Genomic DNA, 43,153 nt, shown 5'->3' with positions numbered 1-43,153 from the left:
CGGGAGCGAGACCGTGCAGCGCCTGGTTCAGCTCGCGCAGCGACTGCTGGCCGAGGTCGAAGACACGCGCGTGGCCTTGCTCGCGCTTTGCCATCGGCATGGTTGTTGCAACCATGGCCTCAGTGCTCCCAGAAATAGACGGTTGCGGGCTCCGGTTCCCAGACCCTCGCATTGTCTATGCCGGGCAGCTTGGTGAGCGCGCGATACTCCGAGCCGAAGGCGACATACTGGTCGGTCTCCGCCATCACGGCGGGCTTGCAGGCGATCGGATCGCGCACCACGCCAAAGCCGTTCTTGGTGCCGACGACGAAGGTGAAGAAGCCATCGAGGTCGGAGAGCGTACCTTCCAGCGCCTCCCCGAGATTCTTGCCATGCGCCATCCTGTTGGAGAGATAGGCGGCCGCAACCTCGGTATCGTTCTCGGTTTCGAAGGTCATGCCGTCGCGGATCAGCTCGCGCCGGACATTGTTGTGGTTGGAGAGCGACCCGTTGTGCACCAGGCACTGGTCGGCGCCGGTCGAGAAGGGATGCGCGCCCATCGTCGTGACTGCCGATTCCGTCGCCATGCGGGTGTGGCCGATGYCGTGCGTGCCGGTCATCGAGCGCACGTCGAAGCGGTCGACCACGGCTTCCGGCAGGCCGACTTCCTTGTAGATCTCGACCGCCTCGCCGGCACCCATGATGCGGATGTCGGGGCGCAGCGACTGCAGCGCCTCACGTGCCGCGTCGACCTTGTCCGGCGTGGTCCTGATGACCGCATGCGTCGACTTGACCGCGACGCTCACCGGCGCGCCGATCGCCTTGGCGAGCTCTGCGTCGAGGCCGCGGAAGTCGCGCTCGGGCTTCGGCGACTGGACGGTAATCTTGGCCTCGTTGCCGGTTGCCGCGCCATAGATGGCAATGCCGGCGCTGTCCGGGCCACGGTCGCTGAGCGAGATCAGCATCTCCGACAGCATCGCGCCGAGCTTYGGCTCCAGCGCCTTGTCCTTGAGGAAAAGTCCGACGATCCCACACATGCCAACCTCCGACGTTTATGGCCCCTGATGAAGTTCGGGAATTCAATTGGAATGAGAGAAATCTTCCTTTGATTAGCTATCGGCATCTGGGCCGCTTCCGGCGCCATCGCCATGCGGCCGCGTCCTGTGGGCCCATATTGCGTGGCGGATGCGCGCTGATCTGTAGGCATCGAGGATCGACAGCGCATAGATCAGGAAGCCGCCGGCATGGCGGCCGACGAAGCTGGCGTCGGGCAGCGCCACCTTTGTCGTTACCCAACCGAGGATCACCATGAAGAACAGGAACTGCAGGCCGCGCGCCGGCACGCCCAGCATGACATGCCCGCTGCCCGGCAGGACGATCGCGGAAGCCAGCACCAGATAGGGATTCGAAGCCGGGACGGGGCTGGTTGAATCGGTCATGCGGCCTGCCTTTCGCATTGATTGATGGCATGGCGAAGCGAGGATGCGGCTGCAAGCAGTTCTTCGATCAATTCGGAATCGAGCCTTGCATCACCGAACGCGGCCTGCCGGAACACGCCGTAGCGCGCCCTATCGGCCTGGGCCAGCAGCCACACGATACGCACGCCCTTCGGCGTTATCAGCAATTCCTTGGCACGCCCCTCGGCAAAGATCCCGGCATGGGCGGCAATCACGTCCTGCGGGAAAGCGACGCCCCGGCGGTCGGTCCTCAGCACCGCCTCGGCCGGGAACGCCGTTACCTTCGGCAGCGTGTGCTGGAGATGGTCGAAGTTGGAGAAGGTCGTCGGCGATCCTGGCCGCATCATCATGTCGAAAATGCCCGGCACCGCGACCGGCTCGGTGATCGACACGCTCAGCCAGCGCGTCGGCAGCTTTCTGGTTGCGAGCGTGTCGATGATGGTGCGCACCTGCGCGCGCTCGCCGTTCCATGAACCGGCCCAGGCGGCGACGCCGGCCGTGCCGTCGGAGACATCGATGGCATCCGGGACTGCCGCGCGGATGCTGGCTTCGTCGGCGGCGAGCGCCGCCTTGGCCTTGTTGCGGCTGGCGCGCGCAAGCCAGGTGAGGTGCAGGACGACTGCAAGCACGATCGCCCCGGCGAATAAAGCTGACATCGACTGAGACATCTCGACACTTCAGAGCCCGCCGTCAGACGGCGGGCTCTCTTCCATTCAATAGCCCTGCGGCTTCGGCCACGGCATGGTGAACTGATCGCCCCGGCGCACGAACTTGTAGCGGTAGAAGTGGAACCACAGCGAGATCAGGAAGTAGAAGGCGACCATCGCGATCAGCTGCGAGCCGAAGCCGAGGAAGATGGCGAAGAACGTCACCACGCACAGGCAGAACAACACGATCGCCGGCAGCGGATGGAAGGGATGCGTGTAGCCRCGGCGGATGGACCCCAGCGGCCACTTCTTGCGGAACATCATGATGTTGATGCTCATGAAGGTGTATTGCAGCACGCCCGAGAGGATCGAGAAGGTGATCGCCTGGTTGAGATCGGCGATGAAGGCGAAGGCCAGTGCGATCGGCAGCAGGAACAGGATCGAGCGATAGGGCGTGCGGTATTTCGGATGCACCGCTGAGAACCAACTCGGCAGGTAGCGGTCGCGGCCGAGCGAGAACCAGGCGCGCGCCGCGTCGTTGATGCAGCCATTGGCGGAGGCCAGCGCGGCGAGCAGCGTCGCGACGAAGAGCAGGTTCTCGAGCAGCGGGCTGCCCRTGAGCTTGCCGGCGTCCCACAACGGATAATAGGTGATGCCGAGATATTCCCAGGGCATCAGCGAGGCGCAGACATACCAGGTCATGGCGGCGGCGATCAAAAGCGTGATCATGCCGGCCATCGTGCCGTAGGGCAGGGAGCGCGCCGGCGAGCGCACTTCCTCGGCAGCCTGCGTGGTGCCTTCAATGCCGAGATAGTACCAGATGCCGAACTGGAAGGCGGCGATCACGCCGATCCAGCCATAGGGCAGGGCGTTGCCGGGGGTGACCAGCTCATTGAGCTTCAGCATCGCCCCTTGCGTCCACGGGCTCACCGAGAAGAACAGGACGACGATCGAGATGTAGGCGATGGCGGTGATGATGAAGTTGACGTTGAGTGTCATCAGCACGCCGCGATAGTTAAGCCAGGCCAGCACGACGATGGTGGCGGCGATGAAGGAATTATGMGTCAGTCCCTCGACGCCGGCCTTGGCGACGATCGTGTCGCCGAGCAGGATGGCGTCCGACACTTCGAGCATCGTGTAGGCGAAGACCAGGAACAGCGCGACGTTGAAGGCCATCAGCGGCCCGACGATATGCTTGGCCTGCGCGTATTGCCCGCCGGCGGCGGCGACGGTCGAGGTCACCTCGGAATCGATCATGGCGACCGACGTGTAAAGCAGGCCGACGATCCAGCAGACGATCAGTGCGGCGAGTGCGCCGCCCTTGTCGGCCGCGAAGTTCCAGCCGGTGAATTCGCCGACCAGCACGATGCCGACGCCGAGCGCCCAGACATGGGCGGGGCCGAGCACTCGCAGCAGCGAGACCCGGTCGCCGTGGACTACGGTTTCTCTCGTTTCAACCGCGATTGTCATTGGTGAGGCTCCACTCAGATCCGGTGCTTTTCGGAGACGGCTTCAAGCTCGCCTTCGCGCGAGGACGTCAGAACATCCTCGGAATAGGTCGTATCGACCTTGAACCAGTCGTAGAGCATCCAGAGCGCGAGCAGGATCGAGATGCCCCAGCATGCGTAAGAGACTGCCATCCACATGAGCTTGTCCCCGGGCTATTTGTCGTCGAATTTTTCGTTGATCACGTCGCGATATTCGCGATCGGAGGCGCGGAACAGGAAGACGAAATAGGCGACGAGCACGATCGCCATGATGATCAGCGTCGGCCAGTCGATGATGTAGTGGAAGCGGTTCTGGATGATGTCGTGCGCGGTCTCGGGCGTGTAGCCGAGCTTTTCCCAGATCGCTGCCATGGTCGCGTTCTGGCCGAGTGCGTCCCAGGTCTTGGCGTCGAGCGGATCGATTGACTTCGCCGCACCGGCGAGGCCCAGTTTCAGCGGCAGCCACAGCGCCACGAAAATGGCGACCACGACGACGGCGATATCGAAGACCTGACCGGCCTTGTTCTGCTCCGGCGGGATGTAGCGGGACATGGTTTCCCCCTTCAGGACTGGCGGTTGCGGAACGCGTCGGCGTTCTTKATGTCGAGGCCGTAGATGAAGTCCTTGTCGTCCCGGTAATGGTTGAGCATCGCCAGGATGGCGGCGGAGTTGAAGATCAGCACCGCGGCGGCAGCGATCACCACCACGAGCTTGATCCCGCCGTCGGGGATGTAGGCCCAGGTCATCAGGAGGACGAAAAGGATCGTCGCCCATAGGCAGGCRATCAGGAGCACGGATCCGCGCACGTCGGAACGGTACAGCGCTTCGATGCGCTGCTTGAGGTCGGACATCGGTTTTTCCCCTTTTCTCGACGTCCGGCCCCGAATCGACCGGGCGTCCACTCTTTCAACAGAGTGAAATTTTTTTCATAAATTCCGCCTGAATGACGAAATTGTCAAGCCGGATTTACGCTGGGTAAACCGTTTGGCTCACGGTCCGGCACTTGTCTGTGGATAAAACTATTTGCCTGCAGGAAATTACCGCAGACCGTCACACCGCTGCAGGCTGGCAGAAAAATGCCGACAAAAATGCACCGCGAGGCGAGGTCGGACCTCGGCGAATGYGCGATTGAAAACCGGCTGCGCCTGGCTTGCGAGCTGATCAGCTCGTGCTGTTCTGTGGGTAGCAGATGATGGAGAGATAGCGCATCGGCAGCTGCGTCAGTTCCTCCGGTCCATGCGGCGCGTCCGCATCGAAGAACAGGCTGTCGCCCGGCTTCATCGGGTAAAGGTTGCTGCCATGCCGATACAGGACCTCGCCCTCGAGCATGTAGAGGAACTCCATGCCCGTGTGCTGGAAGGTCGGGAATACGTCCGACTCCTCGGTCAGCGTGATCAGATAGGGCTCGACGACGACGCCGCTGGTGTTTGCGCCGATATGGCCGAGCAGGGTGTATTGGTGGCCGGCGCGTGTGCCGCGCCGCTCGACATCGACGCCTTCGCCGGCCTTGACGAAGACTGCGCTGTGTTCCTCTTCGAAGCGGCGGAAGAAGGCGGTGAGAGGAACACCGAGCGCCCGCGACAGCGCCTGCAGCGTGGTCAGCGAAGGCGAGGTGATGCCGTTCTCGATCTTCGACAGCATGCCCAGCGAAATTTCGGTGGCTGCCGCGAGATCGGCAACGGTAATGCCGAGCTTCTTGCGGAAGGCCCGCACTTCATGGCCGATCGCCACCTCCAGCACTTTCTCGCGGGTGTCGCGGATCGCATGCGGGTCCTGCGTGAGCGGCGTGCGGATGGTACGCCCGTCCGCCGAGACGCCCTTCGGCAGCGCCTTGCCTTTGGCTGCCACGCCGGCAGGCTTGGTACTGGAAGTCTTCTTGGCCATGTCACGCCTCAACTTTCCGCCGGTTTATTTCACCCACGGTGAATATATTCGGTGGCGATGCAGGAGCGCAATGATGGCGGCAACTTATGTTGCGTTGACAACGAAATCGTCCGCATGGCCTTGGCGCCGGACGACAGCCTGGATCGGCGCTGCCTTGGCCTCACCCATCACGGGCCTTCTCACGACATGATCAGGCCGCCGTCGACGTTGATCGTCTGTCCGGTGATGTAGGCGGCGTCGTCGCTGGCGAGGAAGCTGACCAGGCCGGAGACGTCCTCGCCGCTGCCGGCGCGGCCCATCGGAATGTTCTTCACCCATTCCGCCATCAGCTCGCCCGGCTTGTAGTCGCCGAGCAGCTTGCCCCAGGCGGTGTCGTTATAGGCCCACATGTCGGTGTCGATGATGCCGGGGCAGATGGCGTTGACGGTGATCTTCTCCTTGGCCACTTCCTTGGCGAGGCTCTGGGTGATGCCGACGACGCCGAACTTCGAGGCCGCATAATGCGGCGTGTAGATGAAACCCTGCCGCGCCTGGCCGGAGGCCGTGTTGATCAGCCGGCCGCCTTCGCCACGCTTGCGCATGCGGGAGATCGCTTCCTGGCAGCACAGGAACACGCCCTTGGTGTTCACCGCCATCACCTTGTCCCACTCGGCTTCCGTCATCGCCTCGATCTTGGCGATGGTGATGACGCCGGCGTTCTGCACGGAGATGTCGACGCGGCCGAATTCCTTTTCGGCTAGATCGTAGAGGCCTGCGACCTCGTCCTTCTTCGTCACGTCCATGCGCATAGAGGCGACCTTCGCCCCCGATGCCTTCAGATGCGCCGCGACCTCGTCGACCCGCGGGTCGATGGCGCTGATCACGACCGCCGCGCCTTCCGCCGCGAAGCGCTTGGCCATGGCCGCACCGATGCCTCCGCTGGCGCCCGTCACAACCGCTGTCTTTCCTTCGAAACGCTTTTGCACTTCAACTTTCTCCTACCAGCAGACGAATCCGCCATCGACGATCAGGTCGATGCCGGTAACGAAACTCGCGGCGCGGCTCGCCAGGAACACGGTCGGCCCGACCATCTCCTCCGGCGTCGCCATGYGGCCCATCGGCGTGTCGCGCTCVAAGATCTTGATCTGCTCGGCGACCTCCGGCCGCTTGTTCATCGGCGTCAGCGTGTAGCCGGGGCTCACCACATTGACGCGCAGGCCGCGATCGGCCCACTCCATGGCGAGGCTCTTCGACATGTGGATTACCGCCGCCTTGGAGGAATTGTAATGCGCCTGCGTGAGGCCGCGATTGACGATCGAGCCGGACATCGAGGCGATGTTGATGATCGAGCCCTTGCGGCGGGGCAGCATGACGCGCGCCTCGGCCTGGCAGGACAGGAACACGCCGCTGACATTGACGTCGTAAAGCTTCTGCCATTTCTCAAGCGACAGCATCTCCGCCGGTTCGGCCGCGGCGACGCCCGCATTGTTGACGGCAATCGTCAGCGCGCCGAGTTCGTTTTCCGTGCGATCGATCGCCTGCGCGAGGTCGCTCTCGGACGTCACCGTGCCGGTCAGCACCAGCGCCTTGCGGCCGAGCGCCTTGATCTTTTCGGCCGTCTCCTCCAGCCCGCCTTTCGAGCTGTGGCCGAAACAGGCGACATCGGCGCCGGTCTCGGCGAGCCCGATGGCGATCGCCTGGCCGATGCCGCTGCCGGCACCCGTCACCAGCGCCACGTCGCCATGAAGATCGAACAGTTTCGTCATCGGTTCCTCTCCTCCCCGGATCTTTCGGAATTAGGGGCGCCAACTCACTGTTGGCGCCCCGCGCGGTCCGGTGCTTGGGAGGGTATCACCTGCTGCGCTTTGTTCCGATTCCCCGGGTTTCGTTTCGTCGGCTTCAGCTCGTGGCAAGCTCCATTACGGCGACATTGCTTGCCTCATCGCGATCAAGGATGCCGCGCTGGCGGCCGCGGCTCAGCACCAGTACGCGATGCGAGAGCCCCAATACCTCTTCGAGGTCAGAGCTCACCACCACCACCGCCATGCCCGACCGGGCAAGGTCGGCGATGACGTCGTAGATCGCCGCGCGGGCGCCGACGTCGATGCCGCGCGTCGGCTCGTCGAGGATGAACACCTTGGGTGGCCGCGACACCCATTTGGCGATGATCACCTTTTGCTGGTTGCCGCCTGAAAGCTTGCTGACGGCCTGGTTCGGCCTGCCCTTGACGCCGAGCCGCGAAATGCCGGCTTCGGCGAATCTCTGCACCGCTTTCGGAAACACCCAGCCTTTCGGCGCGACATGATCGAAATTGCCAATGGCGAGGTTCTCGCCGATCGTCTGTTCCAGCACGACGCCCTGAGCCTTGCGGTCCTCCGGCACCAGGACGACGCCGGCCTTGATCGCCGCCGCCGGGCCGCTGAGATGCACCGGCTGGCCCGCGACGCGCACCGCACCGGAAGAGATTGGATCGGCGCCGGCGATCGCCCGCACCAGCTCCGTGCGACCGGCGCCGATCAGCCCGGCAATGCCGAGTATTTCGCCTGATTTCACCGAGAAGGAAATATTGTTGAAGCTGCGCTCCGGCGAGGACAGGTTCTCGACTTCGAGCAGTGTCTTGTCGCCGGGCGGCGACAGCTTCGGAAACATGCGCTCGACGCTGCGGCCGACCATCTGTTCGACCACGGTGCGCACCGGAATGTCGGCGCGCTCATGCCGGGCGACGATGCGGCCATCGCGCATCACCACCACGCGGTCGGCGATCTGCGCGATCTCGTCGAGGCGGTGGCTGATATAGATGAAGGACATGCCTTCGGCCTTGAGCTTGCGGATCTGCTTGAAGAGCAGCTCCGTTTCTTCGCCGCCAAGGGCGGCCGTCGGCTCGTCGAGGATCAGAAGCTCCGCATTCAGCGTCAGCGCCTTGGCGATCTCGACCTGCTGCTGGGCGGCGACGCGCAGCGTGCGCACCTTGCGCTCGGGCGAGACATCGAGGCCGAGGCGCCTCAACTGCGCCGAGGCCTTCGCGTTGATGGTCGCGCGGTCGATGCGGCCGCCGCGCATCGGCAAGCGTCCGACATAGACGTTCTCCGCCACCGACAGGTCCGGCAGCAGCTTCAATTCCTGATGGATCATGCCGACGCCGGCCTCTATTGCCGCGGCGGGGTTGGCGGGGGAATAGGGCTTCCCCCGCCAGGTGATGGTGCCGGCATCGGGCTTGGTCGAGCCGGCGATGATGTTGGACACCGTCGACTTGCCGGCGCCGTTCTCGCCAAGCAGCGCCACGACCTCGCCCGGCCGCACCTCGAAGCTCGCATCGGTCAGGACCTGCACCGGTCCGTAGCTCTTGCAGAGGCCGTTGACGAAGAGCCCGTTATGCGGGCTTTCGCCAATGTGTGGGTCAAGGGACATCGTGGCGCTCTTCAGGTCTCAGCCAGCCCTCAGGGGTGCTTCTCGATGAACTGGGCGACATTGTCCTTGGTGGTCAGCGTCGCGTCCTGCAGCTGCTCGGCGGGCAGCTTCTCGCCGGCCACCAGCTTGAGCGCCGAATCGACGGCGAGCCGGCCCATGCCCTGGGTCTGCTGCGTCGCGGTCACGTCGARCACGCCGTCCTTCAGCGCCTTCAGCGCTGCCACGTCGCCGTCGAAGCCGGCGATCCAGACCTTGTGATCGGGGTTGGCGACCTTGACCGCCTGCGCGGCGCCCAGCGCCAGCGCATCGGCCTGGCCGAAGATGATCGRGACATTCGGATGAGCCTGCAACAAGTCCTGCGCCAGCTTGAAGCCCTCGTCCTGATGCCACTGGTCGCTCCAGAGCTCACCGACGACCTTGATGTCCGGATAGGCCTTCAGCGCTTCGCCGCAACCCTTGGAGCGATCGACCTCGGGGGTCGTGCCCTTCTGGCCATGGATGATCACCATCTCGCCCTTACCGCCGGCCTGTTTGGCAATGTAGTCGCACACCGCCTTCGCCGAGTTGACGCTATCGGTCGCGATGAAAGTGTCGCCCGGCGCGCCGTCAGCATTGCGGTCGACATTGATGATCGGGATGCCGGCAGCCTTCGCGGTCTTGGTCGGCACGGTGGCGGCCGTCGCGCCGGCCGGGATGTAGATGAAGGCGTCAATGTTCTGGGTGACCAGATCCTGCACCTGGCTGACCTGGGTTGCCGAGTCGCCCTTGGCATCGACGGTGATGACCTGGATGCCCTTTTCCTTGGCATAGGCTTCGACCGACTGCTTGATCTGGTTGAAGAAATCCGCCTGCAGGTTGGCGACGGCGAGGCCGAGCTTCTTGACGTCCTTGGCCGAGGCGGCGCCGGACAGTGCAAGCAGCGGTACGATGGCCGCGGCCGCAAGCAGCAGTGAACGTTTGGTCAGCATGTGTTTCCTCCGTTGGTGTTCAATCTGTCCTGCCTGCGCGTCGCAGCGGCCGAACAGTCCCAGTCTCGGATCGACCGATCCGTTTCGCCCGGACATCCGGGCGAATTCTCATTGCGCCCCACGCGTCACTGCGCTCGCCGTCGCCAGGTGTCGGTAGCAACCGCCAGCGCGATCACCACGCCGATCACCACCTGCTGGATGAAGGGCGAGACGCCGAGCAGGTTGAGGCCGTTGCGCAGCACGCCGATGATCAGAACGCCGATCGCCGTGCCGCCGATCGAGCCGATGCCGCCCGAGAGGCTGGCGCCGCCGATCACCACCGCGGCGATGGTGTCGAGTTCGTAGCCGACGCCCGAGCTCGGCTGCACGGAATCGAGGCGAGCGGCGAGGACGATGCCGGCGAGTCCGGCCAGCAGCGCGCAGATTGCATAAACCCAGTTGGTCAATGACTTCACCGGAATGCCGGAAAGCCGGGCGACCTCGGCGCTGCCGCCGATCGCATAGAGGTTGCGGCCAGTGGCGCGATAGTTGAGGAAGATGGCAAAGACGATCGCCAGCACGATCATCAGCCCGACGGTAACCGACAGGAAGTCGAAATGGCGCACGATCGCCAGGTTGGTGAACCAGTCGGGAAAGCCGACGATCTGCGAGCCGTCGGTGATCATGTTGGCGAGGCCGCGCGCCACCGACATCATGGCGAGYGTTGCGATGAAGGGCGGCAGCTTCGTTACCGTCACCAGCAGGCCGGAAACCAGGCCGCAAAGGGCGGCGACCACGAGCGCCGCGGCGATGCCCGCCGGCACRCCGAGATTGAGATAGTCGGGATAGGCGACGTAGCCCATCACCATCGAGGCCAGCGCCAGCACCGAACCGACCGAGAGGTCGATGCCGCCGATCAGGATGACCAGCGTCATGCCGATCGCCATGATGCCGAGCACGGTCACCTGGTCGAGCACGTTGAGGATGTTGCGAAAGGTCAGGAATGTGTCGGTGGTCAGCGCCAGCGCCAGGCACAACAGCACCAGGCCGATCAGCGGTCCCATCGTTCCGGCAAACAGCGCCGAAAGCTTCGCACCGGACGCCGCCTGTGCGGCAGGGGTGCCAGCCTTCAGCTCGGTCGTATCRTTGGTCACGGCCACTTCGTCTCCTCCGCCGGCGGTGGCATGCTTTGCCCTCCGCTCTTGTTCACCAGGCATCCTCCCTTGTGAACAATTTATCTTTGATATGCAATTTTGTTCAGCTAAAACGTTCATCAGAAAATTGTCAAGTGYCGCTGATGCATTCCGTGGCGGTTTGCACCAATCGGCGGTTTGCCATAGGGAAGGCCAGGGACGACGCGGGAGGCACGAAAATGGCGGTGATCGAGAACGACAAGGTCTCGCGTTTCCCTGATGCCGAGCTCAAGGCCCGGGCCGCCTGGCACTATTATGTCGAAGGCCTGACGCAGGAACGGATCTCGGAAATCCTCGGCATCGGACGCATCAAGGTGCATCGCATCCTGTCGGCCGCGCGCGAGGAGGGCGTGGTCCAGTTCCGCATCCGCGACAGCGTCGTCGAATGCGTGCAATTGGAGGAAAGTTTGAAGCAGCGCTTCGGCCTCAGCCAGGCCGTGGTTGTGCCGTCGGCCGCCGACCGGAGCAATGCGCCGCTGATGATCGGACATGCCGCCGCCGCCTATCTGGCCGACAACGTCAATCCCGGCGACGTGATTGCGCTCGGCTGGGGCCRCACGCTGAAATTCGCCATCAACGAACTGCCGCGGCGCCCGATCGCCAGAACCACTGTGGTCTCCATGCTCGGCGGCCTCACCCATGCGCAGCCGCTCAACCCGACCGAGAGCGCCTGGGAATTCGCCGAGAAGATCGGCGCGGAATGTTATCTGCTACCGGTGCCGGTTTATGCCGACAGGCCGGAGCAGCGCGATGCCTTCATGAGCCAGCGCAGCGTCCAGGACGTGGTCTTCAGGGCGCGGCGCGCGAACATCGCCGTTCTCAGCGTCGGCTCCTTCTCCAACGACAGCCCGATCGCTCATTACGGCTTCATCAAGCCGAGCGAGCTCGAGGAATTGCAGGCTGCGGGCGCGGTCGGCGATATCCTCTGCCACTTCATTGACGCCGATGGGCGCCCGGTCGACCACGAAGTCAACCGCCGCGTCTGCGCCTATCCGCTGCAGGACCTCTCCGATATTCCGACCACCATCCTGGTTTCCGGCGGGCAGGAAAAGATCGCGGTCATGCGCGCCGCACTCGCCAACACGAAGGTCTCGGTGCTGATCACCGACGAGGACGCGGCCAAGGGCCTGCTTAGTCGCTGAATGCTGCTGGTGAGCGTGGCGTCGCCTCAGCGCCGACGCTCTCACAACGGGACGTCCGCTCAGAGCTCCAATGCACCCAGCAGCGTGTGAATGTCGCGCGTCGCGTGATAGAGGTCGCAGTAGATCGCCTTGCGGACGCGGTAGGCAGCCACCAGCGCGTCGATCGGGTCGACCTRCCTCGCCGGTTCTGCCGCCATGGCCTTTGCCGCGTCTTCCGGCGAGGTGAACCAGCCGATTGCCGAGGCCGCCAGCATGGCCGCRCCGAGTGCTGCCGCCTCGTTGACCGACGAAACGAAGAGCGGCCGCTCGAGCACGCTCGCCATGATCTGCATCAGCAGGTTGCAATTGGTGCCGCCGCCGGCCGCGATCATCGCGCCGGCTTTGCCCGTCTGCTCTTCCATCGCGTCGGTGGCGATCGCCTGCTCCAGCGCTATGCCTTCCAGCACGGCGCGGAAAAGATGCCTCGGCTCATGGTCGAGTGAGAGGCCGACGATGGCGCCGCGCGCGGCGCCGTCCCAATAGGGGCTCATGACGCCGGCCCAATAGGGCATGACGAGCAGGCCGTCGCTGCCGGGCGCTACGGTCATCGCTGCCTTTTCCAGCACGGCGGCTGAAGGCGAGCCGGTGGTGCGCACGATCCAGTCGACCAGCTGCATGCCCGAACGCAGCACCGTTTCCAGCATGAAGCCGGAGCCGGTCGGTGAAATCAGGGTGCGGAACGCATCCGATGTCGTAACCGTGCCGGAAAAGTTTCCGCTGACGACGCCCGAGCCTAGCGACAGATAGCTTTTGCCGGGACCGTAGACTCCCATGCCGAGGCCCATCGCCTGGCCGTCGCCGGCGCCGGCCACGACCGGTATGCCGGCCGTCAGGCCCGTTGCCACGGCGATGCTTGCCGACAGCGTGCCGCAGATCGCGCCGGGGGCTGCGAGTTCCGGCAGTTGCTCCGGCCGCAGCCCTGCCGCCTCGACCAGCCGCGGATGCCAGCCGCCATGGGCGATGTCGAGCAGGCCGAGCGGGTCGGCGCTCGCCGTGCTGGTGACGAGCCGTCCGGTCAGCCGGTGGACGAAGAAAGCCTGTACGTCGACAAGCGCCGCCGCCTCGGCGAGCGCTTCCGGCTTATGTTCCATGAGCCAGGCCAAGGCGTAGAGCGCCGGTGTCGGGTCCGGCGGCTTGCCGCTCCAGTCGCGGATCGCCTCGCGGCCGAGTTCGGCCGAAAGCCGCACGACCTGGCGGCGGGCGCGTTCGTCGAGCCACAATATGGCAGGGATGAGCGGTTTGCCGGCGCCGTCGATCAGCGTGAAGGTCTCGCGCTGGTGGACGATTGCAATCGCCTTCACGCGCGGCGCCCCGACCTTGTCGGCCACCTGTTTCAGCGCCGACAGCAGCGCCGTCCACCAGTGCTCGGCGTCCTGCTCGAAATGGCCGGGCGCCGGATTGGAAAGCGGATAGGTCTCGCGCGCCTGGAAGAGTTCGGCGCCGTTCCGCGTGAAGGCGATCGCCTTCACGGCCGTCGTCGAGGCGTCGATCCCGATTACGACATCGTCCATCAGGCGAACATCCGGAAGGTTGAGGCATGTCGCGCAAAAGTGTGCAGCGGTTTTGCAAAAACGACATGCATAAAAACAAAGACCTAAAGCGCGTCGCCTGGATCCGTTTCAGCGCGACGCGCTTTAGGCCGCGTTGGTTACGAACCGCCCGTCTGACTGGTCGAGACGACGGCGGATCTGGGTTATCACCATCGAATCGTCGGGTACACAATTTTCATAGGTCAGGAAGTCGCCGGCCTTGACCGGCTTCACCACCTTGGCGCGCTCGGCGAGACCGAGCGGCAGGGCGCCCTTGGCGCGCGCGTCCTCCCAGGTCATGGCGAAGCCGCGATAGTCGTTCTCGCCGATCATGCCGAGCGACTGGCCCGTGCCGAGATTGGTCTTGGCCACCGCCACCGCCTCGGCCACCGGGTGGTCGAGCGGCTCCATGTCGGCGCGCTTGTAGACCACGGCGCGTGCCGCCGACAGCGGCACTTCCAGGCTGGTGAGGTGATAGGGCCGGAAGATCGTGAAATAGGGGCCCTTGCCGACCTTGAGGTCGATCATGCGCTCCAGCACGCGCGGATGCCTGGTTTCGATGATGCAGAACACGCCGGGCGCCACGCCCTTGCCGATCGAGTAGTCGACCACGCCCTTGCGGTGCAGCACGCCGCCGTTCTCGCGCGGGCACAGCACGCCGGCGAGTTCCTCGAGCGTCGCCGTCGGGCCGTGCATGCCGGGCACGTCGGGCACCAGGCCGGTGGCGTTGGCGATCGCCACCATCTCGATCGCCGTCTTCGAGCCGTCGACGAACTCGACCAGCATGCGCGCATTCATGTTGCGCTCGGCGGCCTCCTTCTCGTAGTCGGCCGGAACCGCGTCGATTTTCAGCGGATTGTTCTTGCCCTTGCCGGCGGCCACGATGTTGAAGCCGAGGCTTCTGGCAAAGCCGATGATCTCCAGCGTGCAGGCGGGCTCGTCGCCGGCCGCACCCGTATAGACGACACCGGCCTTGCGCGCTTCCTCCTTCAGGAAGCGGCCGATAGTGATGTCGGCCTCGACATTGAGCATGACGATATGCTTGCCGTTCTTCATCACTTCGAGCGCGAACAGCGTGCCGATGTTGGGATTGCCGGTAGCGTCGATGATGACGTCGATGCGGCCGGCTGYGGCGAGCGCATGCAGGTCCTCGGTGACGGCGATCTTGCCTGCCTCGATGGCGCGGTCGATGGCCGCCGCGTTGCTCGCCTGGACAATGTCGGACCGGTCATGGCCGGCAAGAAGTGCCGCGTCGATCGCCGCCTGCGGCCTGACTTCGGAAATAGCGCCGATGCGCATACCCGGCATCAGTGCGACCTRCAYGACGATGTCCGTTCYCATTTGCCCGGCGCCGGCGAGGCCGATCGTGATCGGCCCTTGCTTCTCGGCACGCTGCAGGAGTTCCGCTGCGAATTGCGGATGGGACATGTCGCTTCCTCCGGTCCTTGGCGCGCTATCGCGCCGCGATCATCATTTGAACATTCCTATTTCTATTTGAAAAATATTTCAACCGACATTTCGGCGGATGCAGGAGGATTCAAGTTGGGGCTTTTTGCAGCCGCTCGAAATCTTAAACGCTGGCGGGACAGCGCCCACTCCGTCCTGCCGGACGTCTTCCCCACAAGGGGGGAGACCGGCCGTATGGCCGCTTTCGCTAGTTTTCAATGTGGAGAAGTGAGCGGAGCGCCCGAACAGGCAATCTGCCCCTAAGCCGGGAGGTGTCCGGGCAGGACAGAGGGGAGGCGCAAGGGAACTCTGCGGCTGCTATTGCGTGCGCATCGCTTCCTTGCTTTGTTGCAGCACTCTGACGGCGATTACGCCGGCTCCACGGCCTTCGGCTTCTGCAGCCTTGCCAGTTCCTCGAAAGGAATATGGCAGCGGATCGTGTGTCCCGGCTCGGCCGCGGTGAGCTCGGGCTCCTGCGTCTCGCAGATCGCGCCGATCTTGCGCGGGCAGCGCGTGTGGAAGACGCAGCCCTTCGGCGGATTGGCGGCGCTTGGGATTTCGCCGTCGAGGCGGATGCGCGAGTGGTCCGTCCGGTCGAGTTTTGGCACCGCCGACAGAAGAGCTTCCGTGTAGGGATGATGCGGCCCCGAAAACACCGCCTCGGACGGTCCGAGCTCCATGATGCGGCCGAGATAGAGCACGGCAATCTTGTCGGAGAGGTACCTCACCACGCCGAGGTCATGCGAGATGAAGATGTAGCTGACATCTTGCTTCGACTGCAGGTCGGCCAAGAGGTTGAGGATCGCCGCCTGCACCGACACGTCGAGCGCCGAGGTCGGCTCGTCGCAAACGACGATGCGCGGATCGCCCGCAAAGGCGCGTGCGATCGCCACGCGCTGCTTCAGTCCGCCGGAAAGCTGACGCGGCTTGACCGCGAGATGCCGGTCGGTGAGCCGCACCGAGCGGACGAGCTCTTCCAGCCGCGTGTCCAGCTTCTTGCCAGCGAGCCCGCCGAGCCGCTTCAATGCGCGGCTCAGGATGTGCCGGATCGAATGCGAGCGGTTGAGCGCCGAATCCGGATTCTGGAAGACGATCTGCACCGCCTTGACCTGATCCTCGGTGCGGTTGGCGAGCCGCGGCGAGAGCTCCTTGCCCTCAAGCTCGATGCTGCCGCCCTCGTCCGGCGGCACGAGGCCGAGCAGCAGCCTGGCGAAGGTGGTCTTGCCGCTGCCGGATTCGCCGACCAGGCCCAGCGTCTCCCCGGGCCTCAGGGCGAGCGAAACGTCCTTCACAGCCCTGAGCGCACGGCCGTGACCGGCATAGGTCTTGTTCAGCCCTTCGACCCGCAGCACCGGTTCTGCCGCTTTCGGCACGGCCAGCGCCACATCGGCGGGCGTCGCGCGCGGCAGCGACTGCGCCTTGTCGTGATAGTGGCAGCGCGACAGTCGGCCGCCACCCAGATCGTAGAGGGGCGGCGGCTCAGTACGGCAGCGCTCGCTCGCGAGCGCACAGCGATCGGCGAAGGCGCAGCCGGTGATGGCGGCGCCGATGCCGGGCAGGAAGCCGGGGATGGTGTCAAGCCGCCCCTGGTCCTTGCGCTGGCCACCGCGCGGCAGGCAGCGTAGCAGCGCCACCGTGTAGGGATGGCGCGGATCGTTGAAGACGTCCTGCGTCGAGCCTTCCTCGACCAGCATGCCGGCATAGAGCACGCCGACCCGGTCGCACATGTTGGAGACGACGGCGAGATTGTGGCTGATGAACAGGATCGAGGCTGAAAGCTGGCGCCGCAATTGCGCGATCAGGTCGAGCACTTCGGYTTCGACCGTCGCGTCGAGCCCGGTCGTCGGCTCGTCGAGGATCAGCATCGACGGGTCGTTGGCCAATGCCATGGCGATCGCCACGCGCTGCTGCATGCCGCCGGAAAGCTGGTGCGGATAGCGCTGCATGACGCTGGCCGGATCCGAAATGCGCACAAGGTTCAGCATCGCGATCGCCTTGTCGGCGGCGGCCTGTCCGGAGATGCCGGCGAGCTCGAAAATCTCGGTCAGCTGCCGGCCGATGCGCAGCGACGGGTTCAGCGCCTTGCCGGGGTCCTGATAGACCATCGATACGCTTTCCGCGCGGGCGCGCCGCAACGCTTCGGCGTCGAGCTTCATCACGTCCTGACCGTCAAGCGCGATCGAGCCGCAGGTGATTGAGCCGTTGCGCGGCAGGTAGCGAACGACGGAAAGCGCCACCGTGGATTTGCCGCAGCCGGATTCGCCGACCAGCCCGTAGGCCTCACCCCTACCGATGTTCAGGCTGACGTTGCGCAGCACGGCCCGGTTGCGGCCGGCGACGCGATAGGCGACCGAAAGGTCCTTCAGTTCAAGCGCGTTCCTGTCAGTCATTGAACGCTCCGTGGACGCCGTCAGCCACCAAATTGACGCCGATCACCAGCGAGGCGATGGCCAGCGCATCGAACAGCACCGTCCACCAGAAGCCGCCGCCGATCATGCCGTAATTGCTGGAGATCGAGAGCCCCCAGTCGGGGGAGGGCGGCTGGATGCCGAACCCCATGAAGGAGAGCGTGGCGACGGCGAAGATGGCATAGCCGAGACGCACCGTCGTCTCGACCAGGATCGGCGGGATGACGTTGGGCAGAATCTCGACGAACATAGTGTGCAGCGCCCCCTCGTGGCGCAGCTTTGCCGCCGCGACATAGTCGAGTTCGCGTTCGGCCAGCACCGCCGAGCGCACCGTACGCGCTATGATCGGCGCGAAGCTGAGCCCAATGACGATGATGAMGGTGATCTTCGAGGTGCCGAGCGCGACAATGGCGAGCAGCGCGACGATCACCACCGGGATCGCCATGAAGGCTTCAAGAACGCGGCTGACGATGTCGTCGACGATGCCGCGGAAATAGCCGATGAGGAGGCCGAGCGCGGTGCCGGCGACGGTCGCAAGCGCCGTTGCCAGCGGCGCCACCGTCAGGATGTCGCGCGAGCCGACGATGACGCGCGAGAAGACGTCGCGCCCGAGCTGGTCTGTGCCGAACCAGTGCTCGGCCGATGGCGGCGCAAGCGCGTTGATGATGTCGTTTGCCAGCGGATCGTAGGGGACAAAATGCTCGCCGAACAGCGCGCAGACGATCCAGAGCAGAACGATGGCAAGCCCCGTCAGGAAGGTGCCGGACCGCAGCAGCAAATGCAGCACCTCGCCCCACGGGCCGCGTTGCGGCGCTGTGTCTTGCGCAGGCACGGCGGCGGGGGTGTCAGTCGCGCTCATTGCTCTGCCCCTAGCCGGATGCGCGGATTGAGCACGGAATAGAGGAAGTCGGCGATCAATGTGGCCACCGCATAGACGATGCCGATGGTGAGGATGCCGGCCTCGAGCATCGGGAAGTCCTTGCCGCGCGCGGCGGTGAAGATCAGCGAGCCGATGCCCTGGTAGCGGAACAGCGTCTCGATCACGACCAGTCCGCCGATGAGGTAGCCGGTCTGCGTGGCGATGACGGTGATGGTCGGGAGCAGCGCATTGCGCAGCACGTGCCGCCAGATCACCGTGCGCCATGGCAAGCCCTTGAGCACGGCGGTGCGCGTGTAGTCGGAATCGAGCGCCTCGATCATGCCGGATCGCGCCATGCGGGCGATGTAGCCGAACAGCACCAAAAACAGCGGCAGCGACGGCAGGATGAGATAATAGATCTGTGTGAAGAAGCCGGCGCCTTTCGGCCAGGCGGCCGCGATCGGCAGCCAGCGCAGCCAGACCCCGAAGATCAGGATCAGAATGATGCCGGTGACGAATTCAGGCAGCACCGTCACCGACAGGCCGCCGAGGCTGATGATGCGGTCGAGCGGCCGATTGAGGTTGAGCGCGGCGATGACTCCGCCGAGGATGCCGATCGGCACCACCAGCACGAAAGCGATTAATGCCAGCTTCATCGAATTGCCGAGCGCGTCGATGACGAAGGGCGCGACCGGCGCCCGGAAAATGTAGGACGTGCCCATGTCGCCGCGGAGGAAATTCCAGATCCAGGTTCCATATTGGACGAGCAGCGGACGGTCGACACCGAGCGAATGGTTGAGCGCGTCGACGGCGCGCTGATCGGCAAACGGCCCAAGGATGGCGCGCCCGACATTGCCGGGCAGCACTTGGCCGCCCAGGAACACCATGACGCTGAGCAGAAACAGCGTGATGAGCGACAGACCGAGGCGCCGGACGAGGAAGGCGAGGATGGCGAATACTCCTATTGGAGCCGGCTCTCCGTGGAGAGCCGGCCTTCAGGGATGGACTTGCTCGCTCTTGTCAGGCCTTCGAAGCCTTRTCGAGGAACAGCTGCGACATCGCGGTCGGCTGCACACCCGTCACGCYTTTCGCCGTTGCCGTCAGGTAGTCGTAGAAATAGCCGAAGATCACCGGCGTTTCCTCGAGCAGCAGCTTCTGGATCTTGCCGGCGGTGGYCTTCTGCGCCTCGAGGTCGAGGGCCGCGATATAGCTCGTCGCCAGCTGGTCGTAGTCCTTGTTCTTGAAGTGCGCGGCATTCCAGGTGCCGTCGCTCTTCAGCGGCGCTGCAAGATAGACGTTCGGCACGCCCCGGTGGCCGTAGTCGGTGATGCCCATCACCGAATCCAGCCAGTTGGACTTACCGAACACCGCGTCGCCGTAATAGGCGCCCTGGTCGAGGATGTTGAGCTCGAGCTCGATGCCGATCTCCTTGACCCAGTTCTGGATCAGCTGCGCGTATTCCGGGATTTCCAGATAGCGCTCGGTGGTCAGCGTCACCTTGAAGCCCTTGCCGGCGCCGGCTGCTTCCATCAGCTGCTTGGCCTGCGCGATGTCCTGCTCGCGCTGCGGAACGCTGGCGTCGGTCGACGGGTAGACGCCCGCGAACGGGCTGTCGTTGCCTTCCTGGGCGCGGCCCTTCATCAGGCCGGCAACGAGCTTCTTGCGGTCGATGCTGAGCGCGATGGCGCGACGCACGCGCGGGTCCTTCATCGGCCCATCGTCGCAGCGCATGTGCAGCTGCTGATGCGCCACCGACTTCAGACTGATGATGTCGACATTCGGATCGTTGAGCAGGCCGACGCCGGCAAGCACAGGCATCTGGTTGATGATGTCGATCTGGCCCCCCTGCAATGCGAGGATCTGGGCCTGCATGTCGGAGAAGAAGGTGAACTCGGTGCGCTCCGGCAAAGCCTTCTCGCCCCAATAGTCCTCGTTGCGCACGAAGGACGCGCCGACCTTGGCCGTGTATTTTTCGAGCTTGAACGGACCAGTGCCGTCGAAACTCTGTTCGTAGCCGCCCTTGTAGCTCGCCGGGATGATGACAGCGTTGTAGTTGTCGGACGACACCATGTAGGGGAAGTTGCCGTTCGGCGCGTCGAGGTGGAACTCGACAGTATAGTCGTTGACCTTCTTGGTCGCGCCCTTCTGCAGGATACCGTTGAACACCGACAGCGCGTTGGACGAGTTGGCAGGGTCGGCAAGGCGGTCGATGCTCGCCACAACGTCGTCGGCCTTCATCTCGCCGCCGCTGTGGAATTTGACGCCCTTGCGCAGCGTGAAGGTCCACACTGTGCCGTCGGCATTCGGCTTCCAGCTTTCCGCCAGCGCGGGCTTGAGCACCAGATCCGGACCGTCGATGCAGAGGAATTCAGCGACCTGCTGCAGCACCAGCAGACCACCGGCGTCGGCGATGGTGACCGGGTCGATCGCGGCGGACGGCACGTTGCTGCCGACGCGGATGGTGGCGCCGGGTGCGCCCCCGGCGCGGGCGAGCGAGGGCGCGGCGCCGAAGCCCGCGGCCATGCCGATGCGGCCGAGCAGCGGCAGCGACAGGCCCAGCAGGCTGCCGTGGCGCACGAATTCGCGGCGGYTGATGCGGCCGTCGATCAGGCCGTCGATGAGGTGGTTTTCGAGCGGCGTGCGGTTGYGCCGGATGAGATCGAGGATGCGATAATTCTTGCTCATGGGTCTAAGCCCTTTCCCCTGTTGTTGTGGTTGGCGAGTGCATTCCGGTTTGACGAATTCCGTGGAGTTCTCCGGTCCCGGTCGTCAGTCATCTCAGTCGACTGGACTGTAGCATGCGGTTCTTTGCGGTCCATCCGCTCGATGGGGCGGAAGGATCAGATTCTCTTGATGCATGCCTTTGGCCAGCCTCGCGGCCTCGATCGAAATCGCGGCCTCTACTCGGTGTTTGCCGCCTCCTTTCCTTTGGCCTCTCCTGGTTCAGCCGCAGCCGACGCCAGCATTTCGTTGATGATCGCCGCGGCCGATCCTCATCTCAGCCGATCTCGAAGAAGGGCTTGCCGAGCAGGTCCGGCACGACATCGATGCCGAGGCCGGGTCCGTCGGGAATGCCCATGCGGCTCCCGGTCACCGGCGGCTTGTTGGAGGCGGTGCGCACCGTCACCCAATCGTGGAAGGCGATGGCGTGCAGCCGCCGCTCTTCYGGCGTCGACAGCGAAAGATGCGTCATGGCGGCGGTGTCGATCTCGGCGCCGCCGGTGTCCTCAACTGTGATCATGAAGCCGAGATCGACGGCGACGTCGCGGATCAGTCGTGTCTGGGTCACGCCGCCGAGCCGCGAGATCTTCAGCGTCAGCCCGTCGGCGGCGCCGCGACGGTGAATCTCCAACATCTCGCCAAGCGAGGTGACGGATTCGTCGAGCACCATCGGCTTGTCGAGCATGCGCCGCACCGACATGTTCTCCTCGATCGTCGTACAGGGCTGTTCGAATGTGTAGTCGATGCCGCGCGTGGCGTCGGCAAACTGCCGCGCCTGGTAGGGCGTCCAACCGGCATTGGCGTCGCAGAAGATCACCGTACCCTTCGGCACCGCTGCGGCGACCGCCGTCACCCGCTCGATGTCGTCACGCACATTGCCGCCGACCTTGACCTGCAGCCGGTGGTAGCCTTCGGCGACGATCCGCTTGGCAAGCGCTGCCATCTGATCGACCGTGCCGTGGGTGACGACCCGGTAGAGTTCCGCCGTCTCGCTCTCGCGGCCGCCGAGCATCGTCACCAGCGGCACGTCGGCCGCGCGCGCCGCGAGGTCCCAGCACGCCATATCAAGCGCGGCTTTGACATAAGGATGGCCCTTGAACACCGTATCCATCAGCCTGACGATGCCGGCAGGGCCGCGCGGGTCCTGGCCGATGAGATGCGGCGCGATTTCCGGCACGCCCGCACGTGTTCCCGCCGGAAACGCGGCGGAGTAGAAATTGCCGAGCGGCGCCATCTCGCCCCAGCCGGTCACACCTGTATCGGAGGTGATGGCGACGATCACGGCGTCGAAGCAGTCGGCGACCCGCCCCTTGGACATGCGGTAGGGCCCATCCGCGAAGGGCTGCACGACATGATAGGCCTTTATGCTTTTGATCTTCATGTTGTTGCCCGTTGTCAGCGACGTCGTTCAGCGCTCTTCGAGGCGCGCTCCTCAAGCCCGCGCRCATAGGCAAGAAGCGCTTCGAAATCGTCGTCGATATGCTCGCGCGCATGGCGTTGGGCAGCGCGCATGTCCGTACCCTTGAGCAGCGCCACATAGGTCTCGTGCAAATCCTCGGCCGGCACTGCCTCGTTGCGCGCCCGCTGATGCAGCGCGAAATACATCTGCAGCCGGCTGGTCAGCCGCTGCCAGGTTTCCAGCAGCACCGAATTGTCGGCCCACTCGTAGATCAGCCCGTGCAGTTGCAGCGCCGCCTCGATCTGTCGCGTGGTGTCGAGCGACCGCGTCGCCTGCTTCACAGCYTCGTGGCGGCGGTCCAGTTCGTCGAAGAAGCGCTGGTCGCGCTGCGGCCAGGTGAGCTCGATAGCAAAGTCGTCGAGCACCTTGTTGAGCGAATAGGCGTCGACGATATCCTTGGCGGTAACGTCGATGACGAAGGTCCCGGCATAGGGAATGCTGGCTAGGATGCCTTCCTGCACCAGCTCGCGCATCGCCTCGCGCAGCGGCGCGCGGCTCACCCGCATCTGCTCGGAAATCCTGAGCTCGTTGAGTTTCTGCCCGGGCTCGAGCTGGCCGGTGAGGATGGCGCGCCTGAGCAGCGCCACGATCTCGGCCCTGCGCGTCGTATCCGCGATCGGACTGAAATCCAGCTTCGCCATGCGTTCCGCTCCGGATGAACCGTTTGCTAGACAAGCAGATTGTCGACAATCCAACAAGAGGATTTTTCGGGGGGTGGCCTCGCGTAAAGAAAACGGCGCCCTCGACGTGGGAGTCGAGGGCGCCGTCGGACCGGGACTGATGGGGGTTATCAGCTGGCCGGTTTCGGTTGCGGCAAGGGAGAAACCGGCATTCCGGGCCCGATCTTCTGCAGATTGCCCGTGATCACCTGGTCGCCTTCGGAGATGCCAGAGGTCACCGAGATCAGGTCGCCGTCGGTCGGCCCGAGCGAGACCAGCTTCTGGTCGACCGTGTTGCCCTTGCCGACGACATAGAGGTACTTGCCGAGCTGGCTGGAGCCCAGCGCCACCTGAGGCACCATCAGCGTGTTGGGCTGCTCCTTCACATGCAGCCGCACGCGCACATACTGGCCTGGCAACAGCGTGAACTTGGCGTTGCCGATCGTGGCGCGGGCGGTGATCGTGCCGGTGGAATGATCGATCGTGTTGTCGATGAAGGTGAGCTGGCCTTTCTGGCTTGGCTCGGTCTCGCCGGGCAGCAGCACGTCGACCGCGACCGGACCGGCAGCTTTCGCTTGCTCGATCTGCACGAGGTCGGTCTCGCTCGGGTTGAAGGTGACGTAGATCGGGTCGAGCTGCACCAGCGTGTTGAGCACCGTGCCGGCGACGCTCACCAGGGTTCCGACCGACGCCTGGTTGCGGCCGATGCGTCCCGGGAACGGCGCCTTGATCTCGGCATAGCCGAGATTGAGCTCGGCTGTCCGCAGCGCCGCCTTGTCGACCGCCAGCGCCGCCTCCGCACCACGCAAGGTGCTGGTGCGCTGGTCGAAGCTGTCCTTGGCGAGGTAGCCGTTCTTGGCGAGCTCGCTGCCCCGGCCAAGGTTCGAACGCGCATAGTCGAGCGTCGCGGTGTCGCGCTCGACCTGCGCCTTGGCCTGGTCGAGTGCGGCCTGGTAATCCTGGGGCGCGATCTTGTAGAGCAGGTCGCCCTGCTTGACGTCGCTGCCGTCCGCCGCCGTCTGCTCCTCCAGATAGCCCGGCACGCGCGCCTGCAGCGTGATGCTGCGGATCGGCTCGACGCGCGCTGCGTAGTCGAGGTAGATCGGCAGCGTCTTCTTGACGACGTTCACCACCGGCACCGGCATGACGAAGGCCTTGGGCGCCGGAGCCGCCCCCGCCGTGCTGGCGTTGAGGCTCAGATTGCCCATGTCGAGCAAATGCACGCTCGCCACCGAGATCGCGCCAAGCGCGACGGCCGTTCCCAAAGCGATTTTCCATCTACGCATGAAGTCTCTCCAATCCTATTCGGCCGCCTGGGCGAGCGGCTGAGGCGCCGGCTCAGCGGTCGGTTCGATCTCTTGTTGGTGCGGGGCATACTGACGCCCCGCGGCAAGTGCGTTCTCGCCGCCGCGCTCGCGCAGCCTTTCGATGACCGCGTAGAAGACCGGCACGAAAACCAGCGACAGCACCGTCGCCGCCAGCATGCCGCCGAAGACGGTGGTGCCGATCGACTGTCGGCTGGCCGCACCCGCACCCCTTGCGAACATCAGCGGCAGCACGCCGAGGATGAAGGCGAAGGCCGTCATCAGGATCGGCCTGAGCCTCAGCCTTGCGGCTTCCATCGCCGCTTCGACGATGGTGAGGCCTTCGTCGCGCCGCCGCCGGGCGAACTCGACGATCAGGATCRCATTCTTCGCCGCCAGGCCGATCAGCATGACGAAGCCGATCTGCGAGTAGACGTCGATCTGCATGCCGCGGGCGAGCAGCACGACGAAGGCGCCGAAGAGAGCGAGCGGCACGGCGAGCAGCACCATGAAAGGCATCGCGAAGCTTYCATACTGCGCCGCCAGGATCAGGAAGACGAAGACGATCGCCAGGCCGAACACGATCGAGGCGATCGAGCCTGCCTTGAGCTCCTGATAGGTGATGCCGGTCCACTCATAGCCGAAGTCGCGCGGCAGCACATTCGCCGCAGCCCGTTCCATGGCCGCCACCGCCTGTCCGGACGAGAATCCCGGGGCAGGGCCGCCATTGATCAAGGCGGACGCATTGTTGTTGTAGTGCGRCACGGTCTCCGGACCGACGATCGGCACCAGCTTGCCCAGCGTGCTCAGCGGCACCATGCCGCCTGTATTGTTGCGCACATAGAGCCGCGAGATGTCGTTCGCATTTCGGCGCGCGTCCTTGTCGGCCTGGATCGTCACCCGGAAGGTGCGGCCGAACAGGTTGAAGTCGTTGACGTAGAGCGAGCCGAGATAGATCTGCAGCGTGTTGAACACGTCCGGCAGGTTGAGGCCGAGAAGCTTCGCCTTGCTGCGGTCGAGGTCGTAGTTGAACTGCGGCGTCGAGGTCGAGAAGGACGAGAACAGCTGCTGCGGATTGAGCTCGGGCTGCTTGCGCGCCTCGGCGATCAGCGCCTGCGTGACCTCGTTGAGCGCGGCGCTGCCGCGGCCCGAAAGGTCCTCCACCTGGAACTCGAAGCCGCCGGTGGTGCCGAGGCCTGGGATCGACGGCGGGTCGAAGGAGAGCGCGAAAGCTTCCGGTATCTGCAGCAACTTGTTGCGGACCTCAGCGACCAGCTTCGAGGCGTTCTGCTCGGGCCCGCGTTCGTCCCACGGCTTCAGGATGGCGAACTCGACTGCCGAATTCGACTGCGCGGCGCTGGTCAGGAAGTTGAGGCCGCTGATCGAGCCGACGATATCGACGCCGGGCGTGTTCTGCAGGATGTCGCGCGCCTTCTTGGCCACCGCGTCGGTGCGCTCCAGCGAAGCRCCGTCCGGCAGCTGGATGACGACGAAGAAATAGCCCTGATCCTCCACAGGGAGGAAGGTCGAAGGCAGCTTCTGCCAGACGAAATAGGTGGCGACCAGCCCGGCTGCGAACAGGCCGAGCATGACCCAGCGCAGCCTGATCAGGATGCGCACGCCGCGCGCATAGGCATGCGACAGCCAGTCGAAGCCGGCATTGAACCAGCGAAACAGCACGAACTGCGTCTCGCCGCGATGGCGCAGGAACGCGGCGCTCAGCGCCGGGCTGAGCGTCAGCGAGTTGAAGGCGGATATGCCGACCGAGATCGCCACGGTCAGCGCAAACTGATTGTAGAGCCGGCCCGAGACGCCGGGGATGAAGGCGACCGGAATGAACACCGCCGCAAGCACCGCGGTGGTGGCGATGATCGGCCCCGTCACCTCGGCCATTGCCGCGCGCGTTGCGGCAAGCGGCGAAAGACCGGCTTCCAGCTGTCGCTCGACATTCTCGACCACGACGATCGCGTCGTCGACGACAAGGCCGATCGCCAGCACCATGCCGAGTAGCGACAGCATGTTGAGCGAGAAGCCCAGCATGTACATCACCGCCAGCGTCGCGATCAGCGACACGGGGATGGCGATGGTCGGGATGATGGTGGTGCGCCAGCTCTGCAGGAAGATGAACACCACGGCCACGACCAGCACCAGCGCTTCGCCGAGCGTGATCAGCACGTCATGCATCGAGGCCGAGACGAAGCGCGTCGTGTCGTAATGCATGGCGTAGTTGACGCCCTTCGGAAAGCGCGCCGACAGTTCCTGCATCTTGTCCTTGACCCGCTGCTGCAGGTCGAGCGCGTTGGAGCCGGGCATCTGGTAGACGGCAAGCACCACCGTCGGGTCCTTGCCGAAGAAGGCGGACGACGAATATTGCAGCGCGCCGAGCTCGATGCGGGCGACGTCGCGCAGCCGCACCAGCGAGCCGTTTTGGGAATTGGCGCGCACGACGATGTCGCCGAATTCCTTCGGGTCGCTCAAACGGCCGACCGCGTTGACCTGCATCTCAAATGCGGTGCCGGCCGGCGCCGGCGACTGACCGATCTTGCCGGCCGCCACCTGCACGTTCTGCTCGGAAATGGCGTTCTGCACGTCGACGGCGGTGATGCCGAGATTGGCAAGTTTGTCCGGGTCGAGCCAGACGCGCATCGAATAGCGGCGCTCGCCGAAGATCTGCACGTCGCCGACGCCGGGCAGGCGCTTCAGCGGATCGACCACCTGCAGATAGGCTAGGTTGCTCAGCGCCACCGGGTCTACGGAGCCGTCCGGCGAGGTGAGGTCGACGATCAGAACGAAATTGGGATTCTGCTTCTTGATCGTCACGCCGCCCTGGTTGACGATCGCGGGGAGGGAGGATGCGGCTTGCGAGACGCGGTTCTGCACGTCGACGGCCGCGGTGCTCAGCGGATAGCCGACATCGAAGGTGATGGTGATGGTCGAGGAGCCGTCATTCGAGCTCGTCGACGACATGTAGGTCATGCCTTGCACGCCGTTGATCTGCTGCTCGAGCGGCGTGGTCACCGTGTCGGCCACCACCTGCGCRCTGGCGCCGGGGTAATGGGCGCCGACCACCACTTGCGGGGGCGTGATGTCGGGGAACTGCGAGACCGGCAGCAGGAAATAGGCGATCGCGCCGGCGAGCACCATGATGATGGCGATCGACGATGCGAAGATCGGACGGTGGATGAAGAATTTCACCATGACGCGGATGCCTCGCCGAACGGTTTTTCGAAATGGCGCAGGCGCCGGGCCCGGCTGCTGCCGGAGTCCTCCAGGAAGGGTGGCAGGACATCCGGCGCCCGTTCAGCCGCGCGCGAGCGCAGCATCCGCTCGAAGGCTTTGGGATCGACCCCGTCCGCCTTCATCACCAGCCGGATCATTGGATCCCGGATGGCTTCGTCGATCGTCAGATCTTTGCGCTTTTGCATAGGAGTGGCTCCATGCTTGCGGCCCGCATCGGATGATCACGGGCCGTTTTTCTCTTTTTCACCGGCCGAAGCCGCATGACAGGCAGATTTGTCCTATCTCGCTCTGGCAGGGCCTATCGGTGGGGCCTTGTCGTTGACGGCAAGCGACATAGGTGTTACCAGTAAGTAACATTGCGGAAGTTACAGACCGGTAACACCCTAGTCAAGAGGTGTGCCGAGGGTTTTTTGGAAACGAAAGGAGAGCATGATGACAGACGGCGTCGTGGAGCGCTCCCGTCCCCGGGATCGAATCCTGGAAACGGCGCAGGACATGTTCCACAGGCACGGCATCAAGGGCGTTGGCGTCGACGCCATCACCGAGGCTGCCGGCACCAACAAGATGACGCTCTATCGTCACTTCGAATCCAAGGACGAACTGATCATCGAATGCCTGCGCGCTACGGCGGCGAAGGCCTCGAAGATCTGGGATGCGTTCGAGGCCCAGCATCCGGGCGACAAGCTCGCGCAACTGCATGCCTGGGTTCACAAAGCCTCGGAAATGCTCAACGCCGACTGCCGTGGCTGCGACATGGCCAACGCGGCCGTCGAACTCAGCGAAGCCGATCATCCGGCAAGGCGCGTCATCAAGGAACTGAAGGAAGCCCAGCGGGAGAAGCTCGTTGCGCTCTGTCGCGACGCCGGCATCGGCCAGGCGGAGCTGCTCGCCGACACGCTGTCGCTGCTGCTCGAAGGCGCGCGCGTTTCGATGCAGAGCGTCGGCGCCGAGGGCCCGAGCGCGCAGTTCGTGCGCATGGCTGAAAGCCTGATCGCTTCGTTCAGGGCGCGCTGAGTTCGTCTCCGAACGTCGAAGTCCCCCTTGTCCGGGCCGCTGACCGGCTCCTCTTTCCCTGGGGGAGAGGTCGGACTGCCCCAAATCGCGCTTCGCAATCCGGTCGGCAATCCGGGTGAAGGGGAATCTGCGGTCGCCGCCCCCATGCAGGCAAAAGAAAAGCTGCAGGCAAAAGAAAAGCCCGCTGCCGGGAGGAGGTGGCAGCGGGCTTCGATTTCGAATACGGCGCGGGAGGAGGAGCACCGCATTCACCGTCGGGTGTCTGGGAGGAGGAAGACATCCGACGGCTTGATATTTAGAGCGTGCCCAACGAGTCGGCAACTGCGAAGCGTGCATAGCTGGTGTGCAGATTTGCGGGATCAATCGTCTGACAAATCCGCGAGGCGAGGCAAAGCCTACTGCACCGGTACGTTTTCCTTGAAGATCAGCCTCGGCTCGATGAATTTCTTAGTCAGGTACGGCGCTGATGAGGCGATCGADCCGAGCAGGCGGATCACCGACTGCTCGGCGATCAGCCGCGCATTCTGGTCGATGACCACGTCGGCGAGATCGTCGACAAGGTAGCGGCGTGTCTCCTTCGTCAGGTCATGGCAGATGAACACCGGCTTCTTGCGCGGCTTGGCTTCGAGCAATGCCCTCGCCACGCCCGAGCGTCCGGCGCCGACGCAGTAGATGCCGAGCAGCTCCGGCTCATTGTGCAGCGCCTTGATGGTCGCGCTGTAGCTGGCGTCCGGCTCGTCATTGATCTCGACGGCGCTGGAGACGGTGAGGTTGGGGAACTCTTCGGCGAGCACCGAGCGGAAGCCCATCTCGCGCTCCTCATGGCCGCGATAGGAGCGCGAGCCGACGACCATCGCCAGGTGCCCGGTCCGCCCGCCGAGGAAGCGGCCCATCAGCAGCGCCGCCGTGCGCCCGGCCACCCGGTTGTCGATGCCGACATAGGCCGAACGCGGTGCCGCCGGCACATCCGACACCAGCGTGACCAGCCGGATGCCCGCCTCGACCACCTCGCGCAGGATATTGCGCGTGCGCGGATGGTCGACGGCGATGACGCCGACGCCGTTGGCTTTGAGCGACAGGTTCTCGACCGCGCCCTGCAGCGCGCCGGGCGAGATGCCGGCGAGATTGTGGATGCGGCAGGAGGCTACCAGCGGCAGGCGCCCGGCATAGTCCTCGATGTGATGGGCAAGGTCCGCCATGAAGGCGTTGCTGCCGATCGGTAGGAAGAATTCGAGATGCGCCGGCTTCGACGGCAGCACGACCTGGTCGAGGGTTGGCAGATAGCCGAGTTGCTTTGCCGCCTCCAACACCCGCTGCCGATTGGCGGCGCTGGCCCCCGGCCGGCTGTTGAGCACCCTGTCGACCGTCGCGGTCGACAGGCCGCAGCTTCTGGCAATGTCGGCTACGGTGGCTTTCATGGGTCCAGTCATAGGATGGGATGCGAGTCCCTGTCAGGCCAAATCAAAGTCAGGCCAAATCAAAGTCAGGCCAAATCAAAGTCAGGCCAAATCAACGTCGGGCCAAATCAGTCATGCGGCCGCGCGCCCTCGGCGAGGGCGTCGCGGATCTCCTTGTCCGACATGCCGGTGATGACCCGCTCGACTTCCGCCACGGTGGTCTTCTTCGGATCGATGTCGTCGGCCACCACCTTGCCGCGCCGCATCACCACGATGCGGTCGACCACCTGGAAAACGTGATGGATGTTGTGGGCGATGAAGATGCAGGAGTGACCGGAATCGCGCGCGCTGCGCACGAAGCTTAAGACGCCTTGCGTCTCGGCGACGCCGAGATTGTTGGTCGGCTCGTCGAGGATGATCAGGTCGCTGTCGAAATGCATGGCGCGTGCGATCGCCACAGCCTGCCGCTCGCCGCCCGACAGCGAGCCGATCGGTGTCGTCGGCGGAATGTTCTTGGAGATGCCGACCTGCTTGAGCAGATCGCGCGCGACAGAATTCATCGCGTCCTGGTCCATGCGGTTGAGGAAGCGCGGCGGCTTGATCGGTTCGCGCCCGAGGAACAGGTTGCGGGCGATTGACAGCTGCGTGACGAGCGCGGAGTCCTGATAGATCGTCTCGATGCCCTCAGCGATGGCGTCGCTGGTGCTGCGGAAGTTCACCTTCTTGCCGCGCACGAAGATGTCGCCGCTGGTCAGCGGCACCGCGCCCGACAGCACCTTGATCAGCGTCGACTTGCCGGCGCCGTTGTCGCCGAGCAGGCCGACGATCTCCCTTTCGTTGACGTGGAAGTTGGCATCCACCAGCGCCTGCACGCGCCCGTAGGACTTGCGGATGTTCGTCATGCGGATCAGAGGCTCGGCCATCGTCTTACGTCCCTGCCTGGTGCCGGCGTTCGAGCCATGAGTGCAGCGCCATCATGCCGAGGATGATCGCGCCGATGAAGATGTTGTAGGCGAGCCCGGGCACGCCGATCAGCACGATGCCGTTGCGCATGACGCGCAGGATCAGGATGCCGAGCACCGTGCCTATGATGGTGCCGCGCCCGCCGGTCAGCGCCGTGCCGCCGATCACCACCATGGCGATGACCTCGAGCTCGTAGCCGGTGCCGCTGTTCGGATTGGCCGCCGAGGTGCGCAGCGACGAAATCACGCCGGCGATCGAGGACATCACCGCCGACAGGATGAACAGGCCGACCTTGACCCGGTTGACGTTGACGCCGCGCGCACGCGCCGCATTGGGATTGCCGCCGGCGGCCTGGATCCAGTTGCCGGTGCGGCTTTGCGTCAGCACATAGCCGAGCAACAGCGCTGCACCGATGAACCAGAACAGCGATGCATAGATGCGGAACGGCCCGATGTAGAAGTCGCCGACGAGGATCTCCGCGAGCCAGCTGCCTTCGGCGCTCCAGGTGCGCTGCGGAAAGCCGTCGGTGACGAAGAGCGCGGTGCCGCGCACGACCAGCAGCATGCCAAGCGTCACCAGAAAGGACGGGATCTTGAGCTGCGTGACGAACCAGCCATTGACCAGTCCGATCAGGGCCGCGACCACCAGCGCAATGGCGAAACCCATCCCCAGCGAGGTGGCGCCGCCGTTGAACAGTGTCCACATCAGCACCGGCGAGAAGCCGAACAGCGAGCCGACCGAGAGGTCGAATTCGCCCGATGTCATCAGCAGCGTCATCGCCAGCGCGATCAGGCCGAGCTCGACGGTGAAGGCCAGCGTGTTGGAGATGTTCTGCGGCGACAGGAAATCCGGATTGATGCTCCAGAAGACGACGAGTTCGACGATCAGCAGCACCAGCGGACCGAATTCCGGCCGCCCGACGAAACCTTGGATGAAGGAACGGTTTTCCATTGCGCCCGCGACTTGAATGATTGGCTGAGGCCCGCTCCCATCAGGCAGGCTCGACGGCACAGGGAAGCGGTCGCGGCCCGAAAGCCGCGACCGTGTGTCAGGAATTATTTGCCGGACAGGATCTTGTCATAGACGCCGGCGGTGTCCTTCTCATAGAGCGCGCCGGTGATGACGTTGAAGCCGGGAGGAATGCCGGCCGAGGCCATCGCCGCCATCGACAGCGCGATGTAGCTGGTCGCCTGCGGATCCTGCCATTGCGCGGCGTTGACATAGCCGTTCAGCACTTCCTGGGTTGTGTCGAGCGAGTTGCCCCAGCCGACGACCGGGATTTCGCCCGGCTTGACGCCGACCTGGTCGAACACGCGCTTGACCGAGCCGGTGACGAGGTCGCCGAGGCCGATCATGGCCTTCACCTTGCCCTTGTGGGCAGTGAGGTAGTCGACCATGCGGTTGATCACTTCGGCCTGGTCGAGCGTCGCCTCGGTCACCTCATAGGTAATGCCGAGCGGCGCGAACACGCTCTTGATGCCTTCCTCTTCCTGCACGCCATAGGTGGCGCCGGGCACCTCGACGGGCATCCATACGAAGTCGCCCTTCTTCACCAGCCCCTTGTCGACCAGATACTGCGCCCAGTGCTTGCCGAAGGTGACATTGTCGCCGCCGACATAGGCGTTGAAGTTGGCCTTCGGGTCGGGCGTGTTGAAGTTGATGATCGGAATGTTGGCGGCGCGTGCTTCCTTCGCCAGTTCGACCAGGCTGCCTGGGTCGGGGCTGGTTGTGGCGATGCCGTCGGCCTTGGCCGAGATCGCGGCGCGGATTGCTTCCTGTTGCGAGGCGACGTCGCCATTGTGGAACGAGGTGTTGACGGTGTTGCCGGTGTCCTTCGCCCACTGCTTGGCGCCGGCCAGGAAATAGGTCCAGACCGGATCGGCCGGTCCGCCATGCGAAATCCAGTAGAACGTCTTGGCCTCGGCCATCGCCGGAATGGCGATTGCCGCGATCAAGCCAARCACAACCAGTCTCAGCCGCGATAGCATTCGATTTCCTCCCATGTTGAAAACCACCTCCGCATCAGGCGCGATACGGCCAAAGACCGCATCTCCTGCCGGCGCCCACCGGATGCTTTAGAGCATTCCCTTTTTGTGCCGCTGGCAAGCCTCCATCGCCAATGGACGTTGGCGCAGCGGCGCACGCCATCAGCAATCCCATCAGATTGCATCAGTTCGGGTGCTATTTTCTCGGGCACGCGGCGTCGTCAGCCCGTCAACCTGCGTCGATGGGCGTTGGACAACGTCGCCTTGGTGTGGTGCTAGATCAGACCGGCCTTGGCGAGGTCGCGCATGAGATGGCTGGCGCCATAGGTCCAGTGCGGGCAATCCGGCGACAGGCGCACGCGGTTGACGAGCGCGCCAAGCTTCTCCGACGTGATGGTGACGATGTCGCCCACCTTGTGGGTAAAGCCCTTGCCCTTCTCGCCGCGATCCTTCGACGGCACGAACATGGTGCCGAGATAGAGCGCCACCCCGTCCGGATACTGGTGATGCGGCCCCATCGCGGCCTTGACCAGCTCTTCCGGCGAGCGGCTGATCTCGGCCATCGAGCTCGCCCCCTCCAGCGAGAAACCGTCCTCGCCCTCGACGCTGAGCCGCACCGTGGCGCGCTTCACGTCGGCGATGGAGAAAGTCTCGTCGAACAGCCGGATGAAGGGGCCKAGCGACGCCGAGGCGTTGTTGTCCTTGGCCTTGCCGAGCAGTAGCGCCGAGCGCCCCTCAACGTCGCGCAGATTGACGTCGTTGCCGAGCGTGGCGCCGACGATGCGGCCGCTGCTGTCGGCAATCATGGCGATCTCCGGCTCCGGATTGTTCCAGGTGGAGACGGGGTGCAGGCCGACATCGGCGCCGAAGCCGACCGAGGCCATCGGCTGGCATTTGGTGAAGATCTCGGCGTCGGGACCTATGCCCACTTCCAGATATTGGGACCAGACACCGCGCTGGATAAGCTTGGCCTTGATCTCCATCGCTTCCGGCGAGCCGGGCTTCAGCTTCGAGAGGTCATGGCCGATCAGTCCGGCGATGTCGGCGCGGATGGCGTCGGCCTTTTCGGCAGAGCCGCGTGCCTGCTCCTCGATGACGCGCTCGAGCAGGCTGACGACGAAGGTGACGCCTGAGGCCTTCACCGCCTGCAAGTCGATCGGTGAAAGCAGGATCGGCTTTTTTGCATCGCGCCCGGCCTCGAAGCTGTTGGCTGCGATGTCCTCCAGGGAGCCGATCGCCTTGCCCTTGGCCGAGCGCACATAACCGGCCGGATCCTTCATCTCGCAGAGGTCGCGCACGGTGGGTGCTGTGCTCGACGTGATGTCGATCACTTGGCCGTCCCGCACCGTGACCACCAGCGGATGGGATGCTTCGCTGGTCCTGGCGCGGCCGATGAAAAGGCCCTCGGCGGGCAGGCGGGTTAGGTCGGTCATGGTCTTGTTTCCTCTCGATTGGCTGATTGGCCTGCCGCTCCCGGTCGATTGATCGGGCGGCATCCTCCGTGGGGGCGCAATCTCAACAAATTCCTCCCAAAGGTCCACCCCGGTTGACGCCTTTGGTTGAGGCAGATGGTTGAGGCAGATCGCCGACGTCCGCGCTGCCCCTTACCTTACTGTGAAGAACGGGGAGAGGGGGTCGCCAGCCTTCCTTCTTCCTTTCGCTATACGGGGAGAAGGTGCCGGCAGGCGGATGAGGGGCGGCTGACCTCRGGAAATTGGCTGCCGGCGTGCACTCGATTGGTGATCACTGGGCCTAGATCGAGTGTCCCCGTGTCCCAACRACGAAGCGATCTTTCAAGTTCATGAAATCAGCGATAGGATTTTCACGAAGCTCCCGCGCCTCAGGTGACCCTTGCCCGCAGCCTTTTCCGACCCGATCTGGCGGAAACCCGACACAGCCCCCGCCTTCCGATCCGAGCTATCGGCAGGCGGCATCCTCGACGCGGTCATTGTCGGCGGCGGCATCATGGGCCTGTCGACCGCGCTGCACGCGGCGCGCACGGGTCTTTCAATTCAGGTGCTGGACGCCGGAGCGATCGGGCAGGGCGCGTCCGGGCTCAATGGCGGCCAGGTCATTCCCGGCCTCAAATACGATCCGGAATGGCTGATCGAGCATTTCGGCAGGGAGCGCGGCGAGGCCTTGGTCGACTTCGCCGCCTCGACGGCAGATGCGGTGTTCGATCTCATCCGCGACGAAAAGCTGGCCGTGCCGTTCACGCGCAATGGCTGGATCCAGGCCGTCCACACCGAGACCGCTTTGACCGCGGCAGCGAACCGAGATCGCCAATGGYGCGCGCGCGGCGCAGACGTCAAGCTGCTCGACCGGGCCGAAATCGCGGCGATGACTGGCGCCAAGGGCTATCTCGGCGGCTGGCTCGACCGCCGCGCCGGCGTCATCGACCCGCTGTCCTACACGATGGAACTGGCGCGTGTTGCCGCGGCTGCGGGCGCGAAGATCGCGGAGCGGCAGAAGGTGGTGAAGCTTACCAAAGAGGCTGGCCTCTGGCGGGTTTCGACCGAAGCCGGCGCCGAACTGCGCGCAAAGTCGGTCGTGCTCGCCACCAATGCCTATACGGACGGCCTGCTGCCCGGCCTCGCCCGGACGATCGTGCCGCTGCATTCCTTCCAGGTCGCCACCGCCCCGCTGCCGACCGAGCTAGCCGCCGGCATTCTGCCCGGCGGTCAGGCGGTGTCGGATTCGCGCCGCATCCTCGTCTACTATCGCAAGAGCGCCGACGGCCGGCTGGTGCTCGGCGGTCGCGGCCGCATGGCGCTGCCGTCAGGCGCCGCGGACTGGGCGCATCTCGAACGCGCGCTCATTCGTCTCTATCCCGCGCTTGCCGGCGTCGCGATCGAGAAACGCTGGTTCGGCCGCGTGGCGATGACACCGGATCATCTCCCGCATCTGCATGAGCCGGAAAAGGGACTGCTTGCCGTCGTCGGCTGCCAGGGCAGGGGCGTCGGGTTGATGAGTGCACTCGGCAAGCGCATGGCAAGTTACCTCGCAGGCGGCGATGCCAGGCAATTGCCTTTCCCGCTTTCGCCGATGCGGCCGATTCCCTTCCACGCCTTTCGCCAGGTCGGCGTCGCCGCCGCGATCACCTGGTACCGGATGCTCGACGCGTTCGAGCGCTGAGGCCGTCGCCGACGTTGCGGCGCACAAGCGATTCTGCTTGACAGTTTCATAGATATGAAAAATCATTAGTTGATTTCAAAAATCCGATGGGCGGTCCCATAGGCAGTCCGATGTCGACCATCGTTGCAGCGCGGCCATCGCCGGAATCCCGCATCTCGCCGGTCTTCCGCTTCGCCATGCTGCTGCCGGGCGGGCTGGTCACCTTCTTCCTCATACTATTCGCGCTTGGACTGGTGCTGTTCCTTGCCTTCAGGAGCAATGACGGATCGCTGCTCGGCGCCGGTCTGACGGTCGCAAATTTCGTCACCGTGGCCACCGACCCGCTCTACTGGACGGTGACGCTGCGCTCGTTGGTCATCGCCGGCCTGGTGACGCWGGCAACCGTCGTCACCGCCTATCCGGTCGCCTACTACCTCGCCTTCCATGCCGGGCGGCGGCGCAATCTGCTGCTTTTCCTGGTCACGCTGCCCTTCTGGACCAGCTATCTTTTGCGCGTCTTCGCCTGGAAGATCGTGCTTGCCTATAACGGCGTGCTGAACTCGGCCTTCATCGAAAGCGGCCTCTGGTCGGAGCCGACACTGGCGTTCTTGAACACCCCGGCGGCCGTTGTAGTCACGCTTGCCCACGCCTATGCGCCCTTCGCCATCCTGCCTATCTACGTGGCATTGGACACGATCCCGAAATCGCTGCTCGAGGCCGCCTCCGATCTCGGTGCGCGGCCCTTCACATCGTTCCGCCGCGTCGTTCTGCCCAATTCGATGCCGGGCGTCCTGGCGGCGGCGCTGGTCGTCTTCGTGCCGACCGTCGGCGATTATGTCACGCCGGCCATGGTCGGCGGTCCGGCCAGCACCATGATTGGGTCGCTGATCCAGTCTCAGTTCGGCAAGGCCAATGACTGGCCGTTCGGCGCCGCGCTGTCCGTCTGCGTCATGCTGGTCATCCTGTGCGTGGTTCTTCTTGCCCGCGCGGCCGACCGCAGATTTGGCAGCCGCACATGAGCGCGGCGCGCACAGAGGCAAATGCAGGCGGCCGCTGGCTCGGCTTGTATGTGCTGGCCTATCTCGTCTTCCTCTATCTGCCGATCCTGCTGATACCGCTGTTTTCCTTCAACGATTCCATCCAGGCAGCATTTCCGCTGCAGGGTTTTACGCTCGGTTGGTATGAGACGCTCTACGGCAACCCGGCGCTGTCCGGCGCTTTGGCCAACAGCCTGGTCATCGGCGTTATCGCCGCTTCCGGTGCGACGCTCTGCGGCATCACCGTTTCCTATATGGACCTCTACGGTCGCTCGCCGCTCGCCGCCACCATATGCGCCGTCGCCCGCCTGCCGATCCTGATCCCCGGCGTCATCGTCGGCATATCGCTCTTGATCCTGGTCAACCTCATCGGCCTCGGCCCGTCGCGCGTCGCAATCGTGCTCGGCCACATCCTCGTCGCGCTGCCGACGACGGTGGTGGTTATGCGCAGCCGCTTCGCCGCTATCCCTAAGACGATCCGCGAGGCGGCGCTCGATCTCGGCGCCTCCGACTGGACGACTTTCCGGCGCGTCATGCTGCCGCTCAGCCTGCCGGCCGTGCTCTCGGCCTTCATGCTCGCCTTCTTGATCTCCTTCGACGAATTTATCGTCGTCTTCTTCCTCGCCGGCACCGAGCCGACGCTGCCGCTTTACATCTGGAGCCAGCTGCGCTTCCCGCGCTCGCTGCCGATCGTCATGGCGCTCGGAACCGTGATCCTCAGCGTGTCCTTCATCATCGCCGGCCTCGCCGAAATTCTGCGCCATCGCGGCCTTGGGACGGCCCGTCGCGCAGCCATGCCAGCCTGAACCACAACAAAGAAGAGGAGAACAAAAATGACATTCCACCTGAAATCGATCACCGGACATAGGGCCCGGGCCGGCCTTGCCGCGCTGGCTCTCGCCCTGTCGTCGACCGTCGCCTTGGCCGCCGACAAGCTGCAATACTTCACCTGGTCGGGCTACGAACTGCCGGACTTCAACAAGAGCTTCCTTGCCGCGCATCCGGACGGCGTCGAGGCGACGATCTTCGGCGACGACGACGACGCCTTCACCAAGGTCAAGGCCGGTTTCCGGCCCGATATCGCGCATCCCTGCTACGACAAGGTGGCGCGCTGGAACAAGGAAGGCCTGCTGCAGCCGATCGACACCAAACGCATCAAGAACTGGGATTCGATCTTCCCGGTGTTCAAGAACCTACCCGACCTGCAGGCCGGCGACGGCAAGGTCTGGATGGTGCCGTGGGACTGGGGCAACACCTCGATCCTTTACCGCACCGACCTGGTGAAGAATCCCGAGGCAAGCTGGAAGCTTCTGTGGGACAAGCAATATGCCGGCCGCATGGCGACCATCGACGCCGTCCATGACACGCCGATCGTCGCAGCGCTTCTGGCGGGCGTAAACCCCTTCGATATGACGCCGGAGCAGATGGACAAGGTGGCGGAAAAGCTGCGCGAGCAGCGGCCGCTGCTTTCGAGCTACACCACCGACATGACTTCGGTCGAACAAGCGCTGGCCAGTGGCCAGTTGGTCGCGGCCATGACCTGGAACGCGTCGGCCACCTCGCTGAAGAAACAAGGTGTCCCGGTGGAGTTCATGAAGCCGAAGGAGGGCATGCTCACCTGGGCCTGCGGCTTCGTTATGCTGAAGGACGCCAAGAACGTCGATCTTGCCTATGACTTCATCAACAGCCGGCTCGACGCCGACTCGGGCAAGTATCTGATCCAGTCCTACGGCTATGGCAGCTCGCTTTCGACCGCCTTCGCCGGCGTGTCGAAGGAGGAACTGGCCAAGCTGCAGCTGCCCTCGGATCCGGAAGTGATGCTGAAGAGCACCATCTTCACCGGACCGATGAAGCAGAATGACGACTTCGCCAAGATGTTCGAGAAGGTGAAGGCCGGCGGCTGAGCGGCGCAACCCGCCTTCTCCCCTTGTGGGAGAAGGTGGCCGCGCAGCGGCCGGATGAGGGGTGTTCCAGGGAAAGCCGGCGTCTCACTCCGCTGGAACACCCCTCATCCGTCTCGGCGCTGCGCGCCGATCCACCTTCTCCCACAGGGGGAGAAGGGAAAAGGCAAACGAGGACCAATGCATGGATGTCTTTGACGAAGCGGCCGAAAGGCAGAAGGACGATGYCGATATACGCGTCGGCCGGCGGGTGCGGGCGCTGAGGCTCGAGCGCAAACTGTCGCTGGCCGAGCTTGCGGCCAAGGCCGGCATCTCCATCGGCGCGCTCAGCCAGATCGAGCGCGGCAAGTCCTCGCTGCGTGTCAAGGTGATCTGGCCGCTGGCCGCCGCCCTCGACATCGAACCATCCGCGCTGATCACCGACGGCGACGAAGCGGTCAACGACCTCTATTGCGTGCGCGCCGACAAGCGGCGCTCGATCCCGGTGAAATCCGAGGGCATCGCCAAGGCGCTGCTGTCGCCGCCAGCCGCGACGCTCACCGGCATGCTGGTGACCGTCGAGGCCGGCGGCGGCACGGCGGAAGCCTACGCCCATGCCGGTCATGAATTCGGCTTCGTGCTCTCAGGCGAGGTCGAGCTGGTGGTGGACGCCACGACTTACCTGCTCAAGGCCGGCGACAGCTTCGCCTTCAAGAGCACGCTGCTGCACGCCTTCCGCAATCCCGGCGCCGAGCGCTGCCAGATCCTCTGGGTCAACACCACCAAGCCCTCCGAGGTGCGCGATGGCGCCTGACGCCAAGCAATCCCAAAAAGAGCGGGAAGCGGTTTTCCGTCCGGAATTGYGGGAAGCATTGGTGCGGCTGGACAAGGTCTCGAAGATTTTTCCGGGCGGCGTGGTCGGCCTCGATGCCGTCGACCTCGACATCGCCGCCGGCGAATTCCTGACCCTGCTCGGTCCCTCCGGCTGCGGCAAGACGACGAGCCTTCGGGTCATAGCCGGCTTCGAGAGCCCGACCAGCGGTGGTGTTCTGCTCGAGGGTCGAGATATCACCGGCTTGAGGCCCTTCGACCGGCCGGTCAACACGGTCTTTCAAGATTACGCGCTGTTCCCGCACATGGATGTGGCGGCGAATGTCRGCTTCGGCCTATCGCTGCGCAAACTGTCCGGCACCGAGCAGGCCAAGCGCGTCGGCGAAGCGCTCGAGATGGTCGGRCTGACCGACAAGCTCGACGCCCGCATCTCCGAGCTTTCCGGCGGCCAGCGCCAGCGCGTTGCGCTCGCCCGCGCCATTGTCTGCGAGCCGCGCGTGCTTTTGCTCGACGAGCCGCTGTCGGCGCTCGATGCGCATCTGCGCGAACAGATGCAGGTGGAGCTGAAGCGCCTGCAGTCGCGGCTAGGCACCACTTTCGTCATGGTCACCCACGACCAGACAGAGGCGCTGTCGATCTCCGATCGCATTGTCGTCATGAACAAGGGCCGCATCGAGCAGATCGCGCCGCCGGCGACGCTCTACGACCGACCCGCGACGCGCTTCGTCGCTTCCTTCATCGGGACGATGAATCTCTTGCAGGCACGCTATGTCGGCCGCGACGGCGAGCGCCTGCGCTTCGCCGCCGACGCGCTGCCGCTGGAGGCTGTCTCGGACGGCAGCGAGACGCCGGCCGCCGGCGATACGCGCACGATCGGCGTGCGCCCGGAAGATCTGCTCGCAGGCACAGAAGCCGCCGACGGCACAGCGCCGGCACGCGTAAGCGGCATCGTCTTTCACGGCCGCACGCTTCGGCTCCACGCCGAGCTCGGGCAGGGGATCTCGATCGTCATCGATGCGCCGCGCCGCGCCGACGGTTTCCAGTTCAGTGTCGGCGATGTCGCGCATATCAGCCTGCGGCGCGGCGCCAGCTGCCCAATGCTGTCCAGCTGATCCGGTAGAGAGTCGGGCTCAGGACGCCTTGGCGAAAAATCCCTGGTAGTCGGATTTCGCCTGCAGCAGGCGCAGGATGTTTTCGCGCGAGCCGCGCACATGCGCGCGGGCGCGCTCGCCGGCAAGCGCGACGTCGCCGGCGCAGATCGCATCGACGATGCCGGTATGCTCCTCGCGGGTGAGCTTCCACTCGTCCAGCCACAGAAGCTCCGCCCAGACATATTGCTGGCACTTGTCGAGTATGCCGCAGAGCATGCCGCATAGCATTTCGTTGCCGCTCATTTCGGCGATCACCCGGTGCAGATCGATGCCGACCTGCAATTCCTCGAATTTTTCCCTCGTGCTGCGGTCGGGGATCGCCGCCAGCCGCTCGCATTCGGCAAGCATTTCGCGCAGCTTCGCCTTGTCGGCCGCGGTCGCATTGGCCGCGGCCAGTTCGGTCGCACGCCCGTCGAGCAGTTCGCGGATGTCGAAGGCCTCGCGGAACATGGTCAGGTTGAATTCGGCAACCACATAGYCCTGGCGCGGACGCCCGATCACCAGGCCGTCGCGCTCGAGCCGGTTGAAGGCCTCACGCACCGGCGTGYGGCTCACCTTCAGGCGCTCGGCGATCTCGTTTTCGGTCACGCGGCCGCCGGGCGGCATCTGGCCGGTGATGATCATCGCCTTCAGCGACTCGAACACGGAGTCGCGCAGCGTGTTTTTCCGTTCCTTGCTCAAGCGTCCCGCCTCCAACGGTACCRTCATGGATTCGCAGTCTAGCCGACGCCTCGATTTCCCGCCGCGAAAAAACGCCTGCACGGATCACGGCCCATGTTGACATCGGCCAGCAGCTGATTACACTCAAAATTGTATACAAATTCGCATACCAAATCAACGATAACGGGAACACCGGTTGGAGAAGCGAAAAATGACGAAGAGACTTTGCATTCACGGCCTGGCCATCGCCGGCCTGCTGGCCTCGGTTGCCGTGCCGGCATCGGCCGCCGACACCATCACCGTCGCCTCGTGGGGCGGCACCTATCAGGAGGCGCAGACCAAGGCCTTCTTCGATCCGACGGCCAAGGAACTCGGCATCACCATCAAGCAGGACACCACTARCGGCCTCGACGATGTGCGCCTGCAGGTCATAGGCAATGCGGTCAAATGGGACATCACCGAGCTTGGCGCCGACGAATGCGCGCGCGGGTCAAAAGAAGGCCTGTTCGAGAAGCTCGACTACAACATCATCGACAAGAGCGGCATCAACCCGAAGCTCGTCCATGACGACTGGGTGGGCATTTCCTACACCTCCGTCGTGCTGATCTACCGTACGGATGTTTTCGGCGACAAGGGACCGAAGACCTGGGCTGACTTCTGGAACGTCGAGAAGTTCCCGGGYCGTCGCGCGCTTTCCGGCAGCCAGTCGACCGAGACGCTGAGCGTCGCCGCGCTCGCCAAGGGCACACCGATTGACAAGGTCTATCCGGTGGACATCGACGGCGCGCTGCAATCCGTTGACAAGATCCGCGGCCATATCGACGCCTGGTGGACTTCCGGYGCGCAGGCCATGCAACTCGTCAAGGACGGCGAGGTCGATATGGCGAGCATCTGGAACGGCCGCGCCGGCACATTGAGGAAAGAAGGGGCGCCCGTGAGCTTCTCGTTTGACCAGGGGGTTCTCACCGCTGACTGCATGGTCATCCCGAAGGGMTCGAAGAACAAGGACCTCGCCATGAAGGCGCTGRCCAAGTTTGTCAGCCCGGACCTCCAGGCCAACCTGCCGCTCTATGTCGACAACGGCCCCGCCAACGAGAAGGCCTTCGAGACCGGCAAGATCCCGCCGGAGCGCATAAAGGACATCAACTCCTCGYCCGAGAACGTCAAGAAGCAGGTTCTTCAGGACCCCGAATTCTGGCGCGACAACCTCGTCGAGGCGACCGAAAAATTCAACAACCTGATCCAGCAGTAACGGCTGCGTCGGAGCGGCGCGCCGAGGCGTCGCTCCGCTACCGACAAAAGGAGATGCTCTTGTCTCTTGCGCCGTCCGCGCT

At 64.4% G+C, this 43,153-nt stretch carries 40 protein-coding genes (1 of these 40 cut by a window edge); 10 read left to right on the top strand and 30 right to left on the bottom strand.

Translation table 11 applies throughout. The features are described 5' to 3' along the window. Positions 1–119: 119 nt before the first annotated feature. From ORS3428_RS21420 to ORS3428_RS21365, 13 genes are all read right to left on the bottom strand, one after another. Positions 120–1,016, bottom strand: coding sequence for a class II glutamine amidotransferase (locus tag ORS3428_RS21420; RefSeq protein WP_071100236.1), 897 nt, complete (start codon positions 1,014–1,016; stop codon positions 120–122). 72 nt (positions 1,017–1,088) lie between these two features. Next, positions 1,089–1,418: a hypothetical protein gene (locus ORS3428_RS21415; protein WP_071100300.1), complete on the bottom strand. Its 330-nt coding sequence runs from the start codon at positions 1,416–1,418 to the stop codon at positions 1,089–1,091. After that, positions 1,415–2,104 (bottom strand): hypothetical protein, encoded by a 690-nt coding sequence (locus tag ORS3428_RS21410; protein ID WP_071100235.1) that lies wholly within the window; start codon positions 2,102–2,104, stop codon positions 1,415–1,417. The genes ORS3428_RS21415 and ORS3428_RS21410 overlap by 4 nt, the downstream gene beginning before the upstream one ends. Positions 2,105–2,149: 45 nt before the next feature. Further along, positions 2,150–3,553, bottom strand: coding sequence for an APC family permease (locus ORS3428_RS21405; protein WP_071100234.1), 1,404 nt, complete (start codon positions 3,551–3,553; stop codon positions 2,150–2,152). Between the two features lie 14 nt (positions 3,554–3,567). After that, positions 3,568–3,729 carry a hypothetical protein gene (locus ORS3428_RS32590; protein WP_108723116.1) on the bottom strand — a complete coding sequence of 54 codons (162 nt, stop codon included), beginning with the start codon at positions 3,727–3,729 and terminating at the stop codon, positions 3,568–3,570. 15 nt (positions 3,730–3,744) lie between these two features. After that, a complete protein-coding gene (locus ORS3428_RS21400) occupies positions 3,745–4,122 on the bottom strand; it encodes a hypothetical protein (protein WP_071100233.1) in 378 nt (125 codons plus the stop codon). A gap of 11 nt (positions 4,123–4,133) precedes the next feature. After that, positions 4,134–4,421, bottom strand: a complete 288-nt coding sequence (locus tag ORS3428_RS21395; protein ID WP_071100232.1) for a hypothetical protein — start codon at positions 4,419–4,421, stop codon at positions 4,134–4,136. 310 nt (positions 4,422–4,731) lie between these two features. Then, the gene (locus ORS3428_RS21390; protein ID WP_071100231.1) at positions 4,732–5,454 is read right to left on the bottom strand and encodes a helix-turn-helix domain-containing protein; all 723 of its coding nucleotides are present in this window, start codon (positions 5,452–5,454) and stop codon (positions 4,732–4,734) included. Between the two features lie 179 nt (positions 5,455–5,633). Beyond that, a complete protein-coding gene (locus ORS3428_RS21385; protein WP_071100230.1) occupies positions 5,634–6,419 on the bottom strand; it encodes a glucose 1-dehydrogenase in 786 nt (261 codons plus the stop codon). A gap of 12 nt (positions 6,420–6,431) precedes the next feature. Continuing rightward, a complete protein-coding gene (locus ORS3428_RS21380) occupies positions 6,432–7,199 on the bottom strand; it encodes an SDR family oxidoreductase (protein WP_071100229.1) in 768 nt (255 codons plus the stop codon). A gap of 133 nt (positions 7,200–7,332) precedes the next feature. Then, the gene (locus ORS3428_RS21375) at positions 7,333–8,841 is read right to left on the bottom strand and encodes a sugar ABC transporter ATP-binding protein (protein WP_071100228.1); all 1,509 of its coding nucleotides are present in this window, start codon (positions 8,839–8,841) and stop codon (positions 7,333–7,335) included. Between the two features lie 29 nt (positions 8,842–8,870). Next, positions 8,871–9,809: a sugar ABC transporter substrate-binding protein gene (locus tag ORS3428_RS21370; protein WP_071100227.1), complete on the bottom strand. Its 939-nt coding sequence runs from the start codon at positions 9,807–9,809 to the stop codon at positions 8,871–8,873. 125 nt (positions 9,810–9,934) lie between these two features. Continuing rightward, entirely contained in the window at positions 9,935–10,852 is a 918-nt protein-coding gene (locus ORS3428_RS21365) for an ABC transporter permease (RefSeq protein ID WP_244508052.1), read from the bottom strand. Between the two features lie 308 nt (positions 10,853–11,160). Here ORS3428_RS21365 and ORS3428_RS21360 point away from each other — a divergent pair, with 308 nt between their 5' ends. Continuing rightward, positions 11,161–12,123, top strand: a complete 963-nt coding sequence (locus tag ORS3428_RS21360; protein WP_071100298.1) for a sugar-binding transcriptional regulator — start codon at positions 11,161–11,163, stop codon at positions 12,121–12,123. Between the two features lie 59 nt (positions 12,124–12,182). Here ORS3428_RS21360 and ORS3428_RS21355 read toward each other — a convergent pair whose 3' ends face one another. The 11 genes from ORS3428_RS21355 to ORS3428_RS21305 all read right to left on the bottom strand — a co-directional run bounded on the left by ORS3428_RS21355 (position 12,183) and on the right by ORS3428_RS21305 (position 27,972). After that, positions 12,183–13,673, bottom strand: a complete 1,491-nt coding sequence (locus ORS3428_RS21355; RefSeq protein ID WP_071100226.1) for a xylulokinase — start codon at positions 13,671–13,673, stop codon at positions 12,183–12,185. A gap of 123 nt (positions 13,674–13,796) precedes the next feature. Further along, positions 13,797–15,119, bottom strand: coding sequence for an NAD(P)H-dependent oxidoreductase (locus tag ORS3428_RS21350; protein ID WP_071100225.1), 1,323 nt, complete (start codon positions 15,117–15,119; stop codon positions 13,797–13,799). A gap of 386 nt (positions 15,120–15,505) precedes the next feature. Then, complete coding sequence (locus ORS3428_RS21345; RefSeq protein ID WP_071100224.1) at positions 15,506–17,527, bottom strand: ABC transporter ATP-binding protein; 2,022 nt, start codon at positions 17,525–17,527, stop codon at positions 15,506–15,508. Next, on the bottom strand, positions 17,520–18,404 hold the full coding sequence (locus tag ORS3428_RS21340; RefSeq protein WP_071100223.1) for an ABC transporter permease: 885 nt from the start codon (positions 18,402–18,404) through the stop codon (positions 17,520–17,522). The genes ORS3428_RS21345 and ORS3428_RS21340 overlap by 8 nt, the downstream gene beginning before the upstream one ends. Beyond that, positions 18,401–19,354 (bottom strand): ABC transporter permease, encoded by a 954-nt coding sequence (locus ORS3428_RS21335; protein ID WP_108723115.1) that lies wholly within the window; start codon positions 19,352–19,354, stop codon positions 18,401–18,403. Before ORS3428_RS21335 ends, ORS3428_RS21340 begins: the two co-directional genes overlap by 4 nt. A gap of 70 nt (positions 19,355–19,424) precedes the next feature. Then, on the bottom strand, positions 19,425–21,089 hold the full coding sequence (locus ORS3428_RS21330) for an ABC transporter substrate-binding protein (protein ID WP_071100221.1): 1,665 nt from the start codon (positions 21,087–21,089) through the stop codon (positions 19,425–19,427). A gap of 313 nt (positions 21,090–21,402) precedes the next feature. Beyond that, a complete protein-coding gene (locus ORS3428_RS21325; RefSeq protein ID WP_071100220.1) occupies positions 21,403–22,506 on the bottom strand; it encodes a mandelate racemase/muconate lactonizing enzyme family protein in 1,104 nt (367 codons plus the stop codon). Between the two features lie 14 nt (positions 22,507–22,520). Then, complete coding sequence (locus ORS3428_RS21320; RefSeq protein ID WP_071100219.1) at positions 22,521–23,225, bottom strand: GntR family transcriptional regulator; 705 nt, start codon at positions 23,223–23,225, stop codon at positions 22,521–22,523. Between the two features lie 149 nt (positions 23,226–23,374). Then, positions 23,375–24,529 (bottom strand): efflux RND transporter periplasmic adaptor subunit, encoded by a 1,155-nt coding sequence (locus ORS3428_RS21315; RefSeq protein WP_071100218.1) that lies wholly within the window; start codon positions 24,527–24,529, stop codon positions 23,375–23,377. A 15-nt stretch (positions 24,530–24,544) separates the two neighbouring features. Further along, entirely contained in the window at positions 24,545–27,745 is a 3,201-nt protein-coding gene (locus ORS3428_RS21310) for an efflux RND transporter permease subunit (protein WP_071100217.1), read from the bottom strand. Next, the gene (locus ORS3428_RS21305) at positions 27,739–27,972 is read right to left on the bottom strand and encodes a hypothetical protein (RefSeq protein ID WP_071100216.1); all 234 of its coding nucleotides are present in this window, start codon (positions 27,970–27,972) and stop codon (positions 27,739–27,741) included. Before ORS3428_RS21305 ends, ORS3428_RS21310 begins: the two co-directional genes overlap by 7 nt. A gap of 247 nt (positions 27,973–28,219) precedes the next feature. Here ORS3428_RS21305 and ORS3428_RS21300 point away from each other — a divergent pair, with 247 nt between their 5' ends. Beyond that, positions 28,220–28,801 (top strand): TetR/AcrR family transcriptional regulator, encoded by a 582-nt coding sequence (locus ORS3428_RS21300; protein ID WP_071100297.1) that lies wholly within the window; start codon positions 28,220–28,222, stop codon positions 28,799–28,801. Positions 28,802–29,196: 395 nt separating this feature from the next. Here ORS3428_RS21300 and ORS3428_RS21295 read toward each other — a convergent pair whose 3' ends face one another. From ORS3428_RS21295 to ORS3428_RS21275, 5 genes are all read right to left on the bottom strand, one after another. Then, complete coding sequence (locus ORS3428_RS21295; protein ID WP_071100215.1) at positions 29,197–30,219, bottom strand: LacI family DNA-binding transcriptional regulator; 1,023 nt, start codon at positions 30,217–30,219, stop codon at positions 29,197–29,199. A 107-nt stretch (positions 30,220–30,326) separates the two neighbouring features. Further along, on the bottom strand, positions 30,327–31,121 hold the full coding sequence (locus tag ORS3428_RS21290; protein ID WP_071100214.1) for an ATP-binding cassette domain-containing protein: 795 nt from the start codon (positions 31,119–31,121) through the stop codon (positions 30,327–30,329). Between the two features lie 4 nt (positions 31,122–31,125). After that, complete coding sequence (locus tag ORS3428_RS21285; RefSeq protein ID WP_071100213.1) at positions 31,126–32,112, bottom strand: ABC transporter permease; 987 nt, start codon at positions 32,110–32,112, stop codon at positions 31,126–31,128. Positions 32,113–32,216: 104 nt separating this feature from the next. Continuing rightward, the gene (locus ORS3428_RS21280) at positions 32,217–33,149 is read right to left on the bottom strand and encodes a substrate-binding domain-containing protein (protein WP_071100212.1); all 933 of its coding nucleotides are present in this window, start codon (positions 33,147–33,149) and stop codon (positions 32,217–32,219) included. Between the two features lie 272 nt (positions 33,150–33,421). Continuing rightward, positions 33,422–34,579 carry a fumarylacetoacetate hydrolase family protein gene (locus tag ORS3428_RS21275; RefSeq protein ID WP_071100296.1) on the bottom strand — a complete coding sequence of 386 codons (1,158 nt, stop codon included), beginning with the start codon at positions 34,577–34,579 and terminating at the stop codon, positions 33,422–33,424. Positions 34,580–34,997: 418 nt separating this feature from the next. Here ORS3428_RS21275 and ORS3428_RS21270 point away from each other — a divergent pair, with 418 nt between their 5' ends. The 6 genes from ORS3428_RS21270 to ORS3428_RS21245 all read left to right on the top strand — a co-directional run bounded on the left by ORS3428_RS21270 (position 34,998) and on the right by ORS3428_RS21245 (position 41,120). Next, positions 34,998–36,281, top strand: coding sequence for an NAD(P)/FAD-dependent oxidoreductase (locus ORS3428_RS21270; protein ID WP_071100211.1), 1,284 nt, complete (start codon positions 34,998–35,000; stop codon positions 36,279–36,281). 110 nt (positions 36,282–36,391) lie between these two features. Then, a complete protein-coding gene (locus tag ORS3428_RS21265) occupies positions 36,392–37,279 on the top strand; it encodes an ABC transporter permease (protein ID WP_071100210.1) in 888 nt (295 codons plus the stop codon). Further along, positions 37,276–38,103, top strand: a complete 828-nt coding sequence (locus ORS3428_RS21260) for an ABC transporter permease (protein WP_071100209.1) — start codon at positions 37,276–37,278, stop codon at positions 38,101–38,103. The genes ORS3428_RS21265 and ORS3428_RS21260 overlap by 4 nt, the downstream gene beginning before the upstream one ends. A gap of 27 nt (positions 38,104–38,130) precedes the next feature. Next, the gene (locus ORS3428_RS21255; protein ID WP_071100208.1) at positions 38,131–39,201 is read left to right on the top strand and encodes an ABC transporter substrate-binding protein; all 1,071 of its coding nucleotides are present in this window, start codon (positions 38,131–38,133) and stop codon (positions 39,199–39,201) included. A 181-nt stretch (positions 39,202–39,382) separates the two neighbouring features. Further along, the gene (locus ORS3428_RS21250) at positions 39,383–39,991 is read left to right on the top strand and encodes a cupin domain-containing protein (RefSeq protein ID WP_071100207.1); all 609 of its coding nucleotides are present in this window, start codon (positions 39,383–39,385) and stop codon (positions 39,989–39,991) included. Between the two features lie 61 nt (positions 39,992–40,052). Next, entirely contained in the window at positions 40,053–41,120 is a 1,068-nt protein-coding gene (locus ORS3428_RS21245) for an ABC transporter ATP-binding protein (protein WP_443136865.1), read from the top strand. An 18-nt stretch (positions 41,121–41,138) separates the two neighbouring features. Here the strand turns inward: ORS3428_RS21245 and ORS3428_RS21240 are convergent, their stop codons facing one another. Further along, entirely contained in the window at positions 41,139–41,840 is a 702-nt protein-coding gene (locus ORS3428_RS21240) for a GntR family transcriptional regulator (protein ID WP_083355233.1), read from the bottom strand. 190 nt (positions 41,841–42,030) lie between these two features. Here ORS3428_RS21240 and ORS3428_RS21235 point away from each other — a divergent pair, with 190 nt between their 5' ends. Then, a complete protein-coding gene (locus tag ORS3428_RS21235) occupies positions 42,031–43,071 on the top strand; it encodes an ABC transporter substrate-binding protein (protein ID WP_071100205.1) in 1,041 nt (346 codons plus the stop codon). A gap of 59 nt (positions 43,072–43,130) precedes the next feature. Next, on the top strand, positions 43,131–43,153 hold the 5' end (the start) of the coding sequence (locus tag ORS3428_RS21230; protein ID WP_071100294.1) for an ABC transporter ATP-binding protein. Its footprint extends 1,060 nt past the window's final position; only the first 23 of its 1,083 coding nucleotides appear in the window; it begins with the start codon at positions 43,131–43,133; the stop codon falls past the right edge of the window.

Origin of the sequence: Mesorhizobium sp. ORS 3428, from assembly GCF_001854785.1 — a bacterium.
GTDB lineage: Bacteria > Pseudomonadota > Alphaproteobacteria > Rhizobiales > Rhizobiaceae > Mesorhizobium.
Note: the sequence above shows the minus strand (reverse complement) of the source record. Positions and strands in the feature narration are given on the sequence as shown.

Excerpts from the sequence above, each read along its gene's own strand:
- ORS3428_RS21415 (WP_071100300.1), bottom strand. The coding sequence starts at position 1,418 with ATGACCGATTCAACCAGCCCCGTCCCGGCTTCGAATCCCTATCTGGTG.
- ORS3428_RS21410 (WP_071100235.1), bottom strand. The coding sequence starts at position 2,104 with ATGTCTCAGTCGATGTCAGCTTTATTCGCCGGGGCGATCGTGCTTGCA.
- ORS3428_RS32590 (WP_108723116.1), bottom strand. The coding sequence starts at position 3,729 with ATGTGGATGGCAGTCTCTTACGCATGCTGGGGCATCTCGATCCTGCTC.
- ORS3428_RS21400 (WP_071100233.1), bottom strand. The coding sequence starts at position 4,122 with ATGTCCCGCTACATCCCGCCGGAGCAGAACAAGGCCGGTCAGGTCTTC.
- ORS3428_RS21390 (WP_071100231.1), bottom strand. The coding sequence starts at position 5,454 with ATGGCCAAGAAGACTTCCAGTACCAAGCCTGCCGGCGTGGCAGCCAAA.
- ORS3428_RS21375 (WP_071100228.1), bottom strand. The coding sequence starts at position 8,841 with ATGTCCCTTGACCCACACATTGGCGAAAGCCCGCATAACGGGCTCTTC.
- ORS3428_RS21315 (WP_071100218.1), bottom strand. The coding sequence starts at position 24,529 with ATGCGTAGATGGAAAATCGCTTTGGGAACGGCCGTCGCGCTTGGCGCG.
- ORS3428_RS21305 (WP_071100216.1), bottom strand. The coding sequence starts at position 27,972 with ATGCAAAAGCGCAAAGATCTGACGATCGACGAAGCCATCCGGGATCCA.
- ORS3428_RS21300 (WP_071100297.1), top strand. The coding sequence starts at position 28,220 with ATGACAGACGGCGTCGTGGAGCGCTCCCGTCCCCGGGATCGAATCCTG.
- ORS3428_RS21290 (WP_071100214.1), bottom strand. The coding sequence starts at position 31,121 with ATGGCCGAGCCTCTGATCCGCATGACGAACATCCGCAAGTCCTACGGG.
- ORS3428_RS21285 (WP_071100213.1), bottom strand. The coding sequence starts at position 32,112 with ATGGAAAACCGTTCCTTCATCCAAGGTTTCGTCGGGCGGCCGGAATTC.
- ORS3428_RS21260 (WP_071100209.1), top strand. The coding sequence starts at position 37,276 with ATGAGCGCGGCGCGCACAGAGGCAAATGCAGGCGGCCGCTGGCTCGGC.
- ORS3428_RS21255 (WP_071100208.1), top strand. The coding sequence starts at position 38,131 with ATGACATTCCACCTGAAATCGATCACCGGACATAGGGCCCGGGCCGGC.